The 57,671-nt window shown below is 40.3% G+C and carries 51 protein-coding genes and 2 pseudogenes (1 of these 53 running past the window's edge); 16 read left to right on the top strand and 37 right to left on the bottom strand.

The features are described 5' to 3' along the window. From cobB to CXF72_RS07685, 11 genes are all read right to left on the bottom strand, one after another. On the bottom strand, window positions 1-30 hold the start of the coding sequence (gene cobB / locus CXF72_RS07735; RefSeq protein ID WP_101038331.1) for a Sir2 family NAD+-dependent deacetylase. 726 nt of this gene lie to the left of the window's left edge; 30 of the gene's 756 nt are visible here — the first part of the coding sequence; the start codon lies at window positions 28-30; its stop codon lies beyond the left edge, outside the window. Window positions 31-556: 526 nt separating this feature from the next. Then, window positions 557-859, bottom strand: a complete 303-nt coding sequence (locus CXF72_RS07730) for an integration host factor subunit alpha (RefSeq protein WP_101038329.1) — start codon at window positions 857-859, stop codon at window positions 557-559. A gap of 3 nt (window positions 860-862) precedes the next feature. After that, window positions 863-3,250, bottom strand: coding sequence for a phenylalanine--tRNA ligase subunit beta (gene pheT / locus CXF72_RS07725; protein WP_101038327.1), 2,388 nt, complete (start codon window positions 3,248-3,250; stop codon window positions 863-865). 11 nt (window positions 3,251-3,261) lie between these two features. Then, window positions 3,262-4,242: a phenylalanine--tRNA ligase subunit alpha gene (gene pheS / locus CXF72_RS07720; RefSeq protein ID WP_101038325.1), complete on the bottom strand. Its 981-nt coding sequence runs from the start codon at window positions 4,240-4,242 to the stop codon at window positions 3,262-3,264. Window positions 4,243-4,488: 246 nt separating this feature from the next. Continuing rightward, entirely contained in the window at window positions 4,489-5,106 is a 618-nt protein-coding gene (locus CXF72_RS07715) for a fumarylacetoacetate hydrolase family protein (protein ID WP_101038324.1), read from the bottom strand. A gap of 119 nt (window positions 5,107-5,225) precedes the next feature. After that, window positions 5,226-5,798, bottom strand: coding sequence for a GNAT family acetyltransferase (locus CXF72_RS07710; protein WP_101038322.1), 573 nt, complete (start codon window positions 5,796-5,798; stop codon window positions 5,226-5,228). Window positions 5,799-6,186: 388 nt separating this feature from the next. Next, complete coding sequence (locus CXF72_RS07705; protein ID WP_101038320.1) at window positions 6,187-6,948, bottom strand: DnaJ domain-containing protein; 762 nt, start codon at window positions 6,946-6,948, stop codon at window positions 6,187-6,189. A gap of 877 nt (window positions 6,949-7,825) precedes the next feature. Beyond that, window positions 7,826-8,593 carry a GIY-YIG nuclease family protein gene (locus CXF72_RS07700; RefSeq protein ID WP_101038318.1) on the bottom strand — a complete coding sequence of 256 codons (768 nt, stop codon included), beginning with the start codon at window positions 8,591-8,593 and terminating at the stop codon, window positions 7,826-7,828. A 160-nt stretch (window positions 8,594-8,753) separates the two neighbouring features. Then, window positions 8,754-8,942: a hypothetical protein gene (locus CXF72_RS07695; protein WP_101038316.1), complete on the bottom strand. Its 189-nt coding sequence runs from the start codon at window positions 8,940-8,942 to the stop codon at window positions 8,754-8,756. Window positions 8,943-9,414: 472 nt separating this feature from the next. Then, on the bottom strand, window positions 9,415-9,735 hold the full coding sequence (locus tag CXF72_RS07690) for a hypothetical protein (RefSeq protein ID WP_101038314.1): 321 nt from the start codon (window positions 9,733-9,735) through the stop codon (window positions 9,415-9,417). A 395-nt stretch (window positions 9,736-10,130) separates the two neighbouring features. After that, a complete protein-coding gene (locus CXF72_RS07685) occupies window positions 10,131-10,583 on the bottom strand; it encodes a hypothetical protein (RefSeq protein ID WP_101038312.1) in 453 nt (150 codons plus the stop codon). 180 nt (window positions 10,584-10,763) lie between these two features. Between CXF72_RS07685 and CXF72_RS19790 the strand changes: the two genes are divergently transcribed. The 5 genes and pseudogenes from CXF72_RS19790 (at window position 10,764) to CXF72_RS07665 (ending at window position 14,687) form a co-directional block, all read left to right on the top strand. After that, on the top strand, window positions 10,764-11,045 hold the full coding sequence (locus CXF72_RS19790; protein WP_232784909.1) for a phage integrase N-terminal SAM-like domain-containing protein: 282 nt from the start codon (window positions 10,764-10,766) through the stop codon (window positions 11,043-11,045). Continuing rightward, a complete protein-coding gene (locus tag CXF72_RS19785) occupies window positions 11,042-11,215 on the top strand; it encodes a hypothetical protein (RefSeq protein ID WP_232784908.1) in 174 nt (57 codons plus the stop codon). Before CXF72_RS19790 ends, CXF72_RS19785 begins: the two co-directional genes overlap by 4 nt. After that, window positions 11,202-11,345, top strand: a pseudogene (locus tag CXF72_RS07675) (IS110 family transposase); the annotation flags it as partial. The gene CXF72_RS19785 and the pseudogene CXF72_RS07675, both read left to right, overlap by 14 nt. A gap of 1,272 nt (window positions 11,346-12,617) precedes the next feature. Then, the gene (locus CXF72_RS07670; RefSeq protein ID WP_101038309.1) at window positions 12,618-14,009 is read left to right on the top strand and encodes a YjiH family protein; all 1,392 of its coding nucleotides are present in this window, start codon (window positions 12,618-12,620) and stop codon (window positions 14,007-14,009) included. A gap of 81 nt (window positions 14,010-14,090) precedes the next feature. Further along, window positions 14,091-14,687, top strand: a complete 597-nt coding sequence (locus tag CXF72_RS07665; protein ID WP_101038307.1) for a MarC family protein — start codon at window positions 14,091-14,093, stop codon at window positions 14,685-14,687. Between the two features lie 224 nt (window positions 14,688-14,911). Here CXF72_RS07665 and dinB read toward each other — a convergent pair whose 3' ends face one another. Both dinB and CXF72_RS07650 read right to left on the bottom strand, forming a co-directional pair. Continuing rightward, a complete protein-coding gene (dinB, locus tag CXF72_RS07655) occupies window positions 14,912-16,012 on the bottom strand; it encodes a DNA polymerase IV (protein WP_101038303.1) in 1,101 nt (366 codons plus the stop codon). Between the two features lie 168 nt (window positions 16,013-16,180). After that, on the bottom strand, window positions 16,181-16,396 hold the full coding sequence (locus tag CXF72_RS07650) for a hypothetical protein (protein WP_101038301.1): 216 nt from the start codon (window positions 16,394-16,396) through the stop codon (window positions 16,181-16,183). A gap of 964 nt (window positions 16,397-17,360) precedes the next feature. On the opposite strand from CXF72_RS07650, the gene CXF72_RS07640 reads away from it, so the two are divergent. Together CXF72_RS07640 and CXF72_RS07635 are read left to right on the top strand one after the other, a co-directional pair. After that, window positions 17,361-19,745, top strand: a complete 2,385-nt coding sequence (locus CXF72_RS07640; RefSeq protein ID WP_101038297.1) for a heavy metal translocating P-type ATPase — start codon at window positions 17,361-17,363, stop codon at window positions 19,743-19,745. A 105-nt stretch (window positions 19,746-19,850) separates the two neighbouring features. After that, a complete protein-coding gene (locus CXF72_RS07635; protein ID WP_101038294.1) occupies window positions 19,851-20,243 on the top strand; it encodes a MerR family DNA-binding transcriptional regulator in 393 nt (130 codons plus the stop codon). A gap of 75 nt (window positions 20,244-20,318) precedes the next feature. On the opposite strand, the gene CXF72_RS07630 is transcribed toward CXF72_RS07635, so the two are convergent. The 6 genes from CXF72_RS07630 to CXF72_RS07605 form a co-directional block, all read right to left on the bottom strand. Next, window positions 20,319-21,662, bottom strand: a complete 1,344-nt coding sequence (locus CXF72_RS07630; protein ID WP_101038292.1) for a dicarboxylate/amino acid:cation symporter — start codon at window positions 21,660-21,662, stop codon at window positions 20,319-20,321. An 822-nt stretch (window positions 21,663-22,484) separates the two neighbouring features. After that, a complete protein-coding gene (locus CXF72_RS07625; protein WP_101038290.1) occupies window positions 22,485-23,582 on the bottom strand; it encodes a DNA alkylation repair protein in 1,098 nt (365 codons plus the stop codon). Window positions 23,583-23,633: 51 nt separating this feature from the next. Continuing rightward, a complete protein-coding gene (locus CXF72_RS07620) occupies window positions 23,634-24,401 on the bottom strand; it encodes a class II glutamine amidotransferase (protein ID WP_101038288.1) in 768 nt (255 codons plus the stop codon). 200 nt (window positions 24,402-24,601) lie between these two features. Continuing rightward, on the bottom strand, window positions 24,602-25,177 hold the full coding sequence (lpcA, locus tag CXF72_RS07615) for a D-sedoheptulose 7-phosphate isomerase (RefSeq protein ID WP_101038286.1): 576 nt from the start codon (window positions 25,175-25,177) through the stop codon (window positions 24,602-24,604). A gap of 341 nt (window positions 25,178-25,518) precedes the next feature. Continuing rightward, entirely contained in the window at window positions 25,519-25,704 is a 186-nt protein-coding gene (locus CXF72_RS07610; RefSeq protein ID WP_101038284.1) for a hypothetical protein, read from the bottom strand. 123 nt (window positions 25,705-25,827) lie between these two features. After that, window positions 25,828-28,065, bottom strand: a complete 2,238-nt coding sequence (locus tag CXF72_RS07605) for a patatin-like phospholipase family protein (protein ID WP_101038282.1) — start codon at window positions 28,063-28,065, stop codon at window positions 25,828-25,830. A 297-nt stretch (window positions 28,066-28,362) separates the two neighbouring features. Here CXF72_RS07605 and CXF72_RS07600 point away from each other — a divergent pair, with 297 nt between their 5' ends. Continuing rightward, on the top strand, window positions 28,363-29,001 hold the full coding sequence (locus CXF72_RS07600) for a LysE family translocator (RefSeq protein WP_101038280.1): 639 nt from the start codon (window positions 28,363-28,365) through the stop codon (window positions 28,999-29,001). Window positions 29,002-29,379: 378 nt separating this feature from the next. Here the strand turns inward: CXF72_RS07600 and CXF72_RS07590 are convergent, their stop codons facing one another. After that, the gene (locus tag CXF72_RS07590) at window positions 29,380-30,279 is read right to left on the bottom strand and encodes an ROK family protein (protein WP_101038278.1); all 900 of its coding nucleotides are present in this window, start codon (window positions 30,277-30,279) and stop codon (window positions 29,380-29,382) included. A 341-nt stretch (window positions 30,280-30,620) separates the two neighbouring features. Between CXF72_RS07590 and CXF72_RS07585 the strand changes: the two genes are divergently transcribed. Continuing rightward, the gene (locus CXF72_RS07585) at window positions 30,621-31,583 is read left to right on the top strand and encodes a DUF4382 domain-containing protein (protein WP_101038276.1); all 963 of its coding nucleotides are present in this window, start codon (window positions 30,621-30,623) and stop codon (window positions 31,581-31,583) included. Between the two features lie 117 nt (window positions 31,584-31,700). Here CXF72_RS07585 and pepB read toward each other — a convergent pair whose 3' ends face one another. From pepB to trmJ, 10 genes are all read right to left on the bottom strand, one after another. Continuing rightward, window positions 31,701-32,993 (bottom strand): aminopeptidase PepB, encoded by a 1,293-nt coding sequence (gene pepB / locus CXF72_RS07580; RefSeq protein WP_101038274.1) that lies wholly within the window; start codon window positions 32,991-32,993, stop codon window positions 31,701-31,703. Between the two features lie 62 nt (window positions 32,994-33,055). Next, window positions 33,056-33,253 (bottom strand): Fe-S cluster assembly protein IscX, encoded by a 198-nt coding sequence (gene iscX, locus CXF72_RS07575; RefSeq protein ID WP_101038273.1) that lies wholly within the window; start codon window positions 33,251-33,253, stop codon window positions 33,056-33,058. 41 nt (window positions 33,254-33,294) lie between these two features. Then, window positions 33,295-33,636: an ISC system 2Fe-2S type ferredoxin gene (fdx, locus tag CXF72_RS07570; protein ID WP_101038271.1), complete on the bottom strand. Its 342-nt coding sequence runs from the start codon at window positions 33,634-33,636 to the stop codon at window positions 33,295-33,297. Window positions 33,637-33,675: 39 nt separating this feature from the next. Beyond that, a complete protein-coding gene (hscA, locus tag CXF72_RS07565; RefSeq protein WP_101038269.1) occupies window positions 33,676-35,547 on the bottom strand; it encodes a Fe-S protein assembly chaperone HscA in 1,872 nt (623 codons plus the stop codon). A 263-nt stretch (window positions 35,548-35,810) separates the two neighbouring features. Continuing rightward, window positions 35,811-36,320, bottom strand: coding sequence for a Fe-S protein assembly co-chaperone HscB (hscB, locus tag CXF72_RS07560; RefSeq protein ID WP_101038267.1), 510 nt, complete (start codon window positions 36,318-36,320; stop codon window positions 35,811-35,813). A gap of 96 nt (window positions 36,321-36,416) precedes the next feature. Then, window positions 36,417-36,740, bottom strand: coding sequence for an iron-sulfur cluster assembly protein IscA (iscA, locus tag CXF72_RS07555; RefSeq protein ID WP_101038265.1), 324 nt, complete (start codon window positions 36,738-36,740; stop codon window positions 36,417-36,419). Between the two features lie 73 nt (window positions 36,741-36,813). Continuing rightward, window positions 36,814-37,200 (bottom strand): Fe-S cluster assembly scaffold IscU, encoded by a 387-nt coding sequence (gene iscU / locus CXF72_RS07550; RefSeq protein ID WP_101038263.1) that lies wholly within the window; start codon window positions 37,198-37,200, stop codon window positions 36,814-36,816. A gap of 129 nt (window positions 37,201-37,329) precedes the next feature. Then, entirely contained in the window at window positions 37,330-38,541 is a 1,212-nt protein-coding gene (locus tag CXF72_RS07545; protein ID WP_101038261.1) for an IscS subfamily cysteine desulfurase, read from the bottom strand. 29 nt (window positions 38,542-38,570) lie between these two features. Beyond that, window positions 38,571-39,047, bottom strand: a complete 477-nt coding sequence (iscR, locus tag CXF72_RS07540; protein WP_101038259.1) for a Fe-S cluster assembly transcriptional regulator IscR — start codon at window positions 39,045-39,047, stop codon at window positions 38,571-38,573. A 145-nt stretch (window positions 39,048-39,192) separates the two neighbouring features. Further along, window positions 39,193-39,951: a tRNA (cytosine(32)/uridine(32)-2'-O)-methyltransferase TrmJ gene (gene trmJ, locus CXF72_RS07535; RefSeq protein ID WP_101038257.1), complete on the bottom strand. Its 759-nt coding sequence runs from the start codon at window positions 39,949-39,951 to the stop codon at window positions 39,193-39,195. Window positions 39,952-40,733: 782 nt separating this feature from the next. Between trmJ and suhB the strand changes: the two genes are divergently transcribed. The 3 genes from suhB (at window position 40,734) to xthA (ending at window position 43,036) form a co-directional block, all read left to right on the top strand. Beyond that, window positions 40,734-41,522 carry an inositol-1-monophosphatase gene (gene suhB, locus CXF72_RS07530; RefSeq protein WP_101038255.1) on the top strand — a complete coding sequence of 263 codons (789 nt, stop codon included), beginning with the start codon at window positions 40,734-40,736 and terminating at the stop codon, window positions 41,520-41,522. A 332-nt stretch (window positions 41,523-41,854) separates the two neighbouring features. After that, complete coding sequence (locus tag CXF72_RS07525; protein ID WP_101038253.1) at window positions 41,855-42,091, top strand: TIGR02647 family protein; 237 nt, start codon at window positions 41,855-41,857, stop codon at window positions 42,089-42,091. 135 nt (window positions 42,092-42,226) lie between these two features. Next, window positions 42,227-43,036, top strand: a complete 810-nt coding sequence (gene xthA, locus CXF72_RS07520; RefSeq protein ID WP_101038251.1) for an exodeoxyribonuclease III — start codon at window positions 42,227-42,229, stop codon at window positions 43,034-43,036. A 33-nt stretch (window positions 43,037-43,069) separates the two neighbouring features. Here xthA and CXF72_RS07515 read toward each other — a convergent pair whose 3' ends face one another. The 4 genes from CXF72_RS07515 to CXF72_RS07500 form a co-directional block, all read right to left on the bottom strand. Next, entirely contained in the window at window positions 43,070-43,798 is a 729-nt protein-coding gene (locus CXF72_RS07515; RefSeq protein WP_101038249.1) for a TIGR01621 family pseudouridine synthase, read from the bottom strand. Then, the gene (locus CXF72_RS07510; protein ID WP_101038247.1) at window positions 43,788-44,378 is read right to left on the bottom strand and encodes a UPF0149 family protein; all 591 of its coding nucleotides are present in this window, start codon (window positions 44,376-44,378) and stop codon (window positions 43,788-43,790) included. The genes CXF72_RS07515 and CXF72_RS07510 overlap by 11 nt, the downstream gene beginning before the upstream one ends. Before the next feature lie 169 nt (window positions 44,379-44,547). After that, a complete protein-coding gene (gene pfkA, locus CXF72_RS07505; protein ID WP_101038245.1) occupies window positions 44,548-45,510 on the bottom strand; it encodes a 6-phosphofructokinase in 963 nt (320 codons plus the stop codon). Window positions 45,511-46,772: 1,262 nt separating this feature from the next. Continuing rightward, window positions 46,773-48,335 carry a SulP family inorganic anion transporter gene (locus CXF72_RS07500; protein ID WP_101038243.1) on the bottom strand — a complete coding sequence of 521 codons (1,563 nt, stop codon included), beginning with the start codon at window positions 48,333-48,335 and terminating at the stop codon, window positions 46,773-46,775. Between the two features lie 637 nt (window positions 48,336-48,972). On the opposite strand from CXF72_RS07500, the gene CXF72_RS07495 reads away from it, so the two are divergent. The 3 genes from CXF72_RS07495 to CXF72_RS07485 all read left to right on the top strand — a co-directional run bounded on the left by CXF72_RS07495 (window position 48,973) and on the right by CXF72_RS07485 (window position 52,485). Continuing rightward, the gene (locus tag CXF72_RS07495; protein WP_101038241.1) at window positions 48,973-50,658 is read left to right on the top strand and encodes a hypothetical protein; all 1,686 of its coding nucleotides are present in this window, start codon (window positions 48,973-48,975) and stop codon (window positions 50,656-50,658) included. Between the two features lie 40 nt (window positions 50,659-50,698). Further along, entirely contained in the window at window positions 50,699-51,760 is a 1,062-nt protein-coding gene (locus tag CXF72_RS07490) for an SPFH domain-containing protein (RefSeq protein ID WP_101038239.1), read from the top strand. Between the two features lie 203 nt (window positions 51,761-51,963). Next, a complete protein-coding gene (locus CXF72_RS07485; protein ID WP_101038237.1) occupies window positions 51,964-52,485 on the top strand; it encodes a GNAT family N-acetyltransferase in 522 nt (173 codons plus the stop codon). A 1,208-nt stretch (window positions 52,486-53,693) separates the two neighbouring features. Here CXF72_RS07485 and CXF72_RS07480 read toward each other — a convergent pair. From CXF72_RS07480 to CXF72_RS07470, 3 genes and pseudogenes are all read right to left on the bottom strand, one after another. After that, complete coding sequence (locus CXF72_RS07480) at window positions 53,694-55,325, bottom strand: GGDEF domain-containing protein (protein ID WP_101038235.1); 1,632 nt, start codon at window positions 55,323-55,325, stop codon at window positions 53,694-53,696. A gap of 33 nt (window positions 55,326-55,358) precedes the next feature. Beyond that, window positions 55,359-56,432 carry a substrate-binding domain-containing protein gene (locus CXF72_RS07475; RefSeq protein ID WP_101038233.1) on the bottom strand — a complete coding sequence of 358 codons (1,074 nt, stop codon included), beginning with the start codon at window positions 56,430-56,432 and terminating at the stop codon, window positions 55,359-55,361. A 154-nt stretch (window positions 56,433-56,586) separates the two neighbouring features. Continuing rightward, a pseudogene (locus CXF72_RS07470) lies at window positions 56,587-56,802 on the bottom strand (IS3 family transposase); the annotation flags it as partial. 446 nt (window positions 56,803-57,248) lie between these two features. On the opposite strand from CXF72_RS07470, the gene CXF72_RS07460 reads away from it, so the two are divergent. After that, window positions 57,249-57,671: GAF domain-containing protein (locus CXF72_RS07460; protein WP_157823213.1), on the top strand; the 423-nt coding region annotated here is incomplete at its 3' end.

Here is a 57,671-nt window from a genome sequence, read left to right as displayed (position 1 = left end):
GACTATTTTTTTATATTGATGGAATGACAAAAAACACCTCTCTCGCTGCTATCCGCTTATTTAGAATGACTCAACCTCCGTTTAACCTATTAAACCGAGAATCTGTTTTTATATGTGGAAGTTCGCTGCTACTAGAAGTTTGCTACTAACTAATAGCGTTATACCTCGGCGCGACTGAAGCGGCACTTAAAAAAACAGATATCAATATTATGTAAATGAGTATAATTGAACAATTTCACAACACAATTGGACTTAATAATGAGTGTCAATTATACCTGAATTAAAAATATGAAATTGTAGGATAGTTCATAACTTTGAACCAATTCTATTCATTAGGTTAACTATTTAGAGGCAGGAAAAAAGGCAAAGCAAGGGCATTGGCTGCCATGATACAAAATATAGAAGGGAACTGATTACCATGTGCGGAATAACAGGATCCGATCAACGGAGGCTAAAAGAGAGTGTACTCTCTCGCTAGCCTCTGTTGTAACCCGCAGAAATGAAAATAGAATGAGGATAAAAAAGTCACAAAAGCGATTTTTTATCCTCAGAAAAATTATTCCTCTGTATGAGGCATATTTGTTTCTACTAATTCTTTTAGTTTCTGCCCTGCTCGAAAAGTCACAACTCGACGAGCAGCAATAGGAATATCTTCGCCAGTTTTAGGATTCCGACCTGGACGCTCACTTTTATCTTTTAATTCAAAGCCACCAAAACCTGAGATTTTTACCGCTTCTCCGTTTTCCAGTGTTGCTTTAATTTCTTCAAAAAAAGATTCAACAAACTCTTTTGCTTCGCGTTTGCTTAAACCGATCTTTACCGATAAATCTGCCGCTATTTCAGCTTTAGTCAGTGCCATAAATTAATCTCTCAATGATGCATTAAACTTGTTAGAAACCGCTTCAACAATTTTAGTAACATTGTCAGCAATCTCCTGTTCTTCCAAGGTGCGTGTAGTATCCTGTAAGATCAAGCCTATTGCTAAACTTTTCTTACCCTTTTCAACGCCTTGCCCTTGGTATACGTCAAATAAGTTTATGCCAACTAATTGGGTTCCGCCAATTTCCTCTATAAATTTTAGTATGTTACCTGCATTTAATTGTTCGTCTACCACAAATGCCAAGTCACGATGATTAGCCGGGTACTTGGAAATATCGCCAGCAGACGGCAATTTACGGCTGCTGATCTGAGCCAGTTCAATTTCAAACACAATCGGGGTGCCGTTGAGTGCGAAGGGTTTAGTTAGGCTTGGATGTAAAGTACCAATATAACCAATATTTTTACCATTACGATAGATTCCGGCTGACTGACCGGGATGCAGCGCACTATGTTGCTCTGCTTTAAACTCAAAACTGTGCGCGTCAGCACATAAATCAAATAACGCCTGCAGGTCCGCTTTCAGGTCAAAAAAGTCAACCGGACGGGTTTTAATATCCCAATGTTCATCATTTAAGTCACCAACAATGACAGCCGACAGCATCTCTTCCTGACGAATACCATTTTCAGCATTTTCATCTTTTGTAAAACGCAGACCGGTCTCAAATAAACGCACACGACTTTGCTGGCGTTTCTGGTTTTTAGAAACACTCTCTAATAACCCCGTCCACAGACTCACGCGCATCGCGGACATATCTTTAGAAATTGGATGAGGTAAAATTAACGCATCGGCTTCGGGATGCAATTTCAGTTGTTTATCCGGATCAACAAAACTATAAGTGATTGCTTCCTGGTATTCACGACCTACTAATACATCACGGACTTTAGAAAGTTTTAATCTTGCTTCGTTATGACTGGCCATGATTAATGACGCTAATGGTGCAACATTGGGGATATTGTCGTAACCGTAAACACGGGCAACCTCTTCGATAAGATCTTCTTCAATTTCCATATCAAAACGGTAGCTTGGTGCAATAATTTTCCAACCTTCGCTGGTCAGGCTAACGTCACAACCTAAGTGTGTCAAGATAGTGGTAACACGATCCGAATCAATAGAGATACCGATCAAACGATCCAGTTTACTACGACGTAATGTAATCGTCGCTTGAGTAGGAATATGCTGATCACTGTATGCCTCTGTAATCGGCCCAACTTCACCACCACAAATAGACACTAACAATTGCGTTGCCCGCTCCATCGCTTTAGTTTGCAATACAGGATCAACACCACGCTCGTAACGGTGAGAAGCATCGGTATGCAGACCATAAGAACGTGCTCGTCCGGCAATCGCAAGCGGCGCAAAGAAAGCACTTTCTAAGAAAATATTTGTTGTGCCTTCGGAAACGCCTGAGTCTAACCCGCCAAAAATACCCGCTATTGCCAGTGCTTTTTGGCTGTCGGCAATCACTAAAGTATCGCTGTTCAGCTTAACTTTTTTACCGTCTAACAGGGTCAGTTTTTCATCAACTTGTGCAAGACGCACCTCAATGCCCCCCTCTAATTTATCTAAATCAAAGGCATGCATCGGATGACCGAATTCAAGTAAAACATACTGGGTAATATCAACCACCGCATCAACACTGCGCACACCACAACGGCGTAGTTTTTCAACCATCCATAAGGGAGTTTTAGCCTGTTGATTAATACCGCGAATAACCCGCCCTAAATAACGCGGACATGCAGCGGGTGCTTGTAAATTGATGCCCACTTGATCGTTAAGCGTAACGGCAGCATTCTCCCAAGTCGGCTCACTCACGGACACGCTGTTTAAGACGCCGACTTCTCGAGCAAGACCTGCAATACCTAAACAATCTGCGCGGTTAGCCGTTAAATCAACATCAATAATAATATCGTCTAAATGTAATAATTTATGAACACAAGCGCCTACCGGTGCAGCCGATGGTAATTCTAAAATACCGTCTGAATTCTCTGACATTCCAAGCTCAGATTCACTGCATAACATGCCCGATGATGGCTGGCCGCGCAGCTCTGCTTCTTTTATTTCAAAATCACCCGGTAAGACAGCGCCAACAACGGCGACCGCAACTTTTAAACCTAAACGGCAATTTTTAGCACCACAAACAATATCAATTAATTGATCGTAACCGACATTAATTTTGGTAACTTGTAATTTATCGGCATTTGGGTGCGGACCACATTCAACCACTTCACCCACCAGCACTTTTGTAAATTTACCGGCAACGGGCAGCACTTCATCAACTTCAAGCCCTGCCATGGTAATCTGATGGATTAACGCATCACGTGTAATTTCTGGGTTAACCCATTCTCGTAACCAAGCTTCACTAAATTTCATTATTCTAACCCTTACTTAAATTGCTTGAGGAAACGAAGATCGTTTTCGAAGAAAGAACGTAAATCATTTACGCCATAACGTAACATCGTTAATCGCTCAACACCCATACCGAATGCAAAACCTGAATATTTTTCCGGATCGACCCCCATTGAACGTAAAACCGTCGGGTGAACCATGCCGCAGCCTAATACTTCTAACCAGCCATTTTTACCTAATACATCCACTTCAGCGGAAGGTTCAGTGAACGGGAAATAGGAAGGACGGAAACGTACTTCTAAATCCTCTTCAAAAAAGTTATGCAGGAATGCATGCAGGATGCCTTTAAGCTGAGTAAAGCTTACGTCCTCTGCAATCATCAAACCTTCGACCTGATGGAACATAGGCGTATGTGTCTGATCGTAATCATTACGATAAACACGCCCCGGAGAAATAATACGGATCGGCGGGTTTTCTTTTTCCATGGTACGAATCTGCACACCTGAGGTTTGCGTACGTAATACCAACTCAGGATTAAAATAGAAGGTATCATGTTCAGCACGCGCAGGATGATGTGCCGGAATGTTTAACGCATCAAAGTTATGGTAAGCATCTTCAACTTCGGGTCCGGTTTTAACTTCAAAACCCAATTCAGCAAAAAACTCAGTAATACGGTCAACAGTGCGCGTCACCGGGTGTACTCCGCCGAGCAAAGCACCACGTCCGGGCAAGGTAACATCAATGGTTTCTTCGGCAAGCCGGGCATTTAAAATTTTAGCTTCCATCGCCTGCTTACGTTCAACTAAAACAGCTTGAATAGCTTGTTTTGCTTTATTAATCATTTGACCGGCAGCAGGTTTTTCTGCAGGAGGCAGTTTACCTAAGCCTTTCATCTGCTCAGTCATTAAGCCTTTTTTACCCAAGTACTGTAGACGAATTTGTTCTAATTCGTTGCCGTCGACGGCTTTCTCTATCTGTTGTTGCGCGTTCGCAACGATTTCATCAAGGTGTTGCATTTGTTTAATCTCATATGTGAAGCAAGCAATAACGATCGTATTGATTGAATTTTAAGAAAAATAGCTCTCGATTTTACGCAAATCAGAGGGAGTTGGCTAGTACATAAACCAAATGAAAGGCCGTAAAACGGGAATTAACCTAAATAAATCAACTCTCCATGCTTCGCGCAGAAACTGATTACGGGTAAAAACAAGCCGCTGATGGCCAAAGCACCTTAACAGCGGACTCTCCTATTTTGAAATTTTTTACTTAGCGCAGACTGTCCAATGTTGTTCAATCAACAGCGTCTCACCCTGAAAAAGTCGCCCGGTAAAATGATCATTTTCAAACAATTGGCCAACGCCTTTAGGCGTGCCCGTCATCAGCACATCACCCGTTTCAAAACTCATAAACGCGCTGACTTCATTGATTATTCCAGCGGGTTTATGGATCATTAAATCATAATGTGCGTATTGGGTTAATTTGTCATTGATCAATAACTGCAGCGACAAGCTTTGTACGGCACCACTAAAACTGACAAATTCACTGAATACCGCCGACTTATCAAAGGCTTTTGCACGTTCCCAGGGTAGCCCCTGTGCTTTTAATGTCGATTGTAAAGCACGTTTAGTCAGATCTAAACCAAAACCCACCGCGCTTATCTGCCCGGCATTGATAACAAATGAAATTTCAGCTTCATAATGAATGGGCTCCAGGTCATTAGTGACTATTCGCTCAGAAATAGCAGAATTAGGTTTAACAAAAATAACCGCCTGGGTTGGCATCTCATTATTTAATTCTTTAATATGATCGACATAATTACGCCCAATACAGACCACTTTAGAAGGGCAAAATAATTTTCCATCAATCTTTATTTGTTTCATATAACCACCTGTTTTAGATTAATAAATATAAATATAAATAATCATCCGCTTAAGCCTTGCTGCAACAGCATATTGAGAAGATGAGATCAGTGCAGCGGGGCAAACTAACGGGCAATAGGCTACAAAATATCGGCTTTAACCGGTATTGCCGTATCGTAGACAAGTTCATAATAGTGATTATTGTTAAATTCAAACTCCTGAATCACAGAAAGTTTTAATTTTTTAGTGTGAGCCGCAAAAGAGCGCGGATTAATTTTATTAATAAAAGTCACTAAAATCGGATAACGCTTGGCCATTTCGACACGGGAAAAATCAAAAATATCCTCCAGCATGCCGGAGCCGCGATAACTTTTATCAATGCAAACCGGACCATATTGATAGGAATTATCAACACTTAAAGTTTGCCCTAAATAGGTTAAATTGGGTAAATCTTTGATCATATGCACAAACATTGGCCATCTTGACCAAAATCGCCAGGAAGCGGCCATCACGTAGGCAACAACTTGCGCTCCCTCTTTGGCAATAAATAAACCCTGCTCTTGATTAATCAGATCCGTTAACTGCTGCGGCGTAAACGCGGTGGTCACAAAACCGTCTTTTTTGTCCTGTTCGCAAATAGTATCAAGCTGATATTTCGCATGCAGTGCCAATATAACCGGGATATCACTTAACTCAGCAATTTTAAATGCCATTTTCAAACCTCGTAATTCATTTAGATTAAAGTGATAACTGCCTAAAATAATACGTGAAAAGCAAGATTTAAAATACTTATCAATAAGCAACAGACCAAAAAATACGGACTAAATCTATATCCAAGCCGCCTATCCAGCCGAGTATTACGCCAGCAATGTTCCACCAGCAAGAAGCAACTGAATCGGGTGAGTCCCATGGATGGAAAGAAAAAAATAAGGACACATATGGACGATCCACATCTGTCCAGTTACTTTTTCGTAGAAGCGGATTAATACTTAGTCAATTAGACAGGTGTAGTTGTTTATCTTAAAGACCCTTTGATTACCGAAGCACCGCGTCCAAATAAGGGCTAGACAGCAGAAATGTAAAAGTATGAGCGGCGCGCGCTTACTTGTCCTTGCTGCTCACTAGTAAATCTTTCGCCTGGTTTATTTTTGCTGCCAGATAATTGCTTCCTCCCTTATCTGGGTGGAGCTTCAGCATCAGTTTGCGGTGGGCGGCAATAATCTCTTCCTTCGTGGCGTTATTATCAAGGCCGAGTACTGCATAAGCTTCAATTACAGTCATCGCACTGCTATCGCTTCCGCGAGAGTTTTGCCCACTCTCTTGAGAACCATTTCCTGCATTGGCAGCTTCGCGCCAGTCAGCACCATACTTGCGATCAAGATAGGAAGCCAAAATCTCAATAGAATCAGGATATTGCTTACCAGCTAGGGTATAAAGAGAGATTAAATCTGGCAGATCAAATTCAGACAGATATTTACCCTTGCTAACAGTGTCCAATAATTCACCATCTACTTCACCACTTTCGTGATCGAGGGTCATTTTGAGTAAGCTGGTTTCAACGGTAGAATGCTTGGATGAACCCGAACTCTGTTTAGCTTTAGCCTTCTGGTAAAGACCTTTAAAAAACGGAAAGTAACGTAGAAAGGGTAACAAGCGCTTAGCAAATACAACTAAACCTGTTCCCAGTGCTGCCAAAATATAAAGCTTTCCAGTGACCGTTAGCAAGATCAGCGTCGTGATAAACGCGAGCACGCCGGCTTTCGCACCGACTTTCTTTCTTTGTTCCCGTTTCAGAGTTCGGCTATATCCCACTGTGATATAGCCGATGATGATAACCGCTATTAAAGCGATAAATACTAACATAGAGTTTTCACTTATTTGAGGTATCAGTTAAGCCGCAAAGCCTATCATTCTTTAATTTATAGTGTTGTTATTTCCGTGAGAACAGTTAGATTATTGGCGGCTATCTAATCATGATTATTTTAGCTGCTGCAATAAACGGCGCACGCTCGCATCCTTACTCAATAAATTACTTTCCAGGGCAGGTTTACCGCCCGCTGCATACACCGCAACCGCTGCTAACAGCTTACCTAACTGTCCGGTTCAATTAGCCCAGAATAGCTACTATTGCACCTAATCCAATATAAATAGTCGCTGGTAATTCGTTTAACATTCTACCTCTCTGATTATTGCCTAACGCCGCAAACAGTGGCGCGTAAGTTGGCGCTTTTTTTTCTGCTTATTGGTTTTGGTAAAAAACGTGACAACTGTTTAGCGTTCATTGATTTGCCTTGTTAGCAGTCGAGCTAAAAACTACGCTACATTCTTAATTTATTGAGCCTTTCGGTGTTAGATTGTTCAAATTTCTTTCGTCTCGATCTACCATCGATGCTCTTATTCTCTTTATGGCTTCTTCTTCGCCATATTTCTGTTTTATCTCAGCCCACTCTTTATCATCGAGGCCAATAATAAAACCCTCTACAAAACGTCTATTTCTTCATCTGTATACGGTGTTTTCCTGTCATTGGCAGGATTCATCCAATCAGGTTCTTTATCCCGCTCATTATTTTTCATTAAATCACCCTCAGTGATTCATAATAATTTAGACTGCTAACTCCCTAATAACAGGCAAAATTTGGCGGGCTAAAATACGAGCGCAGCGAGCTAGCCAGCCGTATTTTGTCCTTGTTTATTAGCTTGTTAGCTTTGCCGCACAAACACATAGTGATTAGTTATTTATCTATGTTTGCTTTTGAAGCAATTTAAAACTGCTCTCAAGTTCTTTTACAAGAAGTATAATAAATTCATTTTTACTCGATACATTTAAGTGAAAGTTTAATTTATAAAAATCTTCTCCTTTATCTAGAGAACCACACAAATTATGGCCTACAAAGCCACCAGAAAAAGACTCATATTCAATACGTAAATTATCAAATAGTATCTTTGCAAGAAATTTACGATCATACACAATTAAAGAATAATCTTGATTATTACAAATAAGTTCAAAGTTTATTCTTTTTCTGTATTTAATCAGCAAATTGTTAACTCTAAGAACGACCTCTAAATTTTTCATTGTGTAGCTTAAAGAATTAATAATTCTATTTTTTCCTGCATTGTGCTTACTAAAGATATAATCTCGTTTTTTAGATTTGTTCACATCTATCAGAAAGTTTGGTTTATCAATTCCTTTTACCAACGCAGAAGGTAATTTATTTGACTTGATAAAAATATTTACATATTCAATAGCAGTGCTATAGGCATCAAGACTAAAAAACTCAGTTTTCCCATCTCCATCGCTATAATTCATCGAAAACTGATCCAGAAGCAAATGCAGACTTTTCTCCAACTTAAATACCAATTCATTATTTATTCCTAATGATAATGAATTAACATAATCAGGTTCTCCCCACCATTTTTTTATGTTGTCAGCTCGATTAAAAACATTATCAGCTTTGCCTACTTTAAATGCTTTAAGCTTTGGATAAATCAATAAATAAACATTTGTCATAAAATAAGTAACCTAAAAAATTCCACTCTAAATGTTACCAACAAGAAAGCTAACGCCGCGTTCACCGGCGAGTAAGTTGGTGCTGTTTTTGCGGTTTTTTATTTTTAGCAAAAACCACGACAACTGTATCAAGTCGGAGTGCAACGCCTTGTTAGCACTATTATTCAACTAACTGAATTCGTTCAACATCAAGAGACACTTTTTCAAGTGCCATGCACATAGATGCAAATAGAACATCAAAAGCTCCTCTCACTCCAATTAAGGAAATGAGATTTTTACTATCTCTAATGATCCCATTTTCTTTAAAAGCAGTATTTAAACTTTCAATATATGCCTCTTCTATACCCATGTTACTTCAAAATGCTTTGTCAGGCGCAAGGTCGGAGACCAGAGCAAGACGCAACATGAGGTAATGGTTATTCCCTTTTCGATTGGTGCAACGCAGCGCTGGTTTTCGACCTTGCGCCCCGTAGGGCAAGGTAAATTGTGCTAATCTGCGTTGTTATAAAATCTCTATGTAGAATAACTAACCTTCAATTTTATGCCTCGCATCTCAGCATAATTTTCCTTGCTGACTTTGCATCTTGAAGTATCATGGGTATATATCAGGAGTCTTATTTAAGATTTCTTGCATCCTTCCTTTATTTTGCTCACTATCAAGTCGAGCATCGCTTATGCGATGAGCAAAATCATTTCTAATACTTTTAAATAATTGCAGTTGCTTTAATGCTTGAGGTTTAAGTAAACCCAATCTATAACTCATTTCTATTTTAAAACAACAATGCCACCCATTTTTATAGCGCGACACCTATCCTTATTTGTTATAAGTCGTAATCTTTATTGAAAACACTAAAAAACATAGCGAGTGAAAATGCAATAATTATAGTGGCAACACCAACAATAAAAAACCAATCTGGCATTTCGTAATCAGTATAAATAGGAACGAAACCTAAAGTGATTACAGGTATAAAAACCAATAGAACATACAGCGATTTTCCGCCAATTCTCACAGGTTTTGCACAATAAGGGCAAATAGCTAAATTTGGTAAGACAGTCAAAAAACCAACCGTTTTCTTTGGTCTATTTCCAAGTTGCCATGGTGTGATCTTAGAGCTACACCATGGGCAAGATTTCTTAAACATATTTAGTCCCATAGACGTATAACGAGGCTGTAGAATTTCTCATATTCAGCCGGTTTATTTAAAATAAAAGCCAAGGTGATTTATATTTACTTGATATTCAATGGATTATTAGCATTTTAATAAGTGACTGATTAAATTGAGAGGTAAATTAATAATTAGGGTCAGGTTAAATTTAATCTGCCATTGAGTGAATTATAAACAACAATTTAATTTTAACCTGACCCCATTAATATATTTGTTGATTTTCAGCGTTGTTGTTTGACCGGAAAGCCAAAAGCGGACATTCATTAACGCCCACATTAAGCGGGAAAAAATTGTTGGTTATAATTGTTGAGGAACAAAGCATAGCCAACTGTTTTTGTTCCGTTTAAACGCCTTTGTTAGGTTCTTGAAATTTACTTAACAGGCTTCCCTCCAACAACAGCACCGTTTTGATATTTAATTTTACCGCGACCATTTACTCGCCCTATTATTCCACCTATGGTAGTAAAGCCAGAATTAGCATTAATAGTTGATGCTTGCCCTTCAACATTTATCGTCCCACCATTATTACTAATAACACCATTCACAATCCCATTAACAATCAATTTTCCGCCTCTATTTACAGATATGTCTCCATTGCTAATCCCAGAAAGCTTTAGAAAGCCACCAGAATATATAGTTGCACCTCTAATCATTCCTGTAACATGCTTATTGGAAGTAACCTTGACATACCCTTGTTGCCTGCTGTCTAGTGAAGTGTGACTACAGTCGCCATATGATTTTCCGTTTACCGTATTACACGCCGAATACGCAGAAAATGGCAAGAGGACAGATAAAAGCATTACTAGTTTATATATCTTTTTCATAAATATTAAGCTTAATGTTTGAACCTAACGCCACCATAATTTTCCGACTGAAGCGAAGCGTAATGCGGTCAAATTAATGGTTTTGTTGAACGAAGCCGCTGTGCGGCAGAAAAAAACACAAACAACACGCATACTTATATTTACATCACTTTTCGGTGATGTTTAATAGGAGTATAAGCGATGAACACCTCAGAACAACAACACTTTAACCTTTTATATCAACAACATTTGACCAACTTGGCATTACAGGGCATGAGACCTGCCACTATCGATGCCTATTCCCGTGCAGTGCGTAGGATAACCACCTTTTTCGACCGCTCACCTTACACATTAACCAAAGCAGATTTAAAGTGCTACTTTGCACAACTCATTCAAACCCACTCATGGAGCACCATAAAATTAGACCGTAATGGTTTGCAGTTTTCTATAAGCATACTCTTGAACGTCAATGGGAATGGTTGAATATTGTCAAACCGCCGCAAGTAAAACGCATTCCAGATATCATCACTAGCAAGCAAATTGGCCTGTTAATTACCGCCACTCGCGTTTTACGCTATCAGGTGTTTTTTCTTGTCCTATACAGCATGGGCTTACGTTTAGGTGAAGTACTTCATTTAACGGTTAATGCATAAAGGAAAAAATCGTAATGTTGTGGTAACTGTAATCACCAGAGAAATGGCGGCTTATATCTGGGCGATTGCCCGAGAGGTCGTATTAAATCCTGTTGATATAAGATCACGCATAGCAAGGTTACCCGCATGAGTAAAAGTTTTGAATTAACGTATAGAATCAAGTATCGGGTGTGGTACAACCACCGACGGCCTTATGAAGGCGACGAAATCCATTATCGTTGAACCACGAACATAGACTGAAGACAGGTGCCACGACGAAATAAGTAACAATTAAAGGTTGGACATCCAGTTATATTTCATTATCAATTCAATATATTAGAACTCCAAACCAATGCGGCTACGAAAATTTCCGACCGTTTTTATTGATCAATCAATTCCTTTAGCAAGTGGAAAAATGAGCGAATTGAACACCAGTTCAGGTTCATGAGCGGGCTAAGCTCTGCGTGCCCTTGTTGTTTCCACTAGGCTTGGCTCTGCACAGCCCGAGTCGGTGCCCTCTTTGTTAAAAAAGAACAAAGGGATTTATTTATCAAGATAAAAAACGTCTAGGCTAATTGAACACCAGTTCAGGCTTATGAGCGCGACAGGATCTGCTGTCCCTGTATATGGTATTCTTTTGGCCGAGTTATAACAGATAAATTGGACACCCATACTTTTTTGCTAATAATCCAACCAATGCGGCTACGAGATTCCCCTTCCATTTTTCTTGCAATGAACTAACGCTTTAGCAACAGAAATCATGGAGCGAATTGAACGCCAGTTCAGGGTTATGAGCGGGCTAAGCTCTGCGTGACCTTGTTGATTTCTGTAAGTTCGGCTCTGCACATGGATGTGCTGTCCGAACTGGTGCGTTAAAAAGCGGTTGGACAGTGCAAGATAAAAAAATGGCTAGGGGTGACGCTTTTTGCCTACTTTTTTTCGGCATTTAGAAAAAGTAAGGTCGCCGTCAGGGCGGAATACCAACAATGAAAGTGACACCAAAAGCTCACAAGCGAAAGCTTACAAAGAACCAATAAGCTATTAACATGACCATGTCGCGCAATCACCCAGGTTACAAACTCATATGCTGTGTGCTGCAATTATTCGAGTTGCCCGCATCGAAGAGTGAACTGTAATCAACTTTTCATTTCAGTTTTTCCTGCAGGCATGGCTTAAAATACGCAGGGTTTTATAGTAAAGCCGATTCTGCATACCTTGAATTAACCTTGTACAACATCATTTTAAAAATTTTTATTGACCCTGCATCCCCCGACTGGCATTGAAAAGTGGAACCAACCGGGCAAAAATAATAGATAATATTTACATCCCTATAAAAAGTGAGTACTGTTGCGCGTTTTCCGTTATATGAATGCTCTCATTCCTGTAACGACTCTAATTTAAAGTACATTCTCAGGGTGATAACGTGACGGACAAAGTAATTCCAGCAGTACAGCCAGAAGTAACGGCAAAAAAATCGCATAATCTGGCGACAATATTAACCTTTATTGTGCCTTCATTAATCGGCCTTTTACTGTTTATGACACCGGTTAATTATCAGGGTGACATTACGATACCCATTGCCATTGTTGCTAAGGGGCTGCTGAGTCTGCTCGGTGAGCAGGCAACAACCGTGGTAACCGGGGTTGTGCTCTTTACTGCTTTGATGACGCTGATTAATAAATTTATAAAGATCCCCTTTATTCAGGACAGTGATTTTTTAACCGCCTTATTAAATGTTTCGCCCGTGTGGTTTATTATCCGCCTGCTGGGTGCCATCTTTATTGTGATGACTTTTTTTAGTGTCGGCCCTGAAGCCATTTATTCCGGCAATACCGGCGCACTGGTTTTAAACGATCTGCTGCCGATGCTATTTTGTGTGTTTATTTTTGCCGGCATGTTACTGCCGCTTTTATTGAACTTTGGGCTACTTGAGCTGTTCGGCACCTTATTAACCAAAATAATGCGGCCGGTGTTTAATCTTCCGGGTCGCAGTGCGATTGACTGCATGGCATCCTGGTTAGGTGACGGCAGTGTTGGCATTTTGCTGACCAGCAAACAGTATGAATTGCGATTTTACACACAGCGTGAAGCGGCAGTTATCGGGACAACCTTCTCGGCGGTTTCCATTACCTTCTCTTTGGTGGTTCTCTCACAGGTAAGACTTGAACATTTGTTTCTCCCTTTTTATCTGGCGGTGTGTACTGCAGGTATTGTGGCTGCGATTGTGGTGCCGAAATTACCGCCCCTTTCCTGGAAGAAAGACAAATATATCGATGGCAGTGCGCAATCCGCCGATGATGAGTTAACACCTGCCGGACATAATGTTTTCTCATGGGGGTTGGAGCATGCATTAAACAGAGCGGAAAACTCGCCAGGAATTAAGAAGACTTGTACTGACGGGCTTAAGAATGTCATTGATATGGTCTTTGGGGTTATTCCGGTGATCATGGCCATTGGTACAATGGCGCTGATTGTTGTTGAATACACGCCGATTTTTGAGTACTTAGGTTATCCGTTTATTCCCTTTCTGGAGTTGCTGCAGATTCCGGAAGCCGCTGAAGCATCAAAAACCATTGTGGTTGGTTTTGCCGATATGTTTATCCCCTCAATTCTTGCGGCTTCCATCGAATCTGATATGACCCGTTTTGTTATTGCGGCAATGTCAGTTACCCAGCTTATCTATATGAGTGAAATTGGTGCGTTAATACTGGGCAGTAAGATCCCGATAAATGTTGCTGAGCTCTTTGTTATTTTTATTTTAAGAACCTTAGTGACTTTGCCGGTGATCGCCGGTATTGCACACCTAATTTTTTAACTTATTCCCAAATTTCTTGAAGATGCCTGCATCGGCAAGTAATTTGGATAACTACCCAGCTTAAGGAAATTTAAAAATAGTATGGATACTTCAGTTTATCTGCATGCGTTAACCGCTCTGTTTGTGATTATCGATCCAATCGGTGCCGCCCTTATTTTTAACTCTTTAACGGGGGATTGTGATAAAAAACACCGTACCGTGATGGCGGTAAAAGCGGTGCTTATTAGCGGAGTCACTCTGATCCTGTTTGGTAATTACGGGGAAGCCCTTTTTGGACAACTGGGTATCAATATCAATTCACTGCGCATATCAGGTGGTTTGCTGCTTTTTTACACGGCCTTTAATATGGTAACCAAAGCAACGGGCATTATGTCTGCTAGCAAGAGTGATGATATTTCAGTCTATCCGATGTCCATTCCTATGATTTCAGGGCCGGGTACATTAACGCTTTCGATTCTGCTTTTTTCGCACACTACGGAGCTTACCGGTAAGCTTGCGGTTTCATCGGCTATTATCAGTATTTTAGCACTGACTCTTGTATGTATGCTGGTGTCTAAATACCTGAAGAAGATTATCGGCAGGACAGGGGATGAAATTTTAAAGCGTTTTTTTGGAATTATCCTTGCAGCGCTTGCTATTCAGTTTATCTACGATGGTATTAAGAATATCGGGTTTTAAACTATGCTTCGAGCTTTTGAGCTTCGAGATTTCGAGCTTCGAGATTTCGAGATTCGAGATTTTGAGCTTCGAGCTTCGAGCTTCGAGCTTTGAGCTTCGAGCTTTGAGCTTCGAGCTTTGAGCTTTGAGCTTCGAGCTTTGAGCTTCGAGCTTTGAGCTTTGAGCTTCGAGATTTTGAGCTTCGAGCTTCAAGCTTTCCAGCTTTCCAGCTTAGCGCTTTGCAGTTAAGTAAAACCATCTTCAATAAAACTCAGTTGCAGACTGTTTTGATTGTCTGCACCACGCTCCTCCAGACCCACGGAAATTCCTAATAAACGCACCGTTTTATCAGGATTCTGGGTTAACAGATGCTGCATTAATATTTTTAACAGAGGCAAGGATAATTCCGGCGATTTTCGTTCGGCACTTTTTTGGGTGAAATCGCCAAACTTAATTTTAACCCCCACTTTATTGATCATTTTTTCTTTGAGTACTTTTTGCAGACGTCTGTGCAGTTCATCATAAAATAGTGCCAATTTTTCAAGACACTGCGCTTCATTGAGTAAATCTTTTTCAAAGGTATGCTCAACCGCCAGGGATTTTCGTACACGATTAGGCTCAACCGCCCGATTATCAATGCCTTGGCTAAAATTAATTAATGCCTCACCAAGCTTGCCGAATTCGCCCAGCAGCTGCTCGGGCCGATACTGCTGGACGTCCTGACAAGTGAACAGTCCTTTGAGCGCCAATTTTTGCTGGGCGACCTTGCCCACGCCGGGTATTTTTTTAAGGGTTAATGTTTTAACAAATTCAGGCACCTTATCGGGGGTGATAACACACTGCCCGTCGGGTTTATTTTCATCGGAAGCAATTTTTGCTAAAAACTTGCAGGGAGCGATACCAGCGGAGGCGGTTAAATTTAGCTCTTCAAAAATAGCACGGCGAATATCCTGAGCAATATAGGTCGCAGAGCCTTTAAATAAAGAACAATCGCTGACATCTAAAAAGGCTTCATCTAATGAAAGCGGTTCTACCAGAGAGGTATAGCGAAAAAAAATGGATCTAATGTGTTTAGAAATATCGACATAAACGGACATTCTCCCCGGAATAATGACTAAATCAGGACATAACTCTTTGGCCTTAAAGCTCGGCATGGCAGAATGAAGACCAAACTCACGCGCGATATAATTACAGGTAGAAAGCACGCCACGGCGCTCGCTGTTACCGCCAATTGCTAAAGGGATATTTCTGTATTGAGGATTATCACGCATCTCCACGGCAGCAAAAAAACAATCCATATCGACATGGATAATTTTGCGTTGCTTAGGGAGGGAAAGATCAGACAAAATAACCACCTGTTTTAGAGACAATTTATTTTGGGCTTTTTTGCTTAAAATGCAACAGCTTTTTATTGAAACGACTGGTAGGAAGGTTATAAGAGTAAGAACAAGCCAAGTATTTTTTTACTTATTATAAAAAATACTCAGCTTAATGATAATTGCTAATAACTATTATTAAGCAACTATTTTCTTTTCAATCAACGATTCAATACGTTCAAACTCAGACAAACCGTGACGCTCTTCAAGTATCGCATTCAAACAGGATTTTACTTTTAATTCATGCTCTTCTAGCGTCTTTTTAATGGCGAATGAAGTTAGCGTTTCGATAATTTTCAGATCACCTAACTGACTAGCAGATAGTTGAATCTCTTCGATTGTCTTGTTTTGCATTTTTTTACCCTAATTTAATAATATTTGTTACCTTATATTTCACTCATCAGTGTAAAGATTCCGGAATCAGCATCTTTAACAGAAAGTGAAATCGTGACAGAGAAGGTTAACTCCCCGTGACTGAGGCAACAAAATTGCAACCCTTTGCAATTCATAGTTTTTACCCGGAGACATCCTGTCAAATTTTATAAATTTACCGCTTCCATCGATAACATTGGCATAAATTACACTACTCATTACACTATTGGAAGATGGACAATTTTCAGATTATTGAAAATAATCATAAAATTACGCACTTCGGCTTACCAGCAATATTTTTAAAAAGTTGTATTACATTGTTTTTAAAACATATTTAAGATGTTCGTTATGAGTCGATGATTTTATCCTGTTAAAATACCTTCACCTTTAACTTGCTTAATATTTCACCTATATATATTAAAATGTTGATTTTAACTTTAGGAAAAAGTGTTGCTATCGCCCCTCTTCCTTATCACCCGCCAGCAAAAAGATGACGATTGAATCGGCATGACGGACTTAAAAAGCACCGAAAAAGCAAACAGTGTGAGGTGTTAATTAATCAAATTCGCTTTAAATCTGGCCTGACAAAGTGGCTGATATTCGTAGCCCCCTCTTTTCTCCGTTCGCAAGGGCGTTATGCTGCTGATTATTGCTTTTGCATGCTTATTATCTATTTTCGAAACGAAGCCTTCTATTCTATATTTGTGCTGCGCAGAGCTTAGCCCCTTCATGACACTGCACTACGCCTTTCAGGTCATTGTCGTAAATTCCAACATTCAAATTTGTCACTTGCCGATTAAGTGACCTTGGACTGACTGGGTTATATAGATACCACGTAAAGGCCGGATATGTAAAAAAGAGATAAAAATTCATGAATAACATTGACCTTACCCTAAGGGTAATAGTTAAACTGTTTATGTTTTCTCCAATAAGTTAAGGATCTGTCATGACAAATTCATTCACGTTAAAACTGCCTGTCTATGGCATGAACTGTGCCGGCTGTGCAAGTCGACTGCAGTCTGCATTAAATGAGATAAAAGGGATCGAATCGCAAGTCAATTTTGCATTAGAAGCTGCGCGAATAAGTTTTGACCCGGAGCTTGATCATAAAAATACGCTCAATGCCATTATGGAACTGTTAGAGCAGAAAGGTTATCAAACAGATACTGAAACTATTCTCTTAACAGCCGAAGGTTGGAACTGCGCAAATTGCGCTAATACAACCACTAAGATGCTTAATGCGCAAACCTTAGTATTAAATGCTCAAGCTAATTTTGCGACTGAAAAAGTGCAGGTTCAAACGATCAGGGCAGCATTAAGCAAAACGGATATTGATACTTTTTCATCATTAATCCCCTACACTTTGAGTATTTCATCGAAACAAAACCTTAAAGCTGAAAATGCATTAAAAGTAGCAAAACAAAAATCCGCGGATAAAAAAGCGCTGCTCACCTTAACGCTCTCTATTTTGCTGAGCCTGCCCTTTTTGGTGAACATGATAAGCATGTTTTTTAACAACCCTATCTCCCTGTTACCTGCCTGGTTAGAATTTACCTTAGCCACCCCGGTACAATTTATTATCGGCGCCCGTTTTTATAAGGGGGCATGGCTTAGTTTAAAAAACTACAGTACCAATATGGATGTATTAGTTATACTGGGAACCAGTTCCGCCTATTTTTACAGTTTAGTTATTTTTTTAGGCAGCTTAAATCAGCCTCTTTATTTTGAATCAAGTGCCATGGTCATCACTCTTGTGACTCTGGGTAAATATTTAGAGCATCGCGCCAAACAAAGTACAACCAGTGCAATTAACGCATTGGCCGCATTACGTCCGGATACGGCCAAGGTTAAAAAAGGCAAAATTTTTATTGATGTTAATATTGATGAAGTGCAACTTGGGGATTTAGTACAAGTCGCGATTGGCGAAAAAGTCGCCGTCGATGGCTTAGTCATTGAAGGTCAAAGTTACCTGGATGAATCTTTATTAACCGGTGAGAGTAAGCCGGTCATAAAACAGAATAATGATCCGGTCATTGCAGGCAGTATTAACGGTGAGGGAGTGTTATTAATCAAAACAACGGCAGTGGGAGAATCCACCAGCCTCAGTAAAATCATTTCCTTGGTTGAAAATGCACAAATGAGTAAAGCCCCTATTATGCAACTGGTTGATAAAATCAGTGCTATTTTTGTGCCCGTTGTTTTGCTTATTGCGACAATCACATTTTTAATCTGGTATCTGTTGATCGGTGATTTTCAACAAGCCTTAATCAGTGCCGTCGCCGTCTTAGTTATCGCCTGCCCCTGTGCACTCGGCCTTGCTACGCCCACGGCTGTGGTTGTCGGCACCGGCGTTGCAGCGCAAAAAGGAATATTGATTAAAGATATCAATACGCTGCAAAAAGCCTATAAATTACAAACCATTATCTTTGATAAAACCGGTACATTAACGCAGGGAAAAGGTAAAATAAGTGCTATTTATAGCGTAAATCAAGATGATAACACTCTGCTGAGTTTGTTAAATTCCCTGCAAACGGGCAGTAAACATCCCATTGCCAATGCCATTAAAAATCACTGTGAAAAAAAAGCCATCAGCCACTTAGACGCGAGTGAGGTACAAGCTATCGGGGGCCAGGGTATTCAGGGAACCGTTTCAGGAAAATTGTTAGTCGCGGGCAATCTTAGTTTGATGAATCATTTTTCGGTTAAGTTGCCGGAAGGCTTAGTCGATAAGCAAAAAGCAGCCACGGGCAGTATTGTCTATGTCGCATCCGATGGGGTGTTTTTAGGCTATGTCAGTATCGAAGATACACTTCGCCCGGAAAGCGCCGAAGCAATTCAACAACTGCAGGGCCGGGGCTTAGAGACAATAATGCTGAGTGGCGATAAAAAAAGTGTGGTTGAGCATATCAGTCAACAACTGCAGATGAACAGCAGTTTTGGCGAATTAAAACCTAAGCAGAAACTTGAAAAGTTAACCCTTTTACAAAACAGTAAACAAGTTGCAATGGTGGGAGACGGGGTGAATGATGCACCGGCGCTTGCGCAAGCCGACGTAAGTATCGCAATGGGCACCGGCAGTGATGTGGCCAAAGAAAGTGCCTCTATCACCCTGATGCGCAATGACCCGCGTTTAGTGGCGTTAGCGATTGATATATCTAAAGCCACCTGGCGTAAAATACAGCAAAATCTCTTTTGGGCATTTATTTTCAATACGGTCGCTATTCCGGCAGCAGCCTTAGGTTATTTAAATCCAGCTATCGCAGGCGGTGCAATGGCTTTGTCGAGTATTACCGTATTAAGCAACTCTTTACTGTTAAAACGTTTTAAATAAAGTATTTATGCTGTTATCTATCCAATAGGATAGGATAGGATAGATAACAGGCAGATGGTTAATTAAAAATTTCACCTCATTTCAACAAGCAGTAACGGGCACTTTATGTTATCTATCGGTCAAGCAGCAAAAGTAACGGGGTTATCGGTTAAATCAATCCGCCATTATGAACAAATAGGTTTGATCCCTCACCCGCCACGCAGTGAAAATGATTACCGTTGTTACCCGGAATCGTTAATCAAACGTTTAGATTTTATTAAAAGAACCAAAGAGGCAGGTTTTAACTTAAAGGAGAGCAAAGCATTATTGTTATTATCTGAAAATAAAACCCGCAGCAGCGCAGATGTAAAAGCAATTACATTGCAAAAAATAGAAGAGTTACAGCACCGGATAGATCAACAACAAATTTTATTAAACAGCCTGAAAGAAATTTCCAAACAGTGCCATGGTGATGAAAATGCCCAGTGTGCGATCATTGATGCCTTTGTTAAAGAATAAAGGTTAAAGATTAAAACCTAAACAAAAGCCCCTTTCGCTGAAAATAAAGCTAAAGGGGCTGTTATTTCAAACGCGTTATGCGTTTCTTAATCTTTCGGCTTCGGCTTCAGCCTCGACCCCTAATTTATGAAGACGTAATTCTTCATCTTTATCACCCGCCTTAGGATCATTAAACACATCAATGTCCATTTCACCCTCGGATTTAGCGACAATACAGGTAACAACACAGTCGCCCGTAATATTAACAGCCGTACGGATCATATCTAACAATCTGTCGACACCCATAATAATCGCAATCCCCTCAACCGGCAGACCCACTTGATTAAGTACCATCGCCAGCATGATCAGTCCAACACCGGGTACACCCGCTGTGCCAACAGATGCAAGTGTTGCAGTGAGTATCACCGCACCGTAATCAGCTAACGACAAATCAATATTAAAGGCTTGTGCGATAAAGACAGTCGCAACCCCCTGCATAATAGCAGTGCCATCCATATTAATGGTAGCGCCCAGCGGCACCGTAAATGAGGCCACTTTATTAGAAATACCTAAATGCTTAGTGGCGGTTTCAAGGGTGACAGGAATAGTTGCATTTGATGATGCCGTTGAAAAAGCAAAGGTGATAGCCGTTTCCATTTTCTTTAAAAAGGTGATGGGATTAAGACCGGTAAAGACTTTAAAGCAAATACCGTAGGTGATTAAACCATGCAGCAATAAGGTCGCAGAAAGCACTAAAAAGTAACTTAATAAATTACTAATCGCATCTAATCCGATTTCCGTAAATAATTTCGCCATCAGGAAAAACACACCGTAGGGTGCAATATTCATTAACATCACAACCAGCTTCATGATCACGTCATTAAGATCAACAAAAAAAGCTGCGATACGCGCACCGGGTTTACCGGAAGCACTGACAGCGATACCAAACAAAATAGCAAAAACAATAATTTGTAAGGTGTTGCCCTCGGCCATAGCATTAACGGGATTGGTAGGGAACATGTTAATAATAACAGAGGATAATGAAGGCGCTTCCGATGATGCGTAACTGGTTGCGCTGGAAAGATCAATACCAACACCGGGTTCAAAGATATTACCCATAATAATTGCGAAAGTAATAGCAATCGCGGTGGTCATCAGATAAAAAGCAACGGTTTTCCCGCCCAAACGCCCCAGAGTTGAAATATCTTTTAATGAACTGGTTCCGCAGACTAATGATACAAAAATAAGCGGCACCACTAACATTTTCAAGCTGGCGATGAATATTTTCCCGCCCACTTCAAAGAATCCATTCACAATATATTCATTAACAAACACATTATCAGCTGCAAATGTACGGATTAAAAAACCCGTCATAATACCAATAAACATCCCCAGTAGAACACGTTTAGTGAGCGACATTTTTTGTTTTTTTTCTGTCATGTTAACTCCTTGTCGATTAATTATTATTGTCGGCAAATATGCCCTGTTATAGACTAAAGACATTGATTAATTGTTAATTGTTAATTGTTAATTGTTAATTGTTAATTCTCTCAGCATTAAATAAGTGTCACAAAATAAAATGATTGTATTAGAGGGCGCTATAAAAGACCTTTAAAGCCACTAATACAAGTGCGCCCTGTTATCCCTTAGTTAATAATGCCCCATTGATTGACACATTTTCAGCCGCTTTTGCTGGTAACCTTATTGTCACCTCCCTTTTTTAATTATTATTTGAGAGTACGCAATAAAAAATGTCACCTTTAAAATAAAATATAGAAGCAGTTATATTGTTTAAGCAATTTTTTATCAGCATTGTCAGCGCTTATTTTAAAAATACAGCCGATAACTCACCACGCAGCCTGCCTGTCACATTAAAGAAATTAACAGGTTGTTTTTGCTGGAAAAGAATAAGCAGGAACAATTTTTATGAACGGCTAAAGAAATGCAGAAAAAAGTATAAACAATCTGCTCTTTTTAGATAAGTCTGGCATTTTTTGCGTACTTAAAATGACCTTTACATGACGGGTATTGATCGAGGGTATTGCCATCACAGACGTACTGGGAGAGACAGTTATATCCTCACCGTCAAATTAAGTGGTCGCAATATAGCAGTTTATAAGGGAAAAGATCAGAATAAATTATTAAAGGAAGTAATAAACTGGCAGTGCTGTATGAAAAACAACCCAGAACAACCTAAAAACGCAAGCAATTGAAAAATAAGCCTTAGAATTGGCTTTCAGAGGTAAATGGGCAGATTAGCCGTTATTTTAGAATAAAGACTTTCTTGGATAATAACCGGCCATTAACAATAACCGATAAGTGATGCATGCCGGGGTAGTATTTGCGGGTTGATATTTTTTTAAAATCAAACTGCTTAGAGACTTGTTTACTGTTTGTGGTGATAGTTGATTCTGAAATTTGGAAAATTTTAGCGGCTAAACTGCCATTTTTTTTCATAAAATCAATTGCAAATTCAACACGTAATTTTCCTAATGCAACCTGGCTGCTTAGGTTAAATGAAAAGAGTAATTTCCCCCCCATTATGACAACATCATCCACTTTAAAGGCGTTGATTTTTATGTTTTCAGGTTGGTGGAAGCCAAATAAGGATAATATAATAGGATTTGCCTGCTTTAATAATCCCCGGCAGGCATGTTTAACCAGTCGCTGCCTGTTAGCAAGATTGTTGTTATTAACGTTATATTTTTCCCGTAACCAGCGTTGCGCAACCTTTATAACAACAGCCGGATTATCCTTGCTAATATCATTCAGGTTGTTGGCCACACTGCGACGTACATATTCGCTATGATCATCTTTTAATTGTTCAAGAATGATTAACAAGGGCTGCGGATCTTTTTTAAATTCAGATAACGCGAAGGCCCAGGGCAGACGCGGCCGGCAACCTTCCGATGCAAGGCGCCGCACATGTTCATTATCGGATTGGCTCCAGATAAACATCTGTGCCATCATCGCCTCGGGGTATTTAAGGATAAAGGGCCGGACAGCGTACTCTGCGCTTGAGTAACGAGTAAAAAATTCAAGCGCCTGCAGCGACGTCTGGTAATTTTCCAAGCCATATTTTTCAACAAAATCAGGAAAAAAAAGCGCCTCTAAACCGCCAAATCGGGGGGCTATTTTTTTCAAAATGACGATGCTTTGCTCAAAAGGCGCGGGCAAAAAAAGATGCAGGGCATGGGTGATGGTTCTGATACGCGCCTTCAACGCTTTATCGTCCCACTTTGCATCAAATATAAATTCTTGAAAGGAAATACAACAAAAGTCGGGATAAACCGCTAAAAGTTGATCGGCAAGATCAATAATAAAGACCTTGCTATACACATTTTTTAACGGTTCAGCCATCGTATTTCCTCAGGATTGGTTTATCTTTCGTGGTTAATGTTTGTCATGCATTCACAGCACACGCTCTCCAAAATAGAATACGCAGAATTCACCTTCCTGCATTCTGGTCCAGCGTTCATTATTAGTTAACGGACGGGTCGTAATAACAGTGACTACATCGTCGGGTGATGTTTCTTCATTGAAGTCGATCACCATATCCTCATCAATCAGCCGCGCTTTGCCAAAGGGGGCTCGACGCGTTATCCAGGAGAGATTATTAGTGCAATAACACATGACATATTCGCCATCACTTAAGAGCATATTAAAAACGCCCATTTCACGTAGGGTATCCGCATAACCCGCCACTTTTTTAAACATCGCCAACATATCAGCCGGCTCAGTTGAATAATTCTGCCGTAATTGATCCAAAATCCAGCAAAAAGCACGTTCACTGTCGGTTTGTCCAACGGGGATATCATGTCCCATCTGCAGCGCTTCAGACCCCGTTAGTTGACCATTATGGGCATAAGTCCAGTTTTTCCCCCACAATTCACGAATAAAGGGGTGGGTATTTTCTAAACTTACAGCACCTCTGTTCGCCTGACGAATGTGACTGATCACAGATTTACTTTTGATCGGATACTCTTTTACTAATTTTGCGACGGGAGAATGGCAACTGGGAGTGGGATCTTTAAAGCTACGGCAACCTTTACCTTCGTAAAAAGTAATTCCCCAACCATCCCTATGCGGGCCAGTTTCCCCCCCCCGCTTTATCAAGCCGCTAAAACTGAAACAAATATCAGTGGGCACATTTGCGCTCATTCCTAATAATTCACACATTTATAAATCCTATTCTCTATTAATTCGATTGCGGCTTTGGCATGAAACTTTATTTACTTAACATTCAAATACTGACATCATTTTACAACCTAAAGCAAAATAGTCTCTTTCCTTATCCTTTGATCCAAAAAATATATTTGATTAAGATTAAAGGCTGAAAATTTGATGCTATCTTTAAAATTTAAAAAGAAGAGTCGCGTTTAAGCCATTTTCTTTTCGATTAAATAAATCAAAATATGGATAATCTTAATATGAACCTCTTGGATACGATCGGCATAACCAAAATGGGGAACGCGGATCTCAACATCAGCAAGCCCCGCCATTTTGCCGCCATCTTTACCGGTTAACGCAATAACAGAAATACCTTTTGATTTTGCCGTCTCGATTGCTTTTAATATATTTTTAGAATTACCACTGGTTGATAAGCAAAATAATACATCACCTTTGCGCCCGACGCCCTCCAGATAACGCGCAAAAATCGCATCATAACCGTAATCATTGCCAACACAGGAAATGTGACTTGGATCTGAAATAGCAATAGCCGGATAAGCGGGTCGATGCTCACGGTATCGCCCAGTCAACTCCTCTGCAAAATGCATTGCGTCACAATGTGAACCGCCATTACCGCAGGCAAGCACTTTACCGTCATTTTTAAAAGAGTCAGCGAGCAAAGTGGCCGCTTTTTCAATGTTTTTTAAGTTTTGCTCGTCGGCTAAAAATGCCTGTAATACCTTTTCAGCTTCTAATAGTTCAGCTTTAATCATTGCTAGATTCATCATGTCTCTTCTTATTTTATTTTTATTCAGAGCAAAAAATGCATTAATACAGAATAGATCTTTACCCAAGCTGTTTCAAGATGCAGAAATCATCAGGTTGAAAGCTGATAAACCGAAGCCGTGAAGTTGAAGAATAATTTTAAATCAATGCATCACAACGTCGAAGAGAGTTTTTGCCCTACGGGAGGTTGGGTATGCGCTTATTTTTACACAGTTGCCAGAGTGATAACAGCACCTTCATAGGGTAAATGTGAAATTAAACTGACAACAACTGAGTAGATACAAAATAAAGTAAAAAACCAGATAACTATTATGTGGCAGGTTCAATTTTTAAGTGTCACTTACCAGTTTTTACCTAAAGAGAAAAATGCCCTAATGTCATTTCCCTTATTACGATCCAGAGCAACACCAGAACCAACACCAAAAACGGCAGGTCCAAAACTCGTGTCTGTTCCTAAAAACAAACTGCCGGAGGTAATTAACGCATCTATTTTAACGCTGTCATTTATCCCCCAGACATTACCCATTTCCAAACTTCCCCTCAGGTCATAGGGTAAATGTGAAATTAAACTGACAATAACTGAGTAGATACAAAATAAAGTAAAAAACCAGATAACTATTATGTGGCAGGTTCAATTTTTAAGTGTCACTTACCAGTTTTTACCTAAAGAGAAAAATGCCCTAATGTCATTTCCCTTATTACGATCCAGAGCAACACCAGAACCAACACCGAACACGGCAGGTCCAAAACTCGTGTCTGTTCCTAAAAACAAACTGCCGGAGGTAATTAACTCATCTATTTTAACGCTGTCATTTATCCCCCAGACATTACCCATTTCCAAACTTCCCCCCAAGTATAACGGTAAACCTGCATTGCCAAAGATTGACCGCCCTAGATCATATTGATAAACCGCCGCAGCGAATACTTTATGCGCACCGATGAACTCATCTTTATGGTAGCCGGAAAGATTTAAAAAACCACCCAACTCCGAAGCCCGTATAGTAAAATCATCATCACTTAATACTGTTGCAAGAGAGGTGACACCCACAAAAGTATGCTGTCTCACTCCCACGGCACCACGCCAATCAAAATTAATTTCAAGTGAGGAATTTTCTGTATTGTCTAAAAATGGGTGAGCATATTGATCCTTGCGCAAATAAAAATCGAGTGATAATTTATTACCCTGGGTTGGAAAATTAATACTATTGAGATTATCAAAACCGAATGACAGATAAGTACCCATTGAATAATAATCAAGGACATCGTAGGCCGAGTCTTCAAAATTCATTTGACCAATTTCAGCTAATACGCCCATTTCTGAGATGCCGTTATCCGTGTAAGAATTCCCCAGCCCAAGACTGAATTGTCCATAATGATAGGTTAATGCAGGTCTGCTGTTATTCTGTGTAAACCGACCCGGTGCATATTTTTCCTGCCTATATTGCACACGTGCACGGCTAAAATAATCATGATCTGTGTCTAAAGGTTGATAAAACTCAGTTGCCAGCAGCGACTCCCAACCTAAAGAAACCTCATTTTTCCACTGTCCGCCATTGTCGGTGATATCGGTCAGGATGTAAGCGATATCCAATGACACTTGAGAATCACTTGAAAAATCCCCTTGCCAGCTAAAGCCAAAATGCAAATAATTTGGGCCCCATGACTTCGCTCTGGTTTTTATGACTAAGATACGTCCGGCATTCGCATCAATAAATTCAGCATTAACCGTGTCAAATATGTCTAATGCATAGATCCGTGAAATGGCATCGTCTAATTTTTCTTTGCTGACCAGATCACCCACACTGATCCCCAACTGTCGTTCAATAATCTCCACTGCGACATCAGAATCATTTTCATATTGAATACCGACAACCGGCCGCGATGCGGCTTTTATCCACTGCTCTTTTTTTAGATTTTTGTCCCGAGTGTATTGTGAATATTGCTTATCATCGAGACTTAATGATTGTATTTTATGCTTATTTTCAAGTGCAGATTTTTTACCTAAGGCCATTGCTACAGACATCTGAGAAAAATCGCTGGTGCTTAACGCGCCGATATCAGGTCGAATCAACAGATCTTTTTCACCGAGCAGGTCTATTTGTCTTTTTGTGGTATTGATAGTTAATATGTTAGATAACTGATCCAGTACATCAATTGGAAGGTTAATCTCTTCCTGGGTTAACAAAGGGGAGCCGATATCAACAGCAATAATAATATCGGCCCCCATTAACTTAACCACATCAACCGGCATATTATTAACAATGGCACCATCCACAAGCTGCCGCCCATCGATCACCGTCGGCTCAACAACACCGGGTACAGTAGATGATGCTCTCATTGCCTGAACAAGACTGCCATGATTGAGTACCACAGTCTCAGCCGTGACAATATCAGCCGCCACTGCGCGATAGGGGATAGGTAAATCGTCAAAACTTTCAAATTCGCTGACCACCCCGGTTGAAAGCTTAAGCAGTTGAAATGCGGATTGACCGAGCAAAAGACCACTGGCGGTTTTCAGTGTGGCATCGCTATAACCCAGCCTCAGGGTAATATTATATTCATCACGTAACTGCTTGTCAGCATATTGCAAATCCTCGCGCGGTATAAAATCTGAAAAACCTTTATCCCAGTCGACATTGAACATAATATCTTCAATCTGATCGGCGTTATATCCCAGCGCATACAGCCCGCCGATATAAGCGCCGATACTGGTACCCGCAATAAAATCAATCGGCACATTATTGTTTTCTAAAACGTTTAAAATACCAATGTGCGCAGCCCCCTTCGCCCCTCCTCCACCTAAAACAAGCCCTATTTTAGGCCGAGTTTGAGGATCTGCAAAAGCCGTTAAAGACAGAAGGAGTGATAACAGCAATAAATAACGCACTATAAAGCTTCCTTGTGTTAGATTGTTAACCATTAGGTATTGCTGATGCCTGATAGCTTAGCAAGCCGACCCGATTAAAATGACAAAAAAAATGCTATCAGTATAAAGCATTCATTATTTTAGACTCAAATTACTTGAGAATGCAGGCATCTAGATCATCGAGTAGTTTGAGTATATTATTTTCTAATCACTGTAATTTCATCTTCTAAAATGAACCCTTTGTAATAGCTGCACGACTTTACATACTCACCTGATTTTTGGTATAACAGATAGATTGAAAATTGAAGAGCAAAACCTATGCATATATTAAATTTTGAAGCCTTTTTAATCGCGATAACGATTCTCACTTTAACACCGGGTTTAGACACTGCGCTGGTTATTCGCAATGCTAGCCGTTCAGGGGGAATCGACGGTTGTGTGACCAGTTTGGGTATCTGCCTAGGGCTGTTTATTCACGCGACATTATCAGCCGTGGGTATTTCAGCTATTTTGCTGCAATCGGCACAACTGTTTCAGGTAATGAAGTGGTGTGGTGCAGCATATTTAATCTGGCTGGGCTTCAGTAGTCTTAGAGCGACCTTTAAAGGGTCAGGCCGTCTTAATATAAGCACCTGCACTGGAGTTACTTTTGACCCTAAACGTTCTCTTCGTGAAGGTTTTTTATCTAACGTACTTAACCCCAAAACGGCCATTTTCTATCTTGCTTTTTTACCGCAATTTATTAACCCCGATTACTCCCCCTTTGTACAGTCACTCACCTTGGCGGGTATTCATTTTTTAATTGCGATGGTCTGGCAATGCAGCTTGTCCGGCGCAATTAATTCTGCCAAAAACTGGTTAAAAAACACTTCTATTATGACCTGGATGGAGGGAGTAACGGGCACTGTACTGATTCTTCTGGGCATAAAACTATTAATGGATGATTCTGTAGTGTGATCAGTTCAACAAGAAAATTCCGCCAAAATGGGTTAAAAAACACATCTATTATATGACCTGGATGGAGGGTGTGACAGGCACTGTACTGATTCTTCTGGGCATAAAATTATTAATGGATGATTCAGTGGTGTGATCAATTCAAAAAAAATTATTAATGGATGATTCCGTGGGTTAATTAATGGAATTAGTCTTATGTTATCGGTAGGGTGCATTTCATGCACCGCAAGCAGTGGCAATCGGTGCGCGGAGCGCACCCTACGAGCTGCTTAAAAAACACTTCTATTATACGACCTGAATGGAGGATTTAACCGGCACTGTACTGATTCTCTTAGGCATAAAATTATTAATGAATGATTCAGGCGTTTAATATTGCGATAATCAATTGGCCAATAAAGCCGCTCCACGTACCCCACTGCTGTCACCAAATTGCGCAGGGACAATAGACACAGCTTGAATCCCTTTAAATAAAAAATGGGGTAAACGCTGCTGAAGATCGGCATAAAGACGTTTTATATTGGATAAACCGCCGCCAAGAACAATAATATCAACATCATAGGTCAACTGCAGATTTGCAAAACCACTACATAAAATATCAATAAATACTTGATAGACGTGCAGCGCTTGCGCGTCTTTGTCTGTGATCCGTTGTAAAAGTTGCTCGGCCTGCAGGTCTTCCTCTAAAAAATGTTGGCAAAGATTGCTTAATCCGGTGCCTGAAATGTAATGCTCTAAACAGCCATAAAGACCGCAATTGCACTGTTTTACAAACAGTCCATATTGGTTGACTAAATGGGCAGAAATCGGCATATGTCCCCATTCACCGGCAATCCCGCTTGCGCCACGGTACAATTTACCGTCAAGCACTAATCCGCCCCCCACACCGGTACCGAGTACCGCAGCAAATACTCTGCCGTTCCCCTGACCTGCGCCGGTTAATGCCTCACAAAGCGCAAAACAGCGGCTATCATTATCAATATTCACCTTTCTCTTGAGCTCTTTTTCCAAATCACGGGCGACGTACTGCCCGGTTAAGCAGGGGATATTGGAAGATATCTGTTTCGATGTATCCGTTTCCTGCACACCGGGCAGGCCGATACCGACACTGCCAATACAGGAATATTGCCTGTCTCTTTGACTTACCAGTTGGCAAATTGTTTGAATAAAATGCGGATAATTGTCACTTGGTGTGGCGACTCTGGCGGTATCTATCACCTTAAAATCCCGATCAAAGACCACAATTTCAATCTTAGTGCCTCCAATATCTAAGCCGTAACGCATGATTAATCCTTAACAGTCTATGTTTCGTAAAAACCGGCAAGCTGCCCTTTATTCATTGCGCCCGGCAGCTCATTTTGAAGATAATACATCTCATTAGAATCAATATAATGAGTGCAATGTAACAATAATTATTGGTATCCAATCCGCTTGCAGCCTACACTTTAGGTTGGTTAGGATTAGCGGGTTATATTCTAGCCCGTATTCTGCATAAGGTTAATATAAAATCGCCCCCTCAATAGATAAGTTGTCATTAATATTTTGACTGTTTCTATTTTAATTTATTTGCATAAATTAACACAGAGGCTGCCGTCACTGCTAACAATTTGAATAAGAGGTGAATTATGAAATACAAAAAAAACCTGTTCGCACTCTCTTTAACCACTTTACTGACGGCATGTAATAGCGGTAGTGATGACACAAAAATGGGCAAATTCAATCTTGCCGTATCCGATAATCCGGCTGACGCAAAAGTTGTTAATATTTCTTTTAAACAAGTTGTGCTTAAAAACTATAAAGGCGCTATCTCTTTTGATGTTTCCGAAGACGGCGGATTAAAAAATGTCGATCTGATCAAAGTTCAAGGAAGCGAAATGGAAGTGCTAGTCAGCGGGCAATCTATTCCGGTGGGTGAATACCAGATGTGTATCTACATGGAAAAAAATGAGGACCCAAATAATGAGACTAGTTCATATGTTAAGACAATGAATGGCAGTATTGCCGGACTGACAACTAACAGCAAGGGTTCCTGTGGTGGCGTTGGAGCTGAAGATTCGAATACAGGCCGTTTGTTTATTAATAAAAAATTTACCATAGCAGCAGGCAGTAACAATTTTGTAGCAGAATTTGATTTATTGAAAATTATGCAGGGTCCTAAAGGCAATAAAGATTATTGGACCCTTAAACCAACGGGCATTGAATTGATTAACTTATCTGATGTTGGCAGTATCTCCGGTGAAATCAGCATAAATACAAGCATCGACTGTAGGGAAAACGCTGGACACGCCGTATATTTATACCCAAGCGACACATCCTTGGCTAACATGTCTGACTTTAGAGGTAATGTAGTTGCACCTGCAATAGCACCCATCGCTTCTGCTCGGGCCAATGCGATTAATGACGATATCACTCAAGGGTATAACTATGAGTTCGGTTTTGTGGTTGCCGGCAGCTATAGCTTAGGTTATACCTGTACAGCACAGAATGATGATCCGGAACTGGCGAATGAAGAGAATTTTTTCATTCATTCAGCTAGAGAGCCAATAGACGTCACAGCAGAAAACCCAACAACTGTCGCTACTTTTTAGCCGGTTTAGTAAATCAGATCTTAAGTAATAGTAAAAAAGGACGGTACAATTAAATTGTACCGTCCTTTTTTTATAGCACTATTTTTACTGGCACGCTTTTTATTGTCTGATTACGGATTAAGCGAATAACATCTTACTGATAGTGCGCACACCGTGGCCTTTACCACCCGTTGCCCACAAACCATTTGCACTCAGCTGATAACTGCCCGAGAGATCAAAATGTACCCAATTTGATTGTGGTTTAATAACAAAATTAGCTAAAAATGCCGTCGCAGTTGAAGCGCCAGCCATGCCCTCGGCACTGTGAATATTTGCAATATCGGCAAATGAGGAGCTAATTTGCTGGAGATGAAACTCTTCAAAGGGTAAACGCCACAGTAATTCATTTTCCTCCTGAGCACAGCGACTTGCGAGCTCGGCCAGTTGATCATCCATGCTTAATACACAGTTATAATCACGCCCGACAGCCATTTTAGCGGATCCGGTTAAGGTTGCCGCATCAATAATAATTTGCGCGTTATCTTCCTGCGCTGCAATCAGACCGTCGGCCAACACTAAACGCCCCTCAGCATCACTGTTTAACACTTCAACCGTTACGCCATTCTTATAAGTGATCACATCGCCCAATTTATAGGCATGACCGCTGACCAAATTTTCTGCGCAGCACAGGTATAATTTAACCCGCTTATTTAAGCCGTTAACAATAGCCAGTGCTAATGCGCCGGTGAGCGTCGCAGCTCCGCCCATATCACTCTTCATGATGGCCATCGAACCGCTCGGTTTTAAACTATAACCACCTGAATCAAAAGTAATCCCTTTACCGACTAAAGCATAGTCAACGGCTGCGTCAGGATCACCCGTTGGATTAAAATCCAGTTGTAACATACAGGGCGGACGCTCACTGCCTCGACCAACCTGATAAATTCCCTGATAGTTTTCTATTAATAAGTCTTCACCTTCGATTATATGATGGGCAATGGTGACACCTTCAGGTAAAACAGATTCTATTAATTTAACCGCTTTCTCACAAAGTACATTAGGCGCTAAAGCTTCGGGCCCAAGATTAATCGTTTCACGTACCCATTCAACAATATCTTTTTGCGCCGTAAGGCTTTGTAACTGACTTGGATCTAATTCAGAAAAATCTACATTGGCGCCTTTTTTGGCATTATAAAAACCCTGTAAAAATGCCCAACGCAGCTCCCTATCCCAGAGGTCACCATTTAATTTAATACCTTCAAGCGACATATTATCTAACTTGCGAGCCGCTGTTTGAACCTGCTGGAATAAGGGTTTATCTTTATTTAAATGGATAGTTGCATAACCCTCGGAAAAACTCAGCAGAGCCCCCTTCCCCCAGATTGTCGACGCCGCTGCAAAACTTAAAGAAACCGAAAAAACATGGCTCATATGATTACCTTTTCAAAAAACAAAAACGCAAGCCGAAGCTTGCGTTTTTAAAAATGATTAAATTAAATTTCATCAATCCAGCATTGCTGTACGGCCTCTAAAATCCGCTCGCTACAATGGTTAGGATCATCATCAAAATCATCGAGACTCAAAATCCACTCACGCAACGCAGTAAAATGCAGTTGGGTTGGATCTTGCTTTGGGTATTTATCAATCAAAGCTAACGCTATTTCTAAAGAATCTATCCATTTGAATGTCATGTTTATTTCCTCATTAGAGTTAAATACAGCTTAGTCTGATATTAAGAATGACTTTCTGACACCATATTAACGGTATATTTAGGAATTTCTACTACTAAATCTTTGTTTGTTACGCAGGCCTGGCAGCTTAAGCGGGAGTCAGGCTCAAGTCCCCATGCTTTATCTAACATGTCATCTTCCAGCTCATCACTTTCTTCAAGCGACTCAAAGCCTTCTCGAACGACAACATGACAGGTAGTGCAAGCACAGGATTTTTCACAGGCATGTTCAATATGAATGTGGTTTTTTAAGGCAATATCTAAAATAGTCTCGCCTTCTTTAACTTCAATCACTAAACCATCAGGACATAACTCTTCATGGGGTAAAAATATTACTTTTGGCATATTAATTGTACCTTCTATCTTTTAAATTAATTAGACGGACTAAATTTGCTCTACTGAGCGACCCGTTAATGCGCTTTTGATTGATGAATCCATACGTAATGATGCGTAGTGATCAGTTAGTTTATCAATCGCTTCAAGTGCTTCTTTAATGGCATGAACATCATCGCCTTTCGCAATTTTAGCAAGCACATTAATATTATCTTTAATGACTTGATATTCATCTAAGTCAAGCAGCTCAGCACCATCTTTATCAAGTGCCGCTTCAAGATTTTCAATAACACGCTTCACTTCAACTTTTTGCTCAATTAACGTACGCGCCTGCATATCTTTTTCAGCAAAGGTCATGGAATCAGTTAACATCTCCATCACCTGCTCATCGCTTAAACCATAGGAAGGCTTGGCTTCTATGGATGCATGCACCCCAGAAGATTTTTCCATTGCATTAACACTTAATAAACCATCCGCATCAACTTGAAAAGTTACTTTAATATGTGCTGCACCTGCCGCCATTGGCGGAATACCTGTTAATACAAACCGCGCTAAAGAACGGCAATCAGCGACCATTTCTCGCTCGCCTTGTAAAACATGGATTAACATGGCGGTTTGACCGTCTTTAAAGGTAGTAAACTCCTGCGCACGAGCAACGGGAATAGTAGTATTACGGGGTATGACTTTTTCAACTAACTCGCCCATGGTCTCTAAACCCAATGAGAGAGGCAGTACATCCAATAATAGCATTTCTGAATCAGGTTTGTTACCGACTAAAATGTCGGCCTGGATGGCAGCGCCAATAGCAACCACTTTATCGGGATCAATATTGGTTAGCAGTTCCTTTTTAAAGTAATCAGCCACTTTCTCACGCACTAACGGGACGCGCGTTGAACCACCCACCATAACAACTTCCGCTATTTCATCGAGGTTGATTTCAGCATCTCTGACTGCCCGCTTACAGGCACGTAATGTTTTTTGAACCAATTTTTCAATCAGCCCATCAAAAGTGTTTTTATCAAGCGTGCCTGACCACTGCACAGTATTAAGTTTAATCTCAACCTGTTGTTTATCGCTTAACTGCTGTTTGCTGGCGCGAGCAACCTGTAATAACTCTTGTTGTAATTGCGGCGATATTTCACCGGTAATACTGGCTTCAGATTTAATCCAGTTGACAATGGTCAAGTCAAAATCATCACCACCAAGGGCCGTATCACCACCCGTAGCAAGTACTTCAAAAACCCCAGCATGCAGACGCAAAATAGAGATATCAAAAGTTCCGCCCCCTAAATCATAAACGGCAATCACGCCCTCTTGCCCGGAATCAAGTCCATAGGCAATGGCCGCAGCAGTAGGCTCGTTTAATAAACGTAAAACATGTAAACCTGCCAAACGTGCGGCATCTTTTGTGCCTTGACGTTGTGCATCGTCAAAATAAGCAGGCACTGTGATGACAACGCCATCAAGCTCTCCCTGCATACTTTCCGCTGCACGCAGGCTTAATGCTTTTAAAATTTCACTTGAAGCCTGAACCGCATTTATTGCACCTGCTCTGGTGTCAATTTGCGCCAAACCACTTTCGTGAGCGCTAAGCTGGTAGGGAAGATGAGTTTTATCCAAATCGGCTAATGTCTTGCCAATCAGTCGTTTAACGGAAACTAATGTATTTAAGGGATCCGTTAAAAGGTGTTGCCGTGCATCATGACCGACGCTTATCTGCGTATCGCCCTGATCATCTTTTTCACCGTAGTGCACAACGGATGGCAGCATATCTTGTTGCTGATGGTCGACTAATGTAACAGCCCCACCACTACGAACAGTTGCAACCAATGAATTGGTTGTACCTAAATCGATACCAGCCGCTAATTTATGCTGGTGAGGCGCTGCAGATAAACCGGGCTCTGCAATTTGAAGTAATGCCATCGTTTAATATCCTGTTTTCTAGTGTGATACCAAAATAATTAATGAAGTAATCAATGAGTACAAAGGAAAAATAAGCACTAACAAGACGCGAGTTGGATTGGATCGTTATTCTCACTTCACAAATCCTATGCAAGGATTTTGAACAGCTTTAGCTGACCACGAAGTGGTGAAGAACAGGATCTTCTAAATAAAACTCATCACGCAGTTAGGGATAATTTTAACCAGCAAGGGTGATCACCTTTTTAGTTCTTTTGGTATTAGTATTAATCGAATAATTTTTCTTCGATTAAAGCTAATTCAATTTGAAGTTTGAGCATAAATTTTAATTGTCTGATGCTGTTCGCCGTTGCTTCCAATTCATCATTTTGAAGTTGCACTTCTATCTTTGACTCTAAGTCTGCGACCTGCTGCTGTAATTGCAGTGCAAATTCATCAATTTTATCTTGATCGTCTTCTGTAAATGCAGCGATACTTTCACGCCATTCCATCTGCTGCACCAGAAAAGCAGTATCTTGTAATGTTTTTTGTTCTAAAGCGATATCCAGACCTGCCAATAACAGCAAATATTGTGCACGTAAGCAACTGTTTTTTAATGTCTGATAAGCATCATTTATTTCTGTACTTTTCTGCATTGCGCGCAGACGTTCACTGTCGCTTTTCATCACAAATTTATCAGGATGAGTTTGCTTTTGCAGTTCGCGGTAAGTTTCAGATAATCGGGCTTGATCAATTGGAAATATAACCGGAAGAGAAAATAGATCGAAGTAATTCACAATAGTTCCCTAAAAAAAAGAGGAAAAATGTAAACATAATTCCTCAGTAAAAATACGATTTATCAGTATAACGGGTTAAAGGCTTAAATTTAAGTGTTAGACACTAAAACTTTCACCGCAACCACACTCACCGTCTATATTAGGGTTATTAAATTCAAAGCCTTCATTTAGGCCTTCTTTAACAAAATCTAATTCAGTACCGTCGATATACAGGAGACTTTTTTTATCTACAATGACTTTGACGCCTTTATCAATAAATACTTCATCGTCATCATTAAGCACATCAACGAATTCAAGTACATAAGCCATACCTGAGCAACCCGATGTTTTAACCCCTAACCGTAAACCAATCCCTTTACCGCGATTAGATAGAAAAGCAGCAACATGTTTTGCGGCTGGTTCTGTCATTGTGATAGCCAAAATTGACTCCAGTTATTAATTCAAATATTTAATATTGGCAAATATCATCAAGATGATACCTGCCAAACCGCTTTTATGCGTTCGGATGTTTACTTTTATAATCAGTAATTGCCGCTTTAATAGCATCTTCAGCAAGAATAGAACAGTGAATTTTCACTGGCGGTAAAGCAAGCTCTGCTGAAATTTGAGTGTTAGAAATCGTGGCCGCTTGATCGAGCGTTTTACCTTTGACCCATTCAGTCACTAAAGAGCTCGATGCTATTGCGCTACCGCAACCATATGTTTTGAATTTAGCATCTTCAATCAGACCATTCTCACCAATTTTAAGCTGTAGTTTCATTACATCACCACAAGCAGGTGCGCCGACCATGCCGGTTGCAACGCTTTGATCATCTTTGTCAAATGAACCAACGTTACGTGGGTTTTCATAATGGTCTATTACTTTTTCGCTGTAAGCCATGATAGTTATCCTTTTAGTCTTTTATCTAATATCGTTTGTGAATGTAATTTAGTGTTCGTTCTCTTTGATAACAGTACAATGCTTCTTTTAAAACCTTGTACTATTATCTAAAAAGCTCAATCAAATCGATTAATGTGACCACTCGATACTCTTGATATCGATGCCTTCTTTATACATATCCCATAAAGGAGACATATCACGTAACCGTCCAATATTTTTACGAATAATATTAATTGCGTAATCAATTTCTTCTTCCGTAGTGAAACGGCCGATACTGAAACGAATTGAACTATGTGCCAATTCATCATCACGGCCTATCGCACGTAAAACATAAGAAGGCTCTAAACTTGCTGAGGTACATGCACTGCCTGAAGAGACCGCTAAATCTTTAAGCGCCATCACCAAAGACTCACCTTCAACATAGTTAAAACTAATATTGATATTACCCGCAACACGGTTTTCTAAAGAACCGTTGACGTACACTTCTTCCATATCATTAACGCCGTTTAATAAACGCGTTCTTAATACCAAAATACGTTCGTTATCAGACGCCATCTCTTCCTTGGCAATACGGAAAGCTTCGCCCATTGCCGCTATTTGGTGTGTCGGCAATGTACCACTGCGCATACCACGTTCATGTCCGCCACCGTGCATTTGCGCTTCTAAACGCACACGAGGTTTACGACTGACGTATAATGCGCCAATGCCCTTAGGACCGTAAATTTTATGCGCTGAAAATGACATTAAGTCCACTTTTAAAGCTTGGGTATCAATCTCTATTTTGCCGGCACTTTGCGCCGCATCAACATGAAAGATAGTTTTATTTGCGCGACACAGTTCGCCAAATGCGGCGATATCTTGAATAACACCAATTTCATTATTAACGTGCATCAAACTAACCAGAACAGTGTCTGGACGTAATGCCTCTTCTAATTGTTGTGGTGTTACTATGCCATCTTCCTTAGGATCAAGGTAAGTTACTTCGTAACCTTCACGTTCAAGCTGACGACAAGTGTCTAATACGGCTTTATGCTCAGTTTTTGCGGTAATGATGTGCTTGCCTTTTTTAACATAAAAATGCGCGGCACCTTTAATAGCAAGATTATTTGATTCTGTCGCGCCGGAGGTGAATACAATTTCGCGAGGATCTGCACTGATTAAATCTGCGATTTGTTCACGAGCGATATCTACCGCTTCCTCTGCATGCCAGCCAAAACGATGCGAACGGGAAGCCGGATTACCGAACTCGCCGCCAGGAGTTAAATATTGCATCATTTTTTCTGCAACACGTGGGTCAACCGGTGTGGTTGAAGAGTAATCAAGGTAAATTGGTAATTTCATTTGTATCTCCACTGTGACAGCTGAACGTATTAGTGTGACTTAACGTTTAGCTTTTCAGTTTGGTTAAATTTATTATTTTGAATTCCAGAAATATGCTGCACATGCTCAGAGACCATTAATTCTTCAAGGGTAATGTTATCTAAAAAGGTACTGATGCGATCACTCAACTGAGCCCACAATGAGTGTGTCAAACATTGCACCCCATCTTCCGAACAGCCCCCTTTTCCGCTGCATTTTCTGACGTCTACAGACTCATTAACAGCATCAATAATCATTGCAACTGAGATTTGATGACGCTCTTTGCCCAGTTTATAACCACCACCCGGACCACGAACACTGCTCACCAATTCCTTTTTGCGTAATTTAGAAAAAAGCTGTTCGAGATATGAAAGAGATATCCCCTGGCGCGCCGAAATATCAGCTAATGGCACCGGTCCCGTATGCTCTTTAATAGCGACATCAATCATGGCGGTTACTGCATATCGCCCTTTTGAAGTTAATTTCATAATGCTTCACTTATATAGTGGGAAAATGAGATATAACAACACTTTCCGTGGACTTCATAGCGTCATTATAAATACCTGACAAAAATAGTCAAGTAAAAATACCTGACAAAAACAGTCAGGTACAAATCATCCACTTCAGGCGATTTTATTCTTTGTCTGCATCGATTGATTTATTAACTTCTTTTTCTGCTGAACCCACTGATTTTTGGACACTGCTTAAAATCCCCCGCCACATTCTCAGCTCTTTAACTTCGGGACGAGCGCGGTTGAAAAAGCGGCGCAATTTATTCATTACCAAGCCCGGATGGACAGGAACAATAAAGCCAGTATCCATTAAAGTTTGTTCGAGGTGGGTAAACAATCCTTCAATTTCTTCAGTAAGAGGATATTCCTGTTGCTGCTCAGGGTAAGACTTTGATGCCAAAAATTCCATGCGAATCTCATAGCTCAAAGTTTGTACTGCCATTGCTAAATTTAAAGAGCTATAGTCCGGATTTGCAGGAATAAACACATGAAAATGACACTTTTGCAGCTCATCGTTAGTCAAACCACTATTTTCACGACCAAACACTAACGCTACGGGGTGTTTATTTCCTTCTTCGACAACTTTTCGACCCATTTCACGAGGATCCAGCATAGGCCAGTCCAAAGTACGTGAGCGAGCACTTGCACCAATCACCAAACCACAATCAGCAATTGCCTCATCTAACGTATTGCAAACTTGATGATTTTTTAATACATCCGAAGCACCTGCAGAAAGTGCAATAGATTTTCCATCAATTTCGCATTCAGGCGTGACAAGTACTAGTTTTGTTAACCCCATTGTTTTCATTGCTCTTGCTGCACTGCCGACATTACCGGGATGAGAAGTGCCAATGAGTATAATGCGCACGTTTTCTAGCATTTGTATTCCTTTATGTTTAAGACGAATTTAAGTGCCCGAAGTTTACCACTAATTAAATTACAAAAAATAGTTCTATTAGCGCTGTTTATAGCAAAATAATTAATGAAGTAATCAATGATTGCAAAGGAAAAATTAGCATTAACAAAATTAGCACTAAAGTTGCATTCGATCGTTATTCTCCTTCACAAAAATCCTATGGAACTATTTTGAACAGCTTCAGCTGGCCACGAAGTGGTGAAGAACAGGACGTTCTGAATACAAAAAATAGTAGGGAACTATTTTGAACAGCTTCAGCTGGCCACGAAGTGGTGAAGAACAGGACGTTCTGAATACAAAAAATAGGAGGAAACTATTTTGAACAGCTTCAGCTGGCCACGAAGTGGTGAAGAACAGGACGTTCTGAATACAAAAAATAGTAGGGAACTATTTTGAACAGCTTCAGCTGGCCACGAAGTGGTGAAGAACAGGACGTTCTGAATACAAAAAATAGGAGGGAACTATTTTGAACAGCTTCAGCTGGCCACGAAGTGGTGAAGAACAGGACGTTCTGAATAAACTCACAACGCAGTTAGGGATAATGTTAACCAGCAAGGTTGAGCATCTTTTTAGTTCTTTTGGTATTAATTGTCTATTTTTGAGAATAAAACGGGTGATTTCCCTTAAAATTAAACACTTGCTCGAAAAATAAACAAGGCAAGATATTGCAGATTTATGTGATCTATGTATAATTCTGCGCCGAGGGAATCTCCCTTCAATGTTCTTTAAAATCTAATGGTGATCCAATGCATCCAATGTTAAATATTGCGATTCGTGCTGCCCGTAATGCAGGCAAAGTAATTGTTAAAGGCTACGAAAATTTAGAAGCCGTCGAAGTTGAAGAAAAATCGTTAAATGATTATGTCTCCAGCGTTGATAAAGAAGCGGAAGTTGCAATAATTGGTACTTTACGCAAATCATACCCCGACCACTGCATCATTGCAGAAGAGTCAGGTGCCGATGATGGTAAAGACAAGGATTACCAATGGATTATTGATCCGCTAGATGGTACAACTAACTTTATCCACGGTATCCCTCATTTTTCTGTTTCTATCGCATTAAAAATAAAAGGCCGTACTGAAGTGGGTGTTGTATTCGATCCAATTCGTAATGAACTATTCTCAGCAGTTAAAGGCCAGGGCGCTCAAATCAATGGTTACCGTACGCGTACTAATACAGTCGCAAAACTGCCTGGTACATTGTTAGCCACAGGTTTCCCTTTTAAGCAAAAATACCACACAGAAACATACTTAAATATCTTTAGAGATTTATTTATGGAGGTTGCCGATATGCGTCGTAGCGGCAGTGCTGCACTTGACCTTGCTTACGTTGCGGCAGGTCGTGTGGACGGATTCTGGGAATTTGGTTTAAAGCCTTGGGATATCGCTGCTGGTGAACTATTAGTTAAAGAATCTGGTGCAATGATGACCGACTTTAACGGTGGCAATGATCACATGAAATCCGGTAATGTTGTTGCAGCAAATCCAAAGCTGCTAAAAGAAATGCTGACGGTTATTCGTAAACATAACCTGTAATAGCAAAATAACGATTCAAAGAGATGCTAACGGTTACTGGTAAACATAATCTTTAACCTTAGCCTTTTTACAAAAACGCAAACACCCGTTTGCGTTTTTTTATGCCTGCAAAATAACGATTAAAATAGGTACTAGCGGGTATTAGTAAACAAAACAGCTAATTACAGTTAACTTTCCGGCAAGATAAAACTGCTATAACGTTTATTTTATAACCTAAATGACACTTATAATGACAATAGGTTGATCCACAACAAATTCACATCCGCTATTAATTGCAATTTAATCTCAACTACATATTATGAATATTCCGAATTTAATAAAAGTGAATAATCATGATTAAAAATTACCCTGATACTTTATTTGAAGAAATGAAACTGCTTTCTAAATTCCCATTTGAATCCCAACAAGAAGGTATTAAAGTTCATAAGGATGCTGATCCGTCAGTAGTTGCCGCAGCCAAATCGTTATTCGATAAAGGGTTAACGACGAAACCCGATGGCGGTTATTTAACTGCCAGCGGTTTCGAAACAGTCGATCATCTTAACCACGTTTTAGTGACATTAAGCTAATTTACTGTTTTTCTTAGCTATAACCGGTTGAGCGATATCTGAGCCGGTATTTTTCTGATCGACTCTGTTGAGTTATTAAACTGGACGAGGTACATTCTCCGCCTTCTATAATTTTATTCTATGTAAGGCCTTTTAATGAAAATTATCTCGTTCAACATCAATGGGCTGCGAGCTCGTCTCCACCAACTGCAAGCTATTATTGATAAACACCAACCTGATGTCATCGGATTGCAGGAAATCAAGGTTCATAACGATGTTTTCCCTGTTGCTGATGTTGAAGCAATGGGATACCACGTCTATTTTCACGGGCAAAAAGGCCATTACGGTGTGGCAATGCTATGTAAAAATAAAGCCCTCGATGTGCAATATGGTTTTCCTACGGACGATGAAGAAGCGCAGCGCCGCATGATCATGGTAACAGTGCAAGATAAAGCGGGTTTGCCAGTGCGCATTCTCAATGGTTATTTCCCTCAGGGGGAGAGCCAAACTCACGAAACTAAGTACCCTGCAAAACGTAAGTTTTATCAAGATTTAAATATTTATCTCAATGAATTCCACACTGCAGAAGACCAACTGATTGTAATGGGAGATATTAATATCTCCCGGCTTGATTTGGATATCGGCATCGGTGAAGTAAATGCAAAACGCTGGTTACAAACAAAAAAATGTAGTTTTTTACCAGAAGAACGTGAATGGTTAGCTAAATTGATGGATTTTGGTCTGATAGATACCTTCAGATTATTAAATCCGGAAGTATCTGACCAATATAGCTGGTTTGATTACCGCTCTCGTGGTTTTGATGACAATAGAGGTTTACGGATAGACGTTATTTTAGCCACGGAAAAATTGGCAGAAAAAACCATTGATACCGGTATCGATTATGAGCTAAGAGCGATTGAGAAACCTTCTGATCATGCGCCGATATGGACAGAATTTGCTGACTAATATCAAACTAATTTAAACTCACTTTAGGTGAGTTTAAATTTTTGGCCAATCCAACTTTTCGACAGCGCCAATAGTTTCTATTTGATTGATAAAAACCTCACTTACAAATAAATAACCGGACTCAGGAGAAGCTTGGAAATGGTAATCTTGATTATTTAACGTAAAGTCAATCTGGTAGGCATGCAGATAAGCACGATCAAATGCCGCACTCTGCAGCGATTTTTCAGCATAAAGAGGATCACCGCAAATAGCACTGCCGATACTGTTAAGTGCAACGCGGATCTGATGCGTTTTCCCCGTGCGCGGTTTAATAACAAACAGACGTTTACCATTCTCTAATGAATAGCTGAAGAACTGTGTGATCGCTAAATTATTGGGCTGTTTAGTTAATTTCCACATAGAGCGACGCGACTTTTCCATCCCCCCTTTTATTAAACCCTGTTTCTTTTTTGGTTTTTTATCGCTAATGGCCAGATAATATTTTTGAATCTGATGCTCAAAAAACAAGGCGGAAAGTTGTGCGGCACTCGATGACGATTTAGCCAGTAGTAACAAACCTGAGGTCATTTTATCTAAACGATGAACGCTATAAAGTTTACAGGAAAACGCTTTTTCAGCGGCAACTACCACACCAAACTCACCATCTTCACTGTGAAAATTAATACCGGCCTGCTTATTGATCACAATAAATTCATTATTTTCAGATACGACTGAAAAATAATTTTTATAGTTAAAAAGAACCTCATTCGCGCTATTCATCATAATTATTTGCCTGCAAAGAAAAATGCCCCAGTGTACCTAATAACAGGGGTAACGAAGACACTATTTCATCCATTTCAGGTAGTTGATTAAAAAGAGTCAACATGTCCGGATTATCACCACTGGGATTCGCTATTTTACTTAATAATAATGTTGTGGTCTGTAATAACTGTTCAAGCTTCCCTTCTTCCACTATCTCGATATTCTGCTCAATACTTTGAAAACCCGATAAATAACCTAATGCAAAACGGCTGCCCTGCTCGGTAATTTCTAACGATTTATTGATCCATCGCTGTGTTGGTAACATAAGCGCTATCGATTGTTGGTAACCAGTCAAACAAGCATCATAAAACTGCATGCCTGCAGCAGCAAATTCAACGGCTAACTGCTCATTGCTAAAAGAAGGAGTTTGACCTTCAGCCCATAAACAGGGCAACCAGTCCTGCAGATCAAGTTGTGTGGGAGCCGCACTAACGGCGCAGATAACCCCTAACATTTGATCGACATCCAACGCATTTTTTTTGATTTCTGGTACTTCACAGATCGCAACTAAAGCTTGATAAGGGGAAGTTTGTTTATTCATTTTTTACCTAAAAAATCCTATGTCTAAATAAGCGCTTGCCAGCTTTACTGTCGATGCTTAATGTATTGTAATTTCAAGGATGACAGCAACAATACAGTTAACTGGAACAGAGCCAAAAAAAAGCCTACCGTAAGGTAGGCTTTTATGATTTAAATTGATCGCCGTAGTATTAGAATAACACGTTCGATAAATTGTATAAATCTTCACGAAATGGACGCTGCATCTCTTCTAAACATTCAATAATATCATGGTCAACCATATTTCCATGCTGAATACCGATACAACGCGCACTTTTACCATCGATCAAAAGCTCAACTGCACGGGCACCCATGCGGCTTGCTAATACGCGATCAAACGCCATAGGTGCACCACCGCGTTGAATATGACCTAAAATAGTGGCTCGCGTTTCTCGACCGGTCTTCTCTTCGATACGTTTAGCCAGTTCCGTCACATCCGTTACATGTTCAGTGATCATAATAATGGCATGCTTTTTACCCGAAGCTTCACCCGTTTCAATATGCTCAAATAATTCAGCTTCGTCAAAACCAATTTCCGGCAGGACAACATATTCACTGCCACCGGCAATCGCGGACCAAAGCGTTAAATCACCACAATAACGACCCATTACTTCAACAATAGAGATACGATTATGGGATGAAGAGGTATCACGTAAACGGTCTACTGCATCAACAATGGTATTTAAACAGGTCATAAATCCGATAGTATAATCTGTTCCGGCAATATCATTATCAATTGTGCCAGGAATACCGATACAGGGATAACCCATTTCACTGAGTTTTTTGGCCCCCATATAAGAACCGTCACCACCGATCACCACTAATGCTTCAATACCGTACATTTCCAGATTTTTAATTGCTTCCTGGCGGACACTTTCTTCTTTAAATTCAGGAAAGCGGGCAGTACCCAAGAAAGTACCACCACGGTTAATCATATCTGAAACAGAATGACGGGTTAACTGTTTGATATTACCCTTATGAAGTCCAGCATAACCATCATAAATACCATAAACTTCAATTCCATTTGCCAGTGCACAGCGCACTACTGCACGTATTGCTGAATTCATACCCGGTGCATCACCGCCGCTTGTTAAAACACCAATTTTTTTAATCATTTGCTACCTCATTCTGTTACTGCTGTAACTACTAAGTCAATATTCGAATATGTGATACAGAAGGGATATGTTGAACTTATATCTGCCTTCCTTAAAATTTTTTAAACTAAAACTAAGTAATTAATACAAATTAGTCTACCTTGTTTTATAGCATCTATCTATTTAATTACACTATGTTACTTTTCTGATAAATGCCTCGACGGTAAGTTTTAATTTGCGCTAATTATCTGCTAAAAAAGAATAACATTCTTTGTTTTTCCTCAATATCAGGTGCAAAAAAAACATTTTTACTGTCACATTTCTGTAATGAAAAATCGTTATAGTGACCTTAAATCAAACAGGAGAAAATAATATGAGAAACAAAAGAAAAACCCTACGTAACAACCATATCTGGTTTTCACTATGGAATACAAAAAACCATCAAGAAACCCCTAAGTGCGACGCAACTTATCGCCCTACTCGCGTTTCAAATAAATAAGGACTGAGAAAAATCACCAGACAGCCCATTTTAAAAGCGCTAAGCAGCATTGAAAATTATTTTATTACGGGACTGAGGGAAAAGAGAGAGAGAGAAAAATAAATATAATAATCAATGTGTTACATGATCAACTTAAAACCGTATCATGCTCTAACCCATTGATTAAATGAGTTCACCCTCTTTATGGATTAACCTTAAGACGCTCTGATATTATTACCACTGGAAAAAAGTGAAACATTCCTTAATTTCATTGTTATTTCCCATCCATTTTATGGCTTACACTTTAAGTGTTTTATTACGAATGCATAACAGTGATACAGTCGTTAATTTCACTGTTATTTCCCCATCCATTTTATGGCTTACACTTTAAGTGTTTTATTACGAATGCATAACAGTGATACAGTCGTTAATTTCACTGTTATTTCCCCATCCATTTTATGGCTTAACCTTAATACTCTTTAAGTGTTTTATTACGAATGCAAAGCAGTGAAAAATTTATTAATTCCACTGTTATTTCCCATCCATTTAATGGCTTAATCTTAATACTCTTTAAATGCTTTATTACGAATGCAAAGCAGTGAAAAATTTATTAATTCCACTGTTATTTCCCATCCATTTAATGGCTTAATCTTAATACTCTTTAAATGCTTTATTACGAATAGAAAACAGTGAAACCGTCGTTAATTTCACTGTTATTTTTCATCTATTTCTCGTGCCTATTGTACCTTGCTGAACGCCAGAATTATAAAAGCGTTGGGCTCATCTTACCCAACGCTTTAATTTATTAAGCGAGTTCATCAGAGACAACTTTATAAATAGGATCTTCAATTGTATTAACCTCGACCAGCACCCCAGCTTTACTCAACAGTTTGTGACAGTCTTTACTAAGATGACGAATATGTAGTTTTTTGCCCTCTTTGACATAACGGTCCGTTAATACACTGATAGCTTCAATCGCAGAATGATCCGCAACACGAGATTCCGCAAAATCAACAATGACGCTGCGCGGATCATTTTGCACATCAAAGAGATCAAGAAAATGACTTACAGAACCAAAAAACAAAGGACCGTTAATGCGATAGGTTTTTTCTTTTTGATCTTCACTCATAACATTCACTGAATAAATATGTTTAGCATGCTCCCATGCAAATACAAGTGCTGAAACAATTACGCCGACAAAGACTGCAATGGCCAAATCGGTCACCACAGTAACGCCTGTTACTAAGATAATAACAATCGCATCTTTCTTGGGTACCTTACGCATCATCTTAAACGACGCCCATTCAAAGGTGCCTAATACAACAATAAACATCACCCCAACCAGTGCCGCAATCGGTACAATCTCAATTAAATCGGAAGCAAATAAAATAAAGGCTAACAGTGTCAGCGCTGCCGTAATACCCGATAAACGACCGCGGCCACCTGAATTAATATTAATCATTGACTGTCCGATCATTGCACAACCGCCCATGCCTCCAAAGACACCATTGACCATATTTGACGCACCCTGTGCGATACATTCTTTGTTAGCGCGACCACGGGTTCCGGTCATTTCATCAATAACAGTCAGGGTTAATAGAGATTCAATAAGGCCTACCGCCGCCAATATGAATGAATAAGGTAAGATAATAGCTAAGGTTTCCATCGAAAATGGCACCACAGGCAATGCAAATGTTGGTAATGACCCTGCAACGGTGGCGCTTTCATCACCCGTCATACTGCGCAGGAAGTCAACAACGGTACGCACTTCTAAAGCGGGAATAAAATAGACTAATAATGTAACAACAACAATCGCCGCCAGTGTTGATGGTATTGCAGTGGTAAATTTAGGCAGAAAATGAATGATCAGCATCGTCAGAAGCGCTAAAGCAAGCATGGTATATAAAGGTGCACCTTGCATCCATTCAAGTTCTCCCGCTTTATTTACTACTTTAAATTGCCCCATTTGGGCCATGAAAATAACAATTGCCAAACCATTAACAAATCCGATCATCACGGAATGTGGCACCATGCGGATGAATTTACCAAGATGAAACACACCAAATAAAATCTGCAGCAGACCGGCCAGTAGAACCGCTGCAAATAAGTATTCAACACCGTGCTCAGATACCAAAGACACAATGACGATTGCCATCGCACCGGTAGCACCGGAAATCATTCCTGGGCGGCCACCGAAAAAAGCGGTTATTAAACCAACCATAAAGGCGGCATATAGACCAACCATAGGTTCAACACCCGCAACAAATGCAAATGCAACCGCCTCAGGTACCAATGCCAGAGCAACGGTTATACCCGAGAACAGATCATTTTTGACACTACTCTTATCGACTTGTGGAAATTCAAACACAGCTTGTGATCCTTAATGAGTACAAATAGTACCCACTATGACTTAATGGGATAGCTATAATAAATTGGTGGAAGATTATAGCCAATTTTGCGATCAACATCAAAAAAAATATTTTTCTATGCTGACTCAATAAAGTGTCCAACAGCCTAATAATATTTAATTAAACTTATTATTCAAAGGGTTAATAAAGAAAATAGAGCTCATTAAGCTGACAACAACCCGCACTACTTTTTTTGCACACTAAGACTTTTATTAATACGTTCTTTTAATGCTTCAACACGGAAAATAATGCCAATCAGTTTTATAATGGTCAATAAAAACCGGCCACTTTGAATTATAAAGCGGATCAAAATTGTACCGTTTTATATTGAAAACAGAACAACCCACAAGACAGGTGCTTAAGTTGACGGGCTAAGAATAGCAAAGATACGCATATGCCGTTTGAGGCGTCAGAATGGCATGGATAAGTGCAGAAAAACTCCGTTTCTCTTTGGTTTGAGCGACACCATAGGTGGTGCAGCTTCGAACAAAAATAACAATTCAGTGACTAGGCTTATAAATTCATCACCAGCTTCAGGGAAAGGGTTTATTATCTGTTATAAATATACTCCATTTAAATAAATGAGAAATCTTCTCTATGTTCCCGCTTATATTTATTCTTATTATTGCAGTAGCCACAATTACCGGCATTATTGAGGGGAAAAAATATCATAATAAAAAAATTAAAAATACCATCATGCGCGGCATGCAGAAACAGGGACTGAAAAAACAACTAATTCAGCAGAATAAAATTCGGCACCTGGATAAGCATTTTTCCACAGCACTTATTACCAGCCGGGTCGAAAATGCCTTTTATATTATCAAGCAGGCCTGGTCTGAGCAGGATCTCTCCTCTTCCCGTGCTTTTATCAGCGATGGTATCAGCGAGGCATATCAGATTCAGTTTGAGATACAACAGACACAGCAGCATCGTCGTAAAATAGAAAATATGATCATTACTAACAGTGAATTAGTCGGAATAGAAGCGGATAAGCACTTTGAAACACTGCACTTTAAAATAACATCGCGGGCAGATTATCCGATCGAAATAAAGGGGCGCCATAAACAGACTGACAGTTGGGTGCCATTAACAACTAAAACCGAGTATTTAACCTATGTACGCTTACCCGGCGTGCAGACCCGCACACTGCCGGGCCTGATAGAAGGAACCTGCCCGAACTGCGGTAGCATCTTAGCGCTGAGTCAGTCTGTCCAGTGTCAGGCCTGCCGGTCGCTGGTTTGCTCCGGCGAATACGATTGGATTTTAGCGAAGATCACCCAGGAAGCGCAGTGGCGTTTTCAGAATGCAAAAAGACAGATCAACGGCGTAAGTGATTATCAGGTTGTCGATCCGGCTTTTAATATCCCGCTGATCGAAGATCGGGTAACTTCCGTTTTCTGGAGGATGCAGAAGGCCTGGTTAATACAGAACAGCACTCCGCTTATCGCCGTTGCTCACTCGAGTTATATAGAAAAATTCAATCAGCTGTCAACTGCACATTTCTTTGATAATGTGCAGCTCGGCCTGTGCGAAGTGAGTAAAGTTCAGTTTGGTGAAGACTTTGACAAAGTGTCTCTGTTATTAAAATGGCAGGGTAACAAGATCACACATACAGGAAAAGTGCCTGCAGCCACCGGGTATTATGCTCATCACCTGACTATGATAAGAAAAACCGGCGTTAAAAGTGACATCAAAAAAGGCCTCCACTCTTTACACTGTTACGGCTGCGGCGCACCGCAAAGCGATAATTACCAGGACCGCTGTGAGTATTGTGACAGTCTTTTTAATCAGGGTGAGCAGGATTGGATTTTACAAGACTTTATCCCGCATATTGAACATATTATTAAAATGAAGGGCCAGGAATTTGCACTTTCGGAAACAGCACAAGTCAAAAGTGATCGTATTTTTGATCCCGTGTCGCTGTTATCAGGCTTAATTTTAGTTTTATTTGCCGACGGCAGAGTTGATAAACAGGAGAAACACTTATTAGATCAGTTTGTTAAGAATCGCCGCATTGCGCAGAGCGTATTAGATGAAATCATTACGGCCGCCGAAAACGGACAATTAGACATGCTCACCCCGGATGAAACTCTGGATGCATCAGGCTGGTTAGATCAACTGATTGAGATGTGCTTAGCCGATGGTCAGGTATGTGCAGAGGAATGGAAACTATTATTAAAGTTTGGAGAAAAATTTAATTTTTTAGCGATTGATATTAACCTGCGTATTAAACGTAAACGCCAGCAGTTATATCGACAAAGCCGACAAACTTTAAAAAGCTAAACACCGATAACTACGATATATTAATAATTGGGGATAAATAATGAATATAATTGATCGCGTCAAATACAATGGTCCTGGTGATGTTTTTGCCTGGCGCTGGCCCCATGACAGTCTAGTCTGGGGGACACAGGTGATTGTTAACCAGACACAGGAGGCAGTTTTTTATAAAGACGGTCAAGCACTTGATGTACTCGGCCCGGGCCGCCACACACTAAAGTCTGCGAATATTCCGTTATTAGAACATCTGGTTAATCTCCCTTTTGATAACCTGTCCCCCTTTGCTGCAGAAATTTATTACGTTAATAAAGCCGTTAATCTGGATATGAAATGGGGTACGCAGGAACCTATCCCTATTCTGGAGCCTGTTTATAATGTTTATATTCCGTTGCGGGCATTCGGACAGTTCGGCATAAAAATCACCGATGCAAAAAAGTTTGTTACTACGCTAGTGGGGACCGTTGAGGAGTTCAATGCAGAGCAAATTATCAACTATTTCCGTGGTCATCTAATGAGCCGGATAAAGGACTTTATTTCTAAAAAGGTCATTAACGATAAAATATCAGTGCTTAATATCAGTGCGCATCTTAATGAAATGTCAGCGGCCCTGCAGAACGATATTATGGCTGAATTTAACCGTTTCGGTATTGAAATTGTTAACTTTTATTTGAATTCGATAAACGTGCCGCAGGATGATGACAGCGTAATACGTTTAAAAGAGATACTGGCGAAAAAAGCGGAATTTGAGATTTACGGTGAAACCTATAACACAGTGAAAATGTTTGATGTAGCGGAAAAAGCAGCTTCAAATGAAGGTGCGGGCGGTGTTGCCGGCGCAGGTGTAGGCATGGGAGTGGGTTTCGGCATAGGCAATCAGATGATAAAGTTGAATTCAACATCAATGCAAAATGAACAAAGCACAATGATGGCAGACCCGTCTTGTCAATCTTGTCAACACACTATGCCACCGGGAGCAACATTCTGCCCCAGCTGCGGCAATGAACAGGGACAAGTACAGACACAGGCAAAAAAATTCTGTATAGACTGTGGCGCAGACAAACCGTTGAATGCTAAATTCTGCCCCGGCTGCGGTAAAAAACAATAACACCCATTCTATTAAGTTGATCTATTCAGATGAACGAGAAATGAAGCGAGTTGAACGCGGGTTTCTGCTTATGAGCGGGACAGTTCAGAGCTATCGATGGGCCTGAACTGACGTTCAATTCGCCTAAGCGTTTTTTATTCTAATGGATTGAATTTAGTATTAAATAAAAGTGTCCTTTATATCTGATAAAAAGAGTAATATTAATGCCAAAAATTCACACGCAAGACCCGAAATTCTTCCTGCAAACGGCTACCCCAGATGACGCAGCTCTGGTTGTTAACTTTATGAAAAAACTGGGTGATTTTCAGCAAATGGCCGATAAAATCATTGCTACACCGGAACGAATAGAGCGACTGCTTGCCGCTAAGCAGGGTGAGGCGGTATTCGGCGTTTATGATGGTAAAATGGTTGGCTTTGCATATTTTCATCAGAAAAGCTCGGCCTTTACAGGACGTTCAGGATTATACATTGACGGGTTCTTTATTGATGATTCAATGCGCGGTAAAGGACTGGGCAATATCATGATGCATTTTTTGTCAAAATATGCCCTTGAGCGCGGATGCGAAATGCTCGAATGGGCTTGCCTGGACTGGAACACCCCCGCCATTGAATTTTACCAAAAGTTAGGCTCGGACTGTATTGATACGATGCGCATATATCGTCTATCCCCGGAAAATTTAGCGGCAAACGCTCAGCTTTTTAAAGGTGCCCCAAAAGTTAGTTGAGGGCAGTCGAACCTTTTTGTTGCAGCAATTGCCGACATCCATTAATTACAATGGCTATAATTTAATGAAAAGACTCATAAATATCAGTCCTAGTAAGCAGAATGTCAGTGATTTATTAAGGTAGTGAACCTGAATTAGGGATAAGAATTCAGGTTAAGTAATTGTGGCCGAGTGCCTAATACCACATCCCGCTTATCATTCCGTAATACTCTGCTGATCCAATCCAATAATTCAAGATAATCAATCAGCGAAAAAGGAATGCCTTGGGGTGTATGCTGAGAATGCTCACCCACAAAACCATACCAAGGTTTAATGGGGCTATATTCGCGCGTATTAGGTTTAAATCAACGTAAGCCATGCAGGTAAGTAACGCATTTTCATCCAATAGTGCCTGTGATTTAAAGCGGCCTTCCCACTCATTTTAAGGGAAAAAAGGAGAATAGCTTTAGCTGGCCCGAAGAGTGAGCGCCATGGGTGGCAGCGAATATAATCGACCGGCGTAATTATCTTCTTTGTTCCCATTACGGGCGATAAATCCATTAATACTGCGCATACTAATTTATCGGGAATAAATGAGAACAGCTTTAGCTGGCCCGAAGGGTGAATGCCAAGGATGGCGGTGAATAAACCAGGAGATATCCATTAATCTTTCTCGCCATCTATTGATAACCGTTTTTACCCTCAATAACGCCCCCTAGGATACTCCTGCTTGCCATCGGCTCACTAATATTGGCATTGAATAAAGACTGTTCCAACGCAGACAAACTTCTTCATCGGTTAACTCACTGTTTTCTAATTCATTAACATGCAAAACCAGATGCCTTTTATTTTAACTACGGGGATTAAACATAATGGCATAAGCGCAGGTATCAATATTAAAAATGAAGGTTAAAAATGGAGGTTAAAAACGAGAGGCGTTCAACCATCCATTGTCGGCGACGCTCAAAGCTTTACCCGCTGAACTTATCCTTGCCGCATAAAAAGCACGACGTACGCAACGGGAAATACAATGACAAATTTTTAGGGAATAAATTTAAACAGCTTCAGCTGGCTTCGAAGAAGTGAATAACAGAGATGTTATTCATAAAGTAAGCAAGAAAACCTGTGTTGCACGAGATTGCGTCATAATAAGCGATTAATCAGTCAAAACAGTCCCTGAATAAAATATAGAAACGGATTAATATGTAGCCAATTAGATAGCTGTCCAGCTATTTACTTTGATTTCGTCCGCCAACTTTGGCCAGATAGAGGGCTTTATCGGCCTGAATTAATGCAGTTTCAATGGGAGTTTCATTTAGATTGACCACAGATATACCAATACTTGTGGTGACTTTTATTATAACGTCAGGTGTAAGCTCCAGCTGTAACTCATCGATGCGTTTTCGTAATCGTTCTGCGGCCAGTCTTCCTGATACAAGATCAGTGTCCGGCATCATCAAGGTGAATTCGTCACCCCCTAGGCGGGCAAATACATCAATAGTTCTTGTACACTTTAGGCAGTTATCCGCCACCAAGGACAAAAACTTATCTCCAACATCATGGCCGTAGGTGTCATTGACATGTTTAAAATGATCGATATCTATCATCATGATGCAGGTTTCAGTTGGTCGTCTTTTGGAGCGCTCAGTCTCTTTTGCCGCATAAGTAAAAAAGCTGGCCCGATTGTTTACCTGTGTTAGGTGATCAATGGTTGCCATCTTATGTGTCAGCAAAGCCTCCTCTAGTAATCGCTCTAAAGCGCGTGCCATGGCCGCAATTTCATCACGCCCCCGAACCGGAATTTTGGTGTCTGAATCGCTGGTAGGGATACGACGCATGGCCTGACTGATTTTCGTCAGACGGTTACCAAAACCGTGTACGACAATTATCCAGTAAAAAATTAACAGCACTGTAGCGGCAATAATATTAAGGATCACGGTGAGATTGATGGCTTTTTTTTCTTGAACGATTGCGGCATCGGCAGTGGTTTGAAAGCGACGAAAAATTCGTTGTCTATAATCTGACGTGAGTGACGTTAGCTGATCGGCAAGTTGATCCAATTCTGTTAGATATTTTTTCGCAGACGCCTGCAAGAACAATACCTGCTGTTTAATTTCAAAAACTCTGCTCCTTTGTTCTGAAGCCGTATTCAGCCATTGCACAATGGTGGAGGGGTGTGTCAACGAAGACTGATTTTCGCTCGCTTCAGCCATCAGCTTTTCACTGCAAAGAAGGAATTCATCTTCTTGTTTTTTTAGCTGTTGTAACGTTTCGGCATAAAGGCCGCGTTCGATTGAAACGACCATACAGAGAGTGATGTCTTGCATACTCGCAAAAAGAACATTATCTGTAACTGTCGCAGTTTGTTGTGTGTAAGCATCAAGAAACTCGTTGCGTATAGTCTCTAAAATCTCTACTTCCGAAGCGGCTACACTCCGCGCCTGCTCTTCTTTTGTAAAACTACTATTGGTAACTTGAAACACAATTTGTGACAGGGAGCGGATTGACTGACTCAGACTGTTCACGTTTAGCACATTGATATCACCTCCTTCCAGTGAGATGGCAGAGGTTTTTATTTCCAATTCGTCTAGTAATTTGCCAATCGATATATAAGAATCCATAAGTTCTTTTTGTCTTTGGGCCACGATAATACGATTGGTTTGTAGCGCGATACTATTCCCAATAACTTCAAGTTCGTTGGCAGCGCTTATCATAGGTAATGCGCTTGAAACGAATTTTTCTATCGAGAAGGTGAACTGCTTAATAAAATAGATCTTTAGCAAGTCATCGCTGCTAAATACCAGGACTGCAGAGATAAAGACCAAAAGCAATTTTCCTTTAATGCTGTATATGTAGCTCATTCAGTTTCCTGCTACACATGTTATTAAAGTCACTTATTTATCCAGCCAGATCTTTGTATAAAACCGACGGTAGTTGTTATCTGGATCAAAAGGAGTAAATGCCCGACTATAGTTATCGATATTTTCTGTCGTCACAGTATAGGGTGGATTCACATAACCGCTGGGATTCTCTCCAGTAAACCTTCGATTGAGCTCATCTATGAGCTGCCAGCCGTGTAACAGGAGTGGCTCGGGTATGGTCGCGGCTTGATATTCATGATTACGTATCCGCATAAAAGCGGAGGGGCTACCGTCGCCGGCCGAGATGTTGATCGGCGCTTCATCAGAAGATTTTCCAGCTAGAATCAAGGGAACAACAGCGTGATCAAAATAGAGATCATTGATTGCAATGGCATGGGTCCAGCGATTGCCATACCGCTGCAGGAGCTCCGGAATTATCTGAGGCATCTCTTTTGCAGTATTATCAATGGCAACATCTTCAACAGAGAGCAGTGTGCATTTTGGACAGGCACGAATGATATCGGCCATCAGTTCGGCCTTTTTTATGGCGATGCGATAACGAAGATCAGTAAAAATGACCACACCTGCCTTGCCAGATGAATCCTCAATAGCATAGTTGGCCGCGGCGCTAGTTACGGCAAGGGAATCGGTGGTAATATTTATAAATATTGGAGTGCCTTCGACTGGTCCGGGGAAGGGGCTGACATGCCAACCGGCCACGGGAATGCCTGCATTGGCAAATAACTGTAAATACTTGTTATTGTTCAACGCGTCACCACCACTGAAAATTAATCCATCTGGCTTGAGCTTTAGCGCCTTGTCATATACACGTGCTCGTTGACTGTCAAGGCTGCCGATATCAAGAACGACTAAATTCCAACCAATAACTCGTGCTGCTTCTCTAACTCCTTCGCCAACCCCCAGAACACCTGCATTTTTCAAATCCTCTGCGACATAGACAATGGTCTTTCCTGCTTTGGCAGACGGCCCCGTACGTGGGCCATTCCATTGACTGGCAGCCAAAGCGGAATGACTAAAAATCAAGCTACAGAGAAGTGTCAGAATGGTATAAAGGTGCGGGCGTAGGCCACAAAATATTGATTTCATATTCAGATCCTATTTAGTATTTAGATAGCACTAAGGCTAAAAAACAAGAGTAATCTCACCGACATATATCACGGGATGGGGGGGCACATGCTTTTTTGTGTAGATGATAATAGCAGTTCACTATGGCGTGATCAACTAAATCCCTCCCCCCTAGTTAAGCTACTTTTTTCAAATACACGTTCATCATTTCAAAATCGTTTGGACTACGATAATCCAAATAAGAATGAAGTCGATAGCAGTTGTACCAATGCACTCTTTCTTACTTTAAGCTGCCAAGAAAAATTTCTGCCACCGCACAGCAACCTTTTTTACTCATACTCCCAACTAACCCGTGAGTCTTGAGTCGTTTTCGATATTTATCGCTTGTATAAACAATTGCGGATATCCATTAATTACAAGGACTAGAATTTAATATAAAGACTCATAAATATCAGTTCTAATAAGCAGCATTTAAGTGATTTATTAAGGTAGCGAGCAAAATATCATTGAAAAGCACGCTAAGTGGTTCAATTCGAACCTGTTTTCATTTGTTCAGCACAAGCGATAAATGGATGGGGAATTCCATAGCAATAATGGTTTGGTTTGTTATTCTAATCAATCAAAATAGATTGTTAAAAGTCATGCTTTCCTGCTGTATATCATTTTTTATTTTTCCTCATGCAAGTGTGACAGCAACGCTTGACTTTAATCGTCATAAACATAAAAAAATGGTGACTAAAGGCTATCTTAAGGAAATACTTCGAACAGCTTGGTTAAAATAGAAATACCGATTAATATCATTAGATCACTTCCCCCCACACACCGGCTGGAATTCTTATGAATAATGCAAGCTCTACAGATGAAAATAAATTTTTGCTCGACAATCCTGAGTACTTAATATCATTGACTAAATGGCAAAAAACGATCAATTTACTGGCAGAAATATTTAACACGCCAACCAGCTTTTTAGTGCAGTACACCAACAAAGGATTTCAAGCAACAATATGCAGCCAGCACAAGGACAACCCCGTTCCAGTAGGCAACAAAGGTGAAGATCTAGACGCAGATGTTTTTTGTCGCAAGGTGGTCGAGTCCGGTCAGGAATTGTACGTCAACGATGCCCTTGCGGATCCCCGTTACAAAGATTGTCTTGAAGTCACTCAGTTAGGTGTCCGCTCATATTTAGGTGTGCCGGTGCTCTGGCCATCAGGTACCCCTTTCGGTACCCTTTGTGTCATGGATAACAAAATCACTGACTAT

The sequence above is a fragment of the Psychromonas sp. MB-3u-54 genome (assembly GCF_002836415.1).
GTDB lineage: Bacteria > Pseudomonadota > Gammaproteobacteria > Enterobacterales > Psychromonadaceae > Psychromonas.
Note: the sequence above shows the minus strand (reverse complement) of the source record. Positions and strands in the feature narration are given on the sequence as shown.

Excerpts from the sequence above, each read along its gene's own strand:
- CXF72_RS07730 (WP_101038329.1), bottom strand. The coding sequence starts at position 859 with ATGGCACTGACTAAAGCTGAAATAGCGGCAGATTTATCGGTAAAGATC.
- pheT (WP_101038327.1), bottom strand. The coding sequence starts at position 3,250 with ATGAAATTTAGTGAAGCTTGGTTACGAGAATGGGTTAACCCAGAAATT.
- pheS (WP_101038325.1), bottom strand. The coding sequence starts at position 4,242 with ATGCAACACCTTGATGAAATCGTTGCGAACGCGCAACAACAGATAGAG.
- CXF72_RS07715 (WP_101038324.1), bottom strand. The coding sequence starts at position 5,106 with ATGAAACAAATAAAGATTGATGGAAAATTATTTTGCCCTTCTAAAGTG.
- CXF72_RS07710 (WP_101038322.1), bottom strand. The coding sequence starts at position 5,798 with ATGGCATTTAAAATTGCTGAGTTAAGTGATATCCCGGTTATATTGGCA.
- CXF72_RS07705 (WP_101038320.1), bottom strand. The coding sequence starts at position 6,948 with ATGTTAGTATTTATCGCTTTAATAGCGGTTATCATCATCGGCTATATC.
- CXF72_RS07700 (WP_101038318.1), bottom strand. The coding sequence starts at position 8,593 with ATGACAAATGTTTATTTATTGATTTATCCAAAGCTTAAAGCATTTAAA.
- CXF72_RS07695 (WP_101038316.1), bottom strand. The coding sequence starts at position 8,942 with ATGGGTATAGAAGAGGCATATATTGAAAGTTTAAATACTGCTTTTAAA.
- CXF72_RS07690 (WP_101038314.1), bottom strand. The coding sequence starts at position 9,735 with ATGTTTAAGAAATCTTGCCCATGGTGTAGCTCTAAGATCACACCATGG.
- CXF72_RS07685 (WP_101038312.1), bottom strand. The coding sequence starts at position 10,583 with ATGAAAAAGATATATAAACTAGTAATGCTTTTATCTGTCCTCTTGCCA.
- CXF72_RS19790 (WP_232784909.1), top strand. The coding sequence starts at position 10,764 with ATGAACACCTCAGAACAACAACACTTTAACCTTTTATATCAACAACAT.
- CXF72_RS07665 (WP_101038307.1), top strand. The coding sequence starts at position 14,091 with ATGGATACTTCAGTTTATCTGCATGCGTTAACCGCTCTGTTTGTGATT.
- CXF72_RS07650 (WP_101038301.1), bottom strand. The coding sequence starts at position 16,396 with ATGCAAAACAAGACAATCGAAGAGATTCAACTATCTGCTAGTCAGTTA.
- CXF72_RS07640 (WP_101038297.1), top strand. The coding sequence starts at position 17,361 with ATGACAAATTCATTCACGTTAAAACTGCCTGTCTATGGCATGAACTGT.
- CXF72_RS07635 (WP_101038294.1), top strand. The coding sequence starts at position 19,851 with ATGTTATCTATCGGTCAAGCAGCAAAAGTAACGGGGTTATCGGTTAAA.
- CXF72_RS07630 (WP_101038292.1), bottom strand. The coding sequence starts at position 21,662 with ATGACAGAAAAAAAACAAAAAATGTCGCTCACTAAACGTGTTCTACTG.
- CXF72_RS07625 (WP_101038290.1), bottom strand. The coding sequence starts at position 23,582 with ATGGCTGAACCGTTAAAAAATGTGTATAGCAAGGTCTTTATTATTGAT.
- CXF72_RS07620 (WP_101038288.1), bottom strand. The coding sequence starts at position 24,401 with ATGTGTGAATTATTAGGAATGAGCGCAAATGTGCCCACTGATATTTGT.
- lpcA (WP_101038286.1), bottom strand. The coding sequence starts at position 25,177 with ATGAATCTAGCAATGATTAAAGCTGAACTATTAGAAGCTGAAAAGGTA.
- CXF72_RS07610 (WP_101038284.1), bottom strand. The coding sequence starts at position 25,704 with ATGGGTAATGTCTGGGGGATAAATGACAGCGTTAAAATAGATGCGTTA.
- CXF72_RS07600 (WP_101038280.1), top strand. The coding sequence starts at position 28,363 with ATGCATATATTAAATTTTGAAGCCTTTTTAATCGCGATAACGATTCTC.
- CXF72_RS07590 (WP_101038278.1), bottom strand. The coding sequence starts at position 30,279 with ATGCGTTACGGCTTAGATATTGGAGGCACTAAGATTGAAATTGTGGTC.
- CXF72_RS07585 (WP_101038276.1), top strand. The coding sequence starts at position 30,621 with ATGAAATACAAAAAAAACCTGTTCGCACTCTCTTTAACCACTTTACTG.
- pepB (WP_101038274.1), bottom strand. The coding sequence starts at position 32,993 with ATGAGCCATGTTTTTTCGGTTTCTTTAAGTTTTGCAGCGGCGTCGACA.
- iscX (WP_101038273.1), bottom strand. The coding sequence starts at position 33,253 with ATGACATTCAAATGGATAGATTCTTTAGAAATAGCGTTAGCTTTGATT.
- fdx (WP_101038271.1), bottom strand. The coding sequence starts at position 33,636 with ATGCCAAAAGTAATATTTTTACCCCATGAAGAGTTATGTCCTGATGGT.
- hscA (WP_101038269.1), bottom strand. The coding sequence starts at position 35,547 with ATGGCATTACTTCAAATTGCAGAGCCCGGTTTATCTGCAGCGCCTCAC.
- iscU (WP_101038263.1), bottom strand. The coding sequence starts at position 37,200 with ATGGCTTACAGCGAAAAAGTAATAGACCATTATGAAAACCCACGTAAC.
- CXF72_RS07545 (WP_101038261.1), bottom strand. The coding sequence starts at position 38,541 with ATGAAATTACCAATTTACCTTGATTACTCTTCAACCACACCGGTTGAC.
- iscR (WP_101038259.1), bottom strand. The coding sequence starts at position 39,047 with ATGAAATTAACTTCAAAAGGGCGATATGCAGTAACCGCCATGATTGAT.
- trmJ (WP_101038257.1), bottom strand. The coding sequence starts at position 39,951 with ATGCTAGAAAACGTGCGCATTATACTCATTGGCACTTCTCATCCCGGT.
- suhB (WP_101038255.1), top strand. The coding sequence starts at position 40,734 with ATGCATCCAATGTTAAATATTGCGATTCGTGCTGCCCGTAATGCAGGC.
- CXF72_RS07525 (WP_101038253.1), top strand. The coding sequence starts at position 41,855 with ATGATTAAAAATTACCCTGATACTTTATTTGAAGAAATGAAACTGCTT.
- xthA (WP_101038251.1), top strand. The coding sequence starts at position 42,227 with ATGAAAATTATCTCGTTCAACATCAATGGGCTGCGAGCTCGTCTCCAC.
- CXF72_RS07515 (WP_101038249.1), bottom strand. The coding sequence starts at position 43,798 with ATGATGAATAGCGCGAATGAGGTTCTTTTTAACTATAAAAATTATTTT.
- CXF72_RS07510 (WP_101038247.1), bottom strand. The coding sequence starts at position 44,378 with ATGAATAAACAAACTTCCCCTTATCAAGCTTTAGTTGCGATCTGTGAA.
- pfkA (WP_101038245.1), bottom strand. The coding sequence starts at position 45,510 with ATGATTAAAAAAATTGGTGTTTTAACAAGCGGCGGTGATGCACCGGGT.
- CXF72_RS07495 (WP_101038241.1), top strand. The coding sequence starts at position 48,973 with ATGTTCCCGCTTATATTTATTCTTATTATTGCAGTAGCCACAATTACC.
- CXF72_RS07490 (WP_101038239.1), top strand. The coding sequence starts at position 50,699 with ATGAATATAATTGATCGCGTCAAATACAATGGTCCTGGTGATGTTTTT.
- CXF72_RS07485 (WP_101038237.1), top strand. The coding sequence starts at position 51,964 with ATGCCAAAAATTCACACGCAAGACCCGAAATTCTTCCTGCAAACGGCT.
- CXF72_RS07480 (WP_101038235.1), bottom strand. The coding sequence starts at position 55,325 with ATGAGCTACATATACAGCATTAAAGGAAAATTGCTTTTGGTCTTTATC.
- CXF72_RS07475 (WP_101038233.1), bottom strand. The coding sequence starts at position 56,432 with ATGAAATCAATATTTTGTGGCCTACGCCCGCACCTTTATACCATTCTG.